At 48.9% G+C, this 57,671-nt stretch carries 41 protein-coding genes and 1 pseudogene (1 of these 42 running past the window's edge); 6 read left to right on the top strand and 36 right to left on the bottom strand.

The annotated features are described in order from the left end of the window. The 4 genes in view from JXQ28_01615 to JXQ28_01600 are tightly spaced (at most 19 nt apart) and all read right to left on the bottom strand, a layout consistent with a single transcriptional unit that may run on beyond the window. Window positions 1-494, bottom strand: partial view of an ABC transporter ATP-binding protein gene (locus JXQ28_01615; GenBank protein MBN2276418.1) — the beginning only. It extends 1,264 nt beyond the left edge of the window; only the first 494 of its 1,758 coding nucleotides appear in the window; its start codon is at window positions 492-494; its stop codon lies off the left edge, out of view. Then, window positions 448-1,902 (bottom strand): B12-binding domain-containing radical SAM protein, encoded by a 1,455-nt coding sequence (locus JXQ28_01610; GenBank protein ID MBN2276417.1) that lies wholly within the window; start codon window positions 1,900-1,902, stop codon window positions 448-450. Before JXQ28_01610 ends, JXQ28_01615 begins: the two co-directional genes overlap by 47 nt. Window positions 1,903-1,921: 19 nt before the next feature. Beyond that, window positions 1,922-3,028, bottom strand: coding sequence for a radical SAM protein (locus tag JXQ28_01605; GenBank protein MBN2276416.1), 1,107 nt, complete (start codon window positions 3,026-3,028; stop codon window positions 1,922-1,924). Window positions 3,029-3,031: 3 nt separating this feature from the next. Next, window positions 3,032-4,384 (bottom strand): radical SAM protein, encoded by a 1,353-nt coding sequence (locus JXQ28_01600; GenBank protein ID MBN2276415.1) that lies wholly within the window; start codon window positions 4,382-4,384, stop codon window positions 3,032-3,034. Between the two features lie 716 nt (window positions 4,385-5,100). Here JXQ28_01600 and JXQ28_01595 point away from each other — a divergent pair. After that, window positions 5,101-5,751: a hypothetical protein gene (locus JXQ28_01595; GenBank protein MBN2276414.1), complete on the top strand. Its 651-nt coding sequence runs from the start codon at window positions 5,101-5,103 to the stop codon at window positions 5,749-5,751. Between the two features lie 84 nt (window positions 5,752-5,835). On the opposite strand, the gene JXQ28_01590 is transcribed toward JXQ28_01595, so the two are convergent. The 5 genes from JXQ28_01590 to sat all read right to left on the bottom strand — a co-directional run bounded on the left by JXQ28_01590 (window position 5,836) and on the right by sat (window position 10,748). Beyond that, window positions 5,836-6,669, bottom strand: a complete 834-nt coding sequence (locus JXQ28_01590; protein ID MBN2276413.1) for a YkgJ family cysteine cluster protein — start codon at window positions 6,667-6,669, stop codon at window positions 5,836-5,838. Further along, window positions 6,657-6,944 carry an ogr/Delta-like zinc finger family protein gene (locus JXQ28_01585; GenBank protein MBN2276412.1) on the bottom strand — a complete coding sequence of 96 codons (288 nt, stop codon included), beginning with the start codon at window positions 6,942-6,944 and terminating at the stop codon, window positions 6,657-6,659. Before JXQ28_01585 ends, JXQ28_01590 begins: the two co-directional genes overlap by 13 nt. Before the next feature lie 141 nt (window positions 6,945-7,085). Further along, the gene (aprA, locus tag JXQ28_01580) at window positions 7,086-9,008 is read right to left on the bottom strand and encodes an adenylyl-sulfate reductase subunit alpha (GenBank protein MBN2276411.1); all 1,923 of its coding nucleotides are present in this window, start codon (window positions 9,006-9,008) and stop codon (window positions 7,086-7,088) included. A gap of 21 nt (window positions 9,009-9,029) precedes the next feature. Continuing rightward, window positions 9,030-9,470, bottom strand: a complete 441-nt coding sequence (aprB, locus tag JXQ28_01575) for an adenylyl-sulfate reductase subunit beta (protein MBN2276410.1) — start codon at window positions 9,468-9,470, stop codon at window positions 9,030-9,032. A 57-nt stretch (window positions 9,471-9,527) separates the two neighbouring features. Continuing rightward, entirely contained in the window at window positions 9,528-10,748 is a 1,221-nt protein-coding gene (gene sat, locus JXQ28_01570; GenBank protein ID MBN2276409.1) for a sulfate adenylyltransferase, read from the bottom strand. A 667-nt stretch (window positions 10,749-11,415) separates the two neighbouring features. Here sat and qmoC point away from each other — a divergent pair. The 4 genes and pseudogenes from qmoC to JXQ28_01550 all read left to right on the top strand — a co-directional run bounded on the left by qmoC (window position 11,416) and on the right by JXQ28_01550 (window position 15,686). Further along, window positions 11,416-12,591: a quinone-interacting membrane-bound oxidoreductase complex subunit QmoC gene (gene qmoC / locus JXQ28_01565; protein ID MBN2276408.1), complete on the top strand. Its 1,176-nt coding sequence runs from the start codon at window positions 11,416-11,418 to the stop codon at window positions 12,589-12,591. Between the two features lie 223 nt (window positions 12,592-12,814). Then, the gene (locus JXQ28_01560; GenBank protein ID MBN2276407.1) at window positions 12,815-13,633 is read left to right on the top strand and encodes a cytidylate kinase-like family protein; all 819 of its coding nucleotides are present in this window, start codon (window positions 12,815-12,817) and stop codon (window positions 13,631-13,633) included. Between the two features lie 204 nt (window positions 13,634-13,837). After that, window positions 13,838-14,905: pseudogene (locus tag JXQ28_01555) on the top strand (putative sulfate exporter family transporter). 490 nt (window positions 14,906-15,395) lie between these two features. Beyond that, on the top strand, window positions 15,396-15,686 hold the full coding sequence (locus JXQ28_01550) for a hypothetical protein (protein MBN2276406.1): 291 nt from the start codon (window positions 15,396-15,398) through the stop codon (window positions 15,684-15,686). On the opposite strand, the gene hemB is transcribed toward JXQ28_01550, so the two are convergent. The 24 genes from hemB to JXQ28_01430 all read right to left on the bottom strand — a co-directional run bounded on the left by hemB (window position 15,683) and on the right by JXQ28_01430 (window position 49,313). Next, the gene (gene hemB, locus JXQ28_01545; GenBank protein ID MBN2276405.1) at window positions 15,683-16,657 is read right to left on the bottom strand and encodes a porphobilinogen synthase; all 975 of its coding nucleotides are present in this window, start codon (window positions 16,655-16,657) and stop codon (window positions 15,683-15,685) included. The two genes, JXQ28_01550 and hemB, sit on opposite strands and share 4 nt — an antisense overlap. Before the next feature lie 8 nt (window positions 16,658-16,665). Continuing rightward, the gene (gene cobA / locus JXQ28_01540) at window positions 16,666-18,189 is read right to left on the bottom strand and encodes a uroporphyrinogen-III C-methyltransferase (protein ID MBN2276404.1); all 1,524 of its coding nucleotides are present in this window, start codon (window positions 18,187-18,189) and stop codon (window positions 16,666-16,668) included. Continuing rightward, the gene (hemC, locus tag JXQ28_01535; GenBank protein MBN2276403.1) at window positions 18,182-19,129 is read right to left on the bottom strand and encodes a hydroxymethylbilane synthase; all 948 of its coding nucleotides are present in this window, start codon (window positions 19,127-19,129) and stop codon (window positions 18,182-18,184) included. Before hemC ends, cobA begins: the two co-directional genes overlap by 8 nt. A 21-nt stretch (window positions 19,130-19,150) precedes the next feature. Then, the gene (locus tag JXQ28_01530) at window positions 19,151-19,795 is read right to left on the bottom strand and encodes a bifunctional precorrin-2 dehydrogenase/sirohydrochlorin ferrochelatase (GenBank protein ID MBN2276402.1); all 645 of its coding nucleotides are present in this window, start codon (window positions 19,793-19,795) and stop codon (window positions 19,151-19,153) included. Between the two features lies 1 nt (window position 19,796). After that, on the bottom strand, window positions 19,797-21,017 hold the full coding sequence (locus JXQ28_01525) for a glutamyl-tRNA reductase (protein MBN2276401.1): 1,221 nt from the start codon (window positions 21,015-21,017) through the stop codon (window positions 19,797-19,799). 30 nt (window positions 21,018-21,047) lie between these two features. Further along, window positions 21,048-22,736 carry an FAD-dependent oxidoreductase gene (locus tag JXQ28_01520; protein MBN2276400.1) on the bottom strand — a complete coding sequence of 563 codons (1,689 nt, stop codon included), beginning with the start codon at window positions 22,734-22,736 and terminating at the stop codon, window positions 21,048-21,050. A 101-nt stretch (window positions 22,737-22,837) separates the two neighbouring features. Continuing rightward, window positions 22,838-24,037: a polysulfide reductase NrfD gene (gene nrfD, locus JXQ28_01515; GenBank protein ID MBN2276399.1), complete on the bottom strand. Its 1,200-nt coding sequence runs from the start codon at window positions 24,035-24,037 to the stop codon at window positions 22,838-22,840. Window positions 24,038-24,044: 7 nt separating this feature from the next. Beyond that, window positions 24,045-24,821: a 4Fe-4S dicluster domain-containing protein gene (locus JXQ28_01510; GenBank protein ID MBN2276398.1), complete on the bottom strand. Its 777-nt coding sequence runs from the start codon at window positions 24,819-24,821 to the stop codon at window positions 24,045-24,047. Continuing rightward, the gene (gene dsrJ, locus JXQ28_01505) at window positions 24,821-25,207 is read right to left on the bottom strand and encodes a sulfate reduction electron transfer complex DsrMKJOP subunit DsrJ (GenBank protein MBN2276397.1); all 387 of its coding nucleotides are present in this window, start codon (window positions 25,205-25,207) and stop codon (window positions 24,821-24,823) included. Before dsrJ ends, JXQ28_01510 begins: the two co-directional genes overlap by 1 nt. Next, entirely contained in the window at window positions 25,200-26,849 is a 1,650-nt protein-coding gene (locus JXQ28_01500; protein MBN2276396.1) for a (Fe-S)-binding protein, read from the bottom strand. Before JXQ28_01500 ends, dsrJ begins: the two co-directional genes overlap by 8 nt. A gap of 2 nt (window positions 26,850-26,851) precedes the next feature. After that, entirely contained in the window at window positions 26,852-27,847 is a 996-nt protein-coding gene (gene dsrM, locus JXQ28_01495) for a sulfate reduction electron transfer complex DsrMKJOP subunit DsrM (GenBank protein ID MBN2276395.1), read from the bottom strand. A gap of 45 nt (window positions 27,848-27,892) precedes the next feature. After that, window positions 27,893-28,420: an RsbRD N-terminal domain-containing protein gene (locus JXQ28_01490; protein ID MBN2276394.1), complete on the bottom strand. Its 528-nt coding sequence runs from the start codon at window positions 28,418-28,420 to the stop codon at window positions 27,893-27,895. 97 nt (window positions 28,421-28,517) lie between these two features. Then, a complete protein-coding gene (locus JXQ28_01485) occupies window positions 28,518-28,835 on the bottom strand; it encodes a TusE/DsrC/DsvC family sulfur relay protein (GenBank protein MBN2276393.1) in 318 nt (105 codons plus the stop codon). Between the two features lie 52 nt (window positions 28,836-28,887). Further along, entirely contained in the window at window positions 28,888-30,576 is a 1,689-nt protein-coding gene (locus tag JXQ28_01480; protein MBN2276392.1) for an FAD-dependent oxidoreductase, read from the bottom strand. A 124-nt stretch (window positions 30,577-30,700) separates the two neighbouring features. Next, window positions 30,701-32,122 carry a cobyrinate a,c-diamide synthase gene (locus JXQ28_01475; GenBank protein ID MBN2276391.1) on the bottom strand — a complete coding sequence of 474 codons (1,422 nt, stop codon included), beginning with the start codon at window positions 32,120-32,122 and terminating at the stop codon, window positions 30,701-30,703. 32 nt (window positions 32,123-32,154) lie between these two features. Next, window positions 32,155-32,400 carry a hypothetical protein gene (locus tag JXQ28_01470; protein MBN2276390.1) on the bottom strand — a complete coding sequence of 82 codons (246 nt, stop codon included), beginning with the start codon at window positions 32,398-32,400 and terminating at the stop codon, window positions 32,155-32,157. Window positions 32,401-32,418: 18 nt separating this feature from the next. After that, entirely contained in the window at window positions 32,419-33,489 is a 1,071-nt protein-coding gene (gene dsrB / locus JXQ28_01465; protein ID MBN2276389.1) for a dissimilatory-type sulfite reductase subunit beta, read from the bottom strand. 48 nt (window positions 33,490-33,537) lie between these two features. Further along, entirely contained in the window at window positions 33,538-34,752 is a 1,215-nt protein-coding gene (gene dsrA / locus JXQ28_01460) for a dissimilatory-type sulfite reductase subunit alpha (GenBank protein MBN2276388.1), read from the bottom strand. 465 nt (window positions 34,753-35,217) lie between these two features. Next, window positions 35,218-37,473, bottom strand: a complete 2,256-nt coding sequence (locus JXQ28_01455; GenBank protein ID MBN2276387.1) for an FAD-dependent oxidoreductase — start codon at window positions 37,471-37,473, stop codon at window positions 35,218-35,220. Between the two features lie 4 nt (window positions 37,474-37,477). Beyond that, window positions 37,478-38,755, bottom strand: coding sequence for a CoB--CoM heterodisulfide reductase iron-sulfur subunit A family protein (locus JXQ28_01450; GenBank protein MBN2276386.1), 1,278 nt, complete (start codon window positions 38,753-38,755; stop codon window positions 37,478-37,480). Between the two features lie 307 nt (window positions 38,756-39,062). After that, window positions 39,063-41,039: a VCBS repeat-containing protein gene (locus JXQ28_01445; protein MBN2276385.1), complete on the bottom strand. Its 1,977-nt coding sequence runs from the start codon at window positions 41,037-41,039 to the stop codon at window positions 39,063-39,065. Window positions 41,040-41,262: 223 nt separating this feature from the next. Next, window positions 41,263-44,370 (bottom strand): hypothetical protein, encoded by a 3,108-nt coding sequence (locus JXQ28_01440; GenBank protein ID MBN2276384.1) that lies wholly within the window; start codon window positions 44,368-44,370, stop codon window positions 41,263-41,265. A 563-nt stretch (window positions 44,371-44,933) separates the two neighbouring features. Continuing rightward, a complete protein-coding gene (locus tag JXQ28_01435; protein MBN2276383.1) occupies window positions 44,934-47,069 on the bottom strand; it encodes an agmatine deiminase family protein in 2,136 nt (711 codons plus the stop codon). A 69-nt stretch (window positions 47,070-47,138) separates the two neighbouring features. Beyond that, window positions 47,139-49,313: an immune inhibitor A gene (locus tag JXQ28_01430; GenBank protein ID MBN2276382.1), complete on the bottom strand. Its 2,175-nt coding sequence runs from the start codon at window positions 49,311-49,313 to the stop codon at window positions 47,139-47,141. Between the two features lie 220 nt (window positions 49,314-49,533). Between JXQ28_01430 and JXQ28_01425 the strand changes: the two genes are divergently transcribed. Next, window positions 49,534-50,820, top strand: a complete 1,287-nt coding sequence (locus tag JXQ28_01425) for a peptidase C1 (protein MBN2276381.1) — start codon at window positions 49,534-49,536, stop codon at window positions 50,818-50,820. 64 nt (window positions 50,821-50,884) lie between these two features. Here JXQ28_01425 and JXQ28_01420 read toward each other — a convergent pair whose 3' ends face one another. The 3 genes from JXQ28_01420 to JXQ28_01410 form a co-directional block, all read right to left on the bottom strand. Then, the gene (locus JXQ28_01420) at window positions 50,885-53,134 is read right to left on the bottom strand and encodes a thrombospondin type 3 repeat-containing protein (protein MBN2276380.1); all 2,250 of its coding nucleotides are present in this window, start codon (window positions 53,132-53,134) and stop codon (window positions 50,885-50,887) included. A 584-nt stretch (window positions 53,135-53,718) separates the two neighbouring features. Then, the gene (rmuC, locus tag JXQ28_01415) at window positions 53,719-55,083 is read right to left on the bottom strand and encodes a DNA recombination protein RmuC (protein MBN2276379.1); all 1,365 of its coding nucleotides are present in this window, start codon (window positions 55,081-55,083) and stop codon (window positions 53,719-53,721) included. Window positions 55,084-55,193: 110 nt separating this feature from the next. Next, complete coding sequence (locus JXQ28_01410; protein MBN2276378.1) at window positions 55,194-57,479, bottom strand: carbohydrate binding family 9 domain-containing protein; 2,286 nt, start codon at window positions 57,477-57,479, stop codon at window positions 55,194-55,196. Window positions 57,480-57,671: the final 192 nt, after the last annotated feature.

The following is a 57,671-nucleotide window of genomic DNA, read 5'->3' as shown; positions in this document are numbered from 1 at the left end:
CTTAACAGATAGACCATAATGGCCGTCAGCATGAAAATGTTGGTCAGAAAAATGAGTAAAGTCGAGGTTAACAGACTCTGGATGCGATTCACATCGGAAATGGTTCGGGACATGATTTCCCCGACCTGATGGGACTGGTGAAATTTGAGAGAAAGACGCTCCAGGTGGCCGAATAACTGCGACCGCAGGTCGGCGATAATATTGGCTCCGATATATCCGGCCAGATAATCCCGGGCCCAGGAAAAAATAATCTGGGCGAAATAAATCCCGCCCAGGACTAATCCGAAATATACTACCGGTTTGATCCTGATACCATTGTCGGCGCCGGCGATCAGACCCGGTATTAAATCATCGATGAGGTATTTAACAGCCACCGGCAAGGCCAGGGCCAGGGTGGCCAGGACTGCCATGACCAGAAAGGTCAGAAGCTCTAAATGCCAGTACGGTCTAAGATAGTCCCAGAGCCTTTTTACTTTCTTCGTATCGAGCGTCATTTTTCCAATCCTGGCGATATTTGTTGGCGGCAAACCGGAAAGCCCGGGGAGAGAGCGTGGTTTTGAATTTCTCTTCGCGCTCGGCAATCATCCGACGCCACATATCCGTGTCATTACCCTCCAGGTCCGTGGATGGGATGAATTTCAGGCTGTTTTCATACTGGTCGGTCGTTCCTTTCCACCAGTCGGTGCTGATAAAACGACTGCCGAATTTATCGCAATAGAATTCCATGTTGCGATCAAGTTCGCATCCCGGGAAATGCATATAGCCATGCGGGGCCCAGATAAGGGTACTATCCCGGCGTTCCAGTTCATGATCTATAAAATCGAACGTTTCCCGAAGTGTTTGCCTGGTTTCTCCGGGATGGTTGAATATCAGGTTGGCGCGATGGAGGATATCATGCTCGGAGAGCATCCGGCTGATATCGCTGAACCTGTCAAGAAACCGGCGCGGTTGTCTGGTTTTTTTCATCAATGACAACATATCGGCACTGCCGCTTTCGATTCCGAATTGCACTTCGACCTTAAGACCGCATAACATCTTGATATCTTCGGCATCAAGATACTCCGGCCGGGTTTCAAAAATCAACCAGTATTCGGGCTTGAGTTTCTCCAGTAGTTTCAGAAATTCTTTTCGCCATGAGGTTCTCATGCCGAAACAGGCATCGGAAATGGCAATGGAATAGGCTTTAAACCGATTAGCCGCGGTCTGGAGAATATTTATTGCCGTTTCGGGAGGATAGGCCCGCCATTTGCGTTCTTTAAGGGGTTCCATGCAGAAAGTACATCCGAAGGGGCAGCCACGGGATAAATAAAGGTACAGACTCGGAATACCATCGGGGAAGTGAGTGCTGACAAATCCATCCAGCAGGGTCCAATCGTAATCAACGAATTGCTCCCCGGGCAAGGTTTTGCAGGGAGCAATAACGGTCCCGGCGGGGCGGCCGGAATGGCCAAAATCGTCCGCAATATCCTTCAGTGTTAACTCGCCCTCGCCCAGTAATACATAGTCCACGACTTTATCATCGGTGATAAAGTCCTGCGGCCGGGCCGAGGGATGATAACCCCCGACGACAATCAGTCGATCCGGATATAACTCCCGGCAGATTCGGGCGGTAACCAGGGTGGCCTGATAAGATAAACTGGTCCAGCAGGATATGGCCAGGATGTCAAATTCCCGTTCCTCCAAAAATTTCCTTACCTGACGGGTGTACCTTTTAACCTGAAGCTCGGAATTGGCTCGACCGATACTAATTTCAAAATCAGCATACTCAACCGGGAAATATCGGGCCAAATACGAGGCCAGAAGCAACTGTGAGGTCTTCAACTCCAACCTGCTCATATAATTGGGATAATAAAAGCAGGACGGATAGACCATCAGGATGGATGGTTTTTTTCCGGCTATCACCGATATTTTCCTTCGCTGTCTAATCCGCGGCCGCTTCGACCGGTTCAAAATCAGCAAGAATATCCCGAATCAATTGGGTCTCCCGCGGTTTAATGCCCTGTTTTTTCTCGATCCGGTAAATGCAGTACGGATTATTGGCCCGGCTTCCGGTGGCCGCAAAGGAAGTCGTAGTACACCCACCCCGACAAAGCGGCAGGTACCGGCAATCATGGCATTCCCCATCGGCTGTTTCCCGGGTAAATTGGCGATTGTAAGCGAAGCCCTCGGGATTATTCCAGATATCTTTAAATGAGGAATCGCGGATATTGCCTTCCACGAAGTCTTCCGGCATCGAGAGACAACCCTTGACCGTGCCATCGGATTCGACCCCGGCAATCCGGGTTCCGGCGAAACATCCGAAATAGGGCATATCATCCCACAATTCAGTGCCGCGACAGCCAAAATAGCCGATATTCTCGCCGACACTGATATGAATTCGATTGTCCTTTTTGTATTCGATCAACTTGTCGATAAAGCGGGGCAGCATTTCGACGGTCATGACCTCATTTTTGCTCTCCTGCATCCGACCTGTCCCGGTCACCATCTGTATCCGCCATCGTTTACAGCCGATTTCAAGGAGTTTATCACGAATTTGATCGAGTTCATGGAAATTCAGAGTTGAAATACTGCTGACGGCAGTATGCGCGATGGTCCCGTTATCGCAGATCATTTTAAGGGCATTGATCGCCCTCTCCCAGCTGTTTTTGCGGCGTCGGATTTTGTCATGCGTTTCCTGCATGCCATCGAGACTGACCCCGACCCGATCAATTTTCAAAGCCGCGAAATCATTGACTATTTCCTGGGTGACAATATAGCCATTGGTTATCAACAGGCACTGGACGCCGCGGGATTTGACTTTTCGCGCCAGCTCCCGCCAATCTTTTCTTAACATCGGTTCCCCACCGGACAGGGTAATCTGGGTCGCTCCCAGATCAGCCAGTTCGTCGATAAGATGCATCGCTTCTTCGGTGGTCAACTCATTCTCTCGTTTCTTTCCCGCCGCGGTACCGCAATGGATGCAGTTCATATTACAGGCGAAGGTAATTTCCCAGACCACGGCCCGGGGAATAAATTCGAAATCGCTCATGGTTTATGACTCCTTTATCTCAGCTGTTTTTTGTTTTTTCTGCTGTTGTTTGGATAGGGCTATTATCTCCAGCATCTGGGGGAGATTATGCCGCCAGGATTCGCACAATTGTTCACCGCTCAGATTTCGATCAACCCGGCGAGCCGGGCAACCACCCATACAGATAGGCAGAATATCGCATGATTGGCACATTTCATCCTTGAAAGGATTGAGTCCGAAAATGCGCCTGAAATTGGGGTGATCATAATCGATTTCATTACGGATATTGCCGAAACTCAGTTTTTTGTCTCCGACCTGACAGAAACATTTATATAAATCACCGTCGGCATCGACAATAAAGCAATTGACATTCTGAGTCAGGCAGGCAACTGAGATCGGCATGGGAAGTTTTTCAATACTGAAACCTTCCTCATGAAGCAAACGGTAATATTCGATTTCTGCCTTCGAAAATTCAAGACTGCTATAACAGCCTTCGGCGATATTGACGCAGACATTGGACCACGGTTCCAGCATCCCGAAGTAAAGGCCGATTTTATCCCGAAGACCGTTATCATTCAATTCTTCAAGCAATTCCGACAAAACCTGCCCGTTGAAATTCTTGTCAATATTCACTCTCAGCCCGACCGCCAGCTTGGTTGAGGCGTATTTAATATTTTGCAGAATGGTGTCGTAAGATCCTCGGCCATTTTTGAGGGGCCGGTTTTCATCATGCACCCGGCGCGGACCGTCAAGTGTGATCTGCAAACTGGAAACGCGAAGTTTTACCAGTTTATCAACATTTTCCGGGGTCAGGAGATAGCCATTGGTAATCATCGATGAGGCATAACGGACTTTATATTCTCGGGCCAGATCCAGTACCGACTCGGTTATATCCTCGATTATATTCAAAGCCAAAAGCGGCTCGCCGCCATACCAGGCAATATCTACAAAATCAAGATTTCGAGCCTGTTTTTCGATAAACTGAAGCAGAGCCTCAATCGTTTCGGTAGACATGCGGCCCCTTTTATCGGATTCGAAGCAATACTTGCAGGCCATATTACAGGCCATGGTCGGGGCGACAATCAGCCCCAGCGAAGTGCGGTCATAGCGGTTTAATAAGTGCCGGAATTCAAGCTGGTCCAATTCATCGCCATCATTATTTAGAAGAAATCCGCCATATTTCAATTGCTCCGCCAATTCCTTTTCTTCCGGATCCGGATCGGTGACAGGATTCCGAGATAGTTTCTCATACATATTTCGATAGACCCGATAATTTTCCTCGGTCATCAGTGCAATGGCCCCGGTTCGGGCGTTGTAGGCGATATAATTACCGTCCTTCCAGGGTTGAAAATGATTATATCTTGAAAACTTAGCCATAAAATCACACTGCCGGTTATTTGTTGCCATTATACGGGAGGGGTTAAAAACCCCTCCCATTCTGATTTCGTTCTTACTTAAGCTTCCAGCGGGTCAATGCCATACATTGGGTAATAGACATTGCCCGGCTTGCAGAACGCTGTGCAGACAAACGGAATGCATTTCTGCTTAACAGCAGTTTCCGGATCCACCAGATAAATCATTCTCTCACCTCCTTAGGTACTTGAATAACGGTGGTAAATGGTTAAAGGGTTAATACACAACGTATCATTAAGATATAATGATACGTGAACTATTCCTTAAATTGACCGTTGATGCAATATATTATCTTGCCGGGGTGGATTAATGGTATATGCATATTTCTTTACCCATACCATATTATTCCTATTCAAAAAGCGCTTTTAGAGACGTTATCAGAGAAGACGCCGTTAGTATCTGGAATCAGCAACCAGCGCTTTTAACCCATTTTTTAGTACATAGCTTATTTAAAATAAACGGCTTTGCCGGCTTCTTGTCAAGGTAAATCTATTCCGGGCAATGCAGATGACGGATCGATTGTCGAACAATGTGATCGTTTCAATTAATTTGATAGATCAGTTTGGCGCCGCGCTTAAAAAGGTTGCCTCGAGACTGGCGGAATGAGTATAATAGACTGTTAAAGTATAAGTCTAATAAATTAACCGCGAGATGGAATAATGACCAAATCGGCAGGGAATATGGGAAAATCCGGCTTTCGAATTCAAAAATCAAACGTGGAAAAAATATTGCATGCCCGCGATATGGATATAATTCAATCCTGGGGACAAAACGATACGGGAATAAATCGAATATTGATTTCAACCCTGTTCTCGCCCAAGGAATTGATTCGATGGCGGGCTATCGAGGCAATCGGACTTGTAGCCCGACAACTGGTTCAAACGAATCCCGAGGGTGTCCGGCAGACTCTGACCCGTCTTTTCTGGATGATGAACGAGGAATCGGGAAATTTGTGCTGGCACGCCCCCGAAGCCATCGGCGAAATACTTGTCAACGTTCCCTCTCTGATAGATGAATACGGACTCGTATTGTCGTCATTCGTGATCGAAGAGCCATTTGAACGAGGAACCAGGCTGGCTATTGCCAGGGCGGCAAGGTTGAAAAAGAAACCATTTGTCCATGTGGCCGGACAGATCGCCGAAACCCTGAACGATGACCATCCGGAAATGAGAGCGGCCTCGATTCTGGCTCTCAAGTCATTGGGTGATTTGACCTTTTCCGGCGCTATTGGAAGCCTGATGGATGATCCCGCCGCAGTTATGATTTATAATTTCGTGAACGGTGATCTCGAGAAAAAAACGGTCGGCGAATTGGTCCGCGGCCGCTTATAAAAAATCCCCGATTATGACAATCGGGGATAAATCCAAAATTGGTATTTTTGGGGAATCGTTGAGTAGTCACTATTGGCCGGATTCTTAATCCTTCTCCTTTTTCATTTTTGCATCAAGTTCGGCCTTACGGGAATCGTAAACCGATTGCCTGACCGTCATGGTTGAATCGCCGAACATGGAAAAACGAAGCCAGTTATAGCCGAACTTCAGCATTTCAAGATCATCCCGGCGTATCTTTTCACGCATGACATCGTCAACCTCGAATTTTTCCAGAAAACTGCTTTCGAATACGAAATTGCGGAAACGATCGATATCATAACAGGCCAGAAAAAACATTTCGATTTTCTGTGGCGTAAGTTTACCCCCTTCAAGAAAAAAACGATGAGTGGTTAGTTTCTTAAAATATTCGCCATACTGGTCATATTCGTTGATTCCCTGATCGTCCAGCCATTGCTCGACCGTCAGTTGACGATCCTCGTTAAAACCTTTACAAATACTCTCCCGGAGCAGGAAATAAAACTCACGGTCAAGATCGGGAGATTCATCGCCCGGTGAGGCCATTCCCAATGGATACATCCGGCAGGCCCAGGGCCGGTCGGGGTACACGCGGCAACCCTGCTCACCGACAAAGGGACATTTTTTCTTAGCATCATCGCCCATCATAAGCAGAATCACCGGGTATTTCAGGTTCTTATCAAAAGGGGAGAGAGTGTATTTTTTTAAAAACTCGGTCGAGCTTATACGGAGATTCTTTTTCAATCGGATAATATCATAGGGGGTCAGGAAAATATTGACATCACCGCAACATTCATTGAAACATGGAACATTTTTGTGACAGGCAAAAGTGAATTGACTGCTTCGATCGAGACGGGGATAATCCTTAAGAATATGTTCCTTGAGATTTTCTAATTCTCGCATTGGTTCTCCTGGTTTTCAATAATACCGTTTTTCATGGCATCTTTCGACCATACCGGCAACGGGCCGGTTTCACCGGTGACAGGATCGAAACGGTGGCGATAGGAAGCATTCACCTGGAACTGCGATCTCATCCAGTCCCATCCCTTGAGAAAATAGGGGCAGTTGTCATTAAAGCAGACATACTGTACCCTGGTGCTCCAGCAGGCCATTTCCGGTGTAGCCCAGGGTTTCAGCTCCTGCCCGCAATAGGGGCAGGTATAAATTTCGCGGCTCATTTAATCAATCCTCTACGGTCATATCGTAAAAATCAAAAAATCTACGAAAAATCTCCAGGCGCCGTTTGCCGAACGCCTGGAGATTTATATCAGACTCCGATAATATCATCGGAGTAATCACTCGAAAAGCGCAGGTGGTAATCAACCGCCAAGCAATTCATGCTCCTTAGCCTGGGGATAAACATGGAGCATCGGGCGTTTGATCATTTCCCACTCGTGTTTGTCGCGGTCCCAGCGACAGTTGGCGAAGACATGCCACTTCTTGTCATCCAGTTTCGGATAGTCGGCACGGAAGTAGTAACCGGGCCAGCGGGTTTCTTCACGGAACAGGATGGTGCGGGCATGAGCCTCGGCCTGCCACATGCGCTGGACATTCTCCCAGCAACGCATCAGTTCATGCAGATCCCGGGCCGCCAGCTTCTCGGAGTCTTCCTGAAGGAAGCCGAGCAATTCCAGGGCGCGGCTGAGCTGAGCTTTGTTGGTCGAGAACTGGGCCGAAACACCACCGACATACTCATCCATAATCTTCTGCAGACGAAACATGAACATCTTCGGCAGAATGTAATTAGGATTGACAGTCGGATCGGTGGAAGCGTTCTTGTGGGCTTCGAAATTGTCGATCGGCTTGAGAAGCCTCTCTCTGAGAGCATCCACTTCAGCCTGATCGACTTTGGCATGATTGTTGTTATCGACGATGAATTTAATGGCCGCTTTACCGACAATACGACCTTCGGCATGGGAACCGGACGAGAATTTGTGCGAGGAGGCCCCGGAGGCATCCCCGGCACAGAACATTCCCTTAACGGTGGCCATATGGGCATAACCCCAGAAATATTCACTCTTGGTTTCACCGGTCTGTAGATCTTCCGGACCGCTGACCCAGGCGCCGGAGGCACCGGAGTGGGAACCGATGAAGTATGGTTCGGCGGCGGCGATTTCGGAGGATTTCTTCTCGGGCTCGACATTGGTGGCGGCCCAGAGAATGGCCTGCGAAATGGTCATATCGAGGAAGTCTTCCCAGGCTTCAGCTTCAAGCTCTTTAAGCTTCTTCTTGGCCGCTTTTTCATCGCCGGCTTCGGAAGCGATCTTCTGGATGGCTTCTTCGGTCCTCATATAGATGGGGCCCTTACCTTCCATTATATCGAGCATACCCAGCCAGTTACGGAGGTTGGCCGGAATCGGTTTCACCAGCCCGTACGGTTTCCAGTTTTCGAGTTCGCCTACGCGCTCGACCATGTAGTTTCCGTCCATGGCATTGGTGGCGCGGGATTTGAACAGCAGGAACCAGGCTCCGACCGGACCATAAGCATCTTTGAAACGGACCGGGATAAAACGGACTTCCTGGCTGGTCATTTCAGCGCCGGCCCGGATGGTGAAATAGGCTGAGGAACCGGAGTTCCACGGCGGATACCAGGCGCGGCCGAGACCTTCACCGGTGCTCCGCGGCTTGAAAACATGGACCGCCCCACCCATCGAAACGATAACGGCCTTGGCCTTGAAGACATAAAATTTGTTTTCGCGAACGCTGAAACCAACGGCACCGGCGACGCGATCGCCATCCATCAACGGCTCAACGATGAATATTCGTTCATAGTACTCGCCGCCGGCTTCCGCTAGAGCGTTTTTCGCGGCTTCGGCCACGATGACTTTATAGGATTCACCGTTGATCATCAACTGCCAGCGACCTTCATGAACATAATTGCCCTCGGCATCTTTCCAGATCGGGAGACCCCATTTTTCGAAGAGATGCACGGTCGAATCGACATGGCGGGCGATATTGGCAACCAGATCCTCGCGGGTGATACCCATCAGATCCATGCGCACATAATCGACGTAATCCTTAACGGTATTCTTACCGCTGGTCAGGTCAACATACTGGTTGATGGCCGAGAGACCCATCGCCACAGCGCCGGAGCGATCCATGGCGGCCTTATCGACCAGAGTAACCTTCAAATTGTTTTTCTTAGCCCAGTAAGAAGCCTCGACGGCCGCACCGCATGCAGCCATACCACCGCCAAGAATCAGCAGGTCAGTGGTGACTTCTACAGTTTCGAATTTTGCCATTACTTACTAACCTCCTGATTTTTACTTGATGGTATAAACTTCCGACAGTTTCAGGGCCTCCGGCTCCTGAGCCAGAATCGGGCTGTTCAGATCAGCGTGAGCGGTGGCAAAACCACCGGACGGCTGAGCCTTACCCTCTTCGGTGGTACGAATCGGGAATTTAAACCGTTTCAGCATTCCGTTGCGGAATTTGACCGTCCACATGATGCTGTCGGTCGAACGCATCGGCGTTACCGAAGCATTCATAGGGACAAAGTCGGCGTAGCCGCGGATTTCGATGGCCTGGGTCGGGCAAATCTTGACGCAACTGTAACATTCCCAGCACATCTCCGGCTCCTGATTGTAGGCCTTCATCTTTGCTTTGTCGAGGACCATCAGGTCGTTCGGACAAATGTGCTGACAGGCAGTTTTATCCAGTGCCTTGCACCCATCGCACTTTTCCGGGTTCACAAAACTTGGCATTAATACCTCCTAAACTTACGTTTATCCAAAAAAGCCAATTAAACGTTTGATTTTTTCCTATTTCTTTTTGGCATCGCCGGTAGCATGACCGTGCATCTTGACTTCGACCTTATCTTCATCCTTAAGGCTGGCATAATACTCGCGTAAAATGGCCAGGACTTCGGGACGACTGAATTCGGACGGAACCTCGCCGCCCTCGGAGAGAGCCTTGCGTAGCGCCGTGCCGGAGAGGAAAAGACGGTCTTCTTTGCCGTGAGGACAGGTCTTCATTGAGGCCATCCCGCCGCATTTGTAGCACCAGAAAGTCCAGTCAATCGGCAGCATCTTGCATTTCAGAGCACCATCCCAGAGTTTGAAAAATATCTGCTGGGCATCGAAAGGACCATAGTAATCACCGACACCGGCATGATCGCGCCCGATAATCATATGGGTGCAACCGAAATTCTGACGGAAAACGGCATGCAGGAGACCTTCCCGTGGCCCGGCATAACGCATATCCAGAGGATAACCACCGGTAACTACACGATTTTTATCGAAGTAATTTTCCACCAGGGTGTTGATGCACTTGACCCGGACTTCAGCAGGAATATCACCGGGTTTCAGTTTCCCGACGAGCTGGTGGATATAAATGCCGTCGCTGACTTCCACCGCAATCTTGGCCAGGTATTCATGAGAGCGATGCATCGGATTCCGCAGCTGCAGGGCGGCAATCGTGGTCCAGCCCTTCTCTTCGAAAATCTTGCGGCTTTCGGCCGGGCGCTGGTAGATACCCGCGAATTCCTTGGGAAAGTAGCTTTCGGAAAGAACCTTGACCGGTCCGGCCAGATTCCAGGCTTTCTGTTTCATGACCATCTGCACACCGGGATGTTCCATATCCGTGGTCGTGTAAACATGTTTGCACTCGAATTCCTTGTCGATCTGGTAGGACTCGGTCACCTTCATGGTGCCCATGATTTCATTGGTTTCACCGGAGATCAAACATATCTCCGTACCCGGAGCAACCTTCTGGTCATGAGAAAGAGTAACCGGAATCGGCCAGAAAACGCCATTAGTCAGTTTCATGTCGGCGCACACGCTTTTCCAGTCAGCCTGTCCCATGAAACCTTCCAGCGGCGTAAAACCGCCGATCCCCATCATGATTAAATCGCCGGTTTCGCGAGAAGTCATGACAACCTTGGGAAGCGATTCAGCTTTCTTGAGTTCTTGATCGCGCTCTTTGCCTTCAAGAAGCAAGATCTTCAACTTATCACTTCCGTGTGGAGAAATTAGTTTTGACATGTTACATACCCGTTTCGTTAGAGTAAATGTTATAATTAGATATTTCTCGTCTTTATAATAAAAATTGTGAATTAATTCACAAATCCCACTGCCATATAATTACGCTAAGAATGTAACTTTTTTCACAAGCTTTGTCAAGAGGGGAAACGTTTTTTTTTAATATTTCATGTGGCTCAGATTAAATTATTTTACAAAAGTTTTTCAATCCTAATAATTTATGTCTGTCGGCGAGATTACTCCCTGATTATGACAGGCATCCGGGAGATTCCATTGGATCAACTATTCGTGCCATCTTCCTGTTTATGGGGACCTGCGACATGTGGCCCTGAGGAAGCCTTTTGGCATAAATGTTTGATAATTATAACATTTTGGAAACGTCTTTTCCGCGACGAAAACAAAATATATGGTATTTTCAGGGTGCTCGGCGAATTCGATCAGACGCCTTTTTGGGTCTTCTTTGGAAATCAGATGGAGAAAAATGGGGCCATTCGGCCTTGAAAATGGACTATTTTGATAGGCGATTGAGGTCCCGACATGGTTCAGACATTGTGAAAAAAGTAACAAAAAATTCTTGACAGCGATCTGAGTCCGGCCTATTTTGAAAAAGCATTTTGAGAGTAATTTAAGGTTTTTATCAGACCGTGGGTGTCAAATAAAGGAGATCGTGATGGCCAATGGGCATTTGGTGGAGCCTGATTTACGCTTAATCCGTGAGATTAAGACAGCCGGGGGAAATAATCTCAAGCAGTGTTATCAGTGCGCCACTTGTTCGGTCGTGTGCAACCTTTCTCCCGAAGATAATCCTTTTCCGCGCAAAGAGATGCTTCTTGCCCAGTGGGGTCGGACGGATCGCCTGATAGCCGATCCCGATATCTGGATGTGTTATCAATGTAATGATTGCACAATCCATTGTCCCCGGGGAGCCCGTCCGGGTGATGTTTTGGCCGCGATACGCTCATATATATATCGCAATTTTTCTTTTCCTTCATTTATGGGTCGCGCCCTGGCCAGTCCCAAGGCTCTTCCGGTCCTTTTTTTGGTCCCGATTTTAATCCTGCTGGCTTGCGTAATCTTTTCCGCCCCAATCGAAAACGGCAAATACTTATTTTTATCCAGTGCCCGGATTGACTTTGATTATTTCCTGCCGCATAAAACGGTCGATGCCCTGTTCGTATTCGGTATGATTCTGATTTTTATCTTTGCGGCTACCGGTTTTATCCGTTTCTGGAAAACGTTAAAATCATCCGGTCCGAAACCGGAAAAATCTTTCATCTCTTCGTCTCTGGTAGTTATGAAAGAGATCATTAGTCATTCCAATTTCGGTCGTTGCGAGACCAATCGTCCTCGAAGGCTGTGGCATATGTTGCTTCTGGGCGGTTTTGTCGGATCGATGATTGTTACCGGAGCGGTTTTTCTGCTTATTTTTATCCCGCACTATGCCCATGACTGGAAACTATTCGAAATCCACCTGCTTCCCTGGCCCCCGATTGAGTTGCCTAACCCGATTAAAATTCTCGGTGCGTTGAGCGGCCTGGCCCTGGTTATCGGTGGCGCCATGCTGATTATTCGCCGATGGCAGAAAAAAGACGAGGTTGGGGCCAATGGCTATACCGATTATCTCTTTTTATACATTCTATTTTTTGTCGGTCTGACCGGGATGTTATCATGGCTGACCCGCAGTTATATGGGAATGCCGCTGGTGGCCTATGCCAATTATTTTATCCATATGGTCTTTGTTTTCTTCCTCCTGTGGTATATGCCGTATTCCAAATTCGCCCATATGATTTATCGAACCCTGGCGCTGATATATGTTCACAGTATCGGGCGAACCGCCAGGAATTGAATCGAACATCAGGCCGATTTTAAGATTTCTTTTTTGACGACCTTAAGAATATCCATTTGTCGCTGGCTATTCCATTAATAATTTGCTATTATTATCAAGGTTATCTGTTAACCGACATTATAATTCCGGGTTGAGACAAAACTCTCTCCGGGTCGGGAGACAGAGGTATATTAAGAATATATAATCATGCCTAATATAGCCGTGTATTACCGGGGAGGTAACCATGCCTGTTATCACAATAACCAGAGGTTCGTTAAGAGCATCGCAGAAACTGACGGATAAGCTGGCCAGTGTTTTGAATTGCCGGGCCATTTCAAGGGAAATGATTATTGAACACGGCAAGAAATATGGTATCGAAGAATTCATGATGGCCGCGCGCAAAATCATGGAATCAAAACCGCCCCATTCATGGGACCCCCATGCTGAGCAGATTCATCATTACCTGACTATGTTCAAGGCGGCTCTGATGGATTTTGTGGTTAAGGGCGATGTTATCTACCACGGTCTGCAGACTCATTTTCTGCTGGCCAGTGCCCCCCGGGTTCTTAGACTGAAAGTGGTTGCCCCGATGGATTACCGGGTTAAGGCCCTGACCGAAGAAAGCAATTTATCCGAATCCGAGGCCCGTGATGAGATTACCAAGATCGATGAGCAACGGGTAAGCTGGGCCAAGTTTATATATGGCGAGAATTTCGATGATCCAACCCAATATGACATGATCCTCAACATGTCCAAAATAAACCTTGATGCCATGGTCGAAGTGGTGGTCAGTTTGACCCGGCGGCCTGAATTCCGGCTTGATGCCCGAACCATGAAATTCATGCGCGATGCTCATATGACGGCCGTGGTCCAGGCCTACCTGGTGCGTTCGCCGAAAACCAGGAGCATGGATTTCTGGGTCGATTCCGATTCATCCAATGGGCATGTGGTGGTTCGCCGGAAGGCTCCCAGTCCGGCGGCTGGTGATTGGCAAAAAGACATCAAGGATGCTCTGGCCGGGGTCGAATTTATCTCATCGCTGGAAATCACCGAATCGAATTAATTTCCGAATAGCGGTACCGGACATACTCGAGATCCCAATCTTCCATATAATATAATTGTATCCGCAGGAATTTTATGTTATTTCCAATGATATCCTTTTGCCTGTTTTTTGCTTGATGGTTTTTTTTATACTCATTATTATGCTTTTAATCGGGATTTAGAGGTGGGTGTCAATTCATAATATACCGGGAAAAGGAAGGACTATATGATCAAAGGTGTTCAAGCTCTCTGGAAGGATGAAGACTGGTGGGCTGTCTGGCTGGGATTCGCCTTGCTTGGGATCGCTTTACTGGAAGTGATTCCCAAAGTCCCCGGAATAGGAAAATGGACCGATAATCCCCTGACAGCTTTCAGCATTGTTGAGAACGGCACCGTTACGGGTTATATTTTTCTCCCGTTGTTGATTCTAATGATCGGCCTGGGATTACTGACAGCTATTGCCGTGGTTGTCATGAAGACCGAAAAATTCTGGAGATACCTGGCCGGCTTTGTGGCCGTTTTTATCCTGGCCTGTATTTCTTACTGGATTGCCCATCAGATCAATATTAATTACTGGGGTTTGAGCTATGCCATGTGGGCCCTGATAATCGGGCTTCTTATTTCTAATACCATCGGGACACCTCGGTGGGTCCGGGCGGCCGCCAAGACGGAGCTGTTTATCAAAATCGGGCTGGTTCTGCTCGGGGCCGAGATATTGTTCGGGCAGATTCTCTCGTTGGGTATTCCCGGCCTGATGGTAGCCTGGATCGTTACACCGATTGTCATTATTTTCATGTATATTTTCGCCGTTCGCGTTCTCAAGATGAAAAATAAGTCGCTGGCCATAATTATTGCTTCGGCCACCTCGGTCTGCGGAGTCTCCGCCGCCATTGCCGCCGCGGCCGCCTGTTGTGCCAAAAAAGAAGACCTGACCCTGGCAGTCGGAATGACTCTTATTTTCACAGTCCTGATGATGGTTCTGATGCCGATTTTTATCGGCATGGTGGGCATGAATGCCATTCTGGGTGCGGCCTGGATGGGGGGTACTATCGACTCGACCGGAGCGGTGGTTGCGGCTGGATCGATGCTGGGCGAAACAGCCGGAAAGGTTGCCGCGGTGGTTAAGATGATTCAGAATGTCTTAATCGGTGTGGTGGCCTTCTTTATTGCCCTTTTCTGGGTCACCCGGGTGGAACGTGATCCCAATTGCGCCCCCAACGCCATGGAAATCTGGTACCGTTTTCCGAAATTCGTGATTGGCTTTGTGGGTGCCTCGCTGATATTTTCATTCATCGTTGTTCCGGCCATGAAAACTGATGGCCAGCCGCCGGCCCAATCGGTCAGCCGGGAAATTGTTGCCAATCAGCCGGAAAAAAACGCGGAGGCCGGAATGGTTCCTGAGTCTTCCGAAATACCGGCCGCAATCGATAAGCTGGATTCCATAGCCGACCAAACCGCCGTAGCGCCGACCGTGGTTGAATCAGATAAGACTCAGACTGTCAAACCGGAACGGCAGATCAAAGAGAGAAAACGGCCCAGAGTCGAGAAAGTCCTGAAGAAATATATAAATCCCATAACCAAGGTTTTTAGGGGCTGGTTTTTCTGTCTGGCCTTCGTAGCCATCGGGTTGGAATCCAATTTCCGGGATTTAGTCAGCCGGATGGAGGGCGGCAAGCCGATGATTCTCTATGTAGTCGGGCAGTCTTTTAACCTGATTCTTACTCTTCTGGTAGCTTATCTGGCTTTCATGGTTCTGTTTCCTAATTCGATTTAAAAGCAGGTAAATGATGGATATAAATTCAAGAGTAAATGAGAATCTCAGCCGCCGACGAAGGTGGCTGAGATTTTTAATCGGTCTGGTTCTGATAATTCTTTTTACGGTCTTCTTTGCGTCGGGATATTCACCGCCGGGATTCATGGGTAAGGTCATCCGTCATAATCAAGCCCATGATATCGATGCCTCGCCGCTGTTCTATACTGAAGTGGAGGGAATGCCGGCTATAATAGTCGATGTTGCCGAGCTCCGCGCGGCGGCCGTGGGGAATATCGATACATCGATTGAAAAAGAAAATTAATCGTTCAACCAACCGACTGCTTCGGGGGCATGGTAAGAGATAATAATGTCCGCCCCGGCCCGTTTGATCGAAGTCAGGATTTCCAGGATGAGTCGTTTTTCGTCGGCCAGTCCCGATTGCCCCGCCAGTTTGGCCATAGAGTATTCACCGCTGACATTATAAGCTGCAATCGGTACCTCGAACATCTCTTTGGCTTTGGCAATAATATCGAGATAGGCCAGAGCCGGTTTGACCATGACAATGTCGGCGCCCTGTTCGATATCGGCCGCAATTTCCTTGATCGCCTCAACTGAATTTCCGGGATCCATCTGGTAAGTCTGCCGATCGCCGAATTTAGGAGCGGAATCGACCGCCTCGCGGAATGGACCATAAAAAGCCGAGCAGTATTTGGCCGAATAAGCCATAATGGCCGTCTCGGAGAAGCCGCCGGCATCAAGAGCATTGCGGATGGCCCCGATCCGGCCGTCCATCATGTCCGACGGGGCGACCATATCGGCTCCGGCGGCGGCATGGCTGACCGCCTGACGAGCCAGAATCTCCAGAGTGGTGTCATTGTCGACATCATTATCTTTTATAAGTCCGCAATGGCCGTGGTCGGTATATTCGCACAGGCAGACATCGGTGATCACCAGGATATCCGGATTGATATCTTTTATTTCTCTGATTGTTCTCTGAATGATACCGTCGGCTTTCAATGACGATGATCCGGTGGCGTCTTTGGCCGCGGGTGTCCCGAAAAGGATAACACCGGGAATCCCCAGTTTGAATACCCGGTTGGCTTCACGCGCCGCCTCGGCAACCGGCAGATTACTGATACCGGGCATGGTCTTGATCGGTTGCGGTCGATTGATCAGTTCGCTGACAAACAGGGGATAGATGAAGTCCGATTTATTCAGCCTGGTTTCTCGCACCAGGCGGCGTATCGCGGCACTCCTGCGGAGCCTTCGCGGTCTTGATTCCGGGAATGACATATCAGCCTCTATTTATTATAATATTGCAGTATTTCCCTGATTATCCCGGGAACGCTGTGTTCGACTGCCTCGAGCGTCACCTCGATACCGTGGGATCGGATAACATCCGAGGTCGAGGGCCCGATCGAAACCACCACTTTACCCTTGAGCAGTTCATCCAGTTCATCGGGATCAAGCAGGCGGCATAATCCTTCAACCGTCGAACCGCTGGTAAAGGTAATGATATCCGGCGGATATTCGATCAATTTTTCCTTAAAACCTTCGGGCCATCCGGGATAGAAGGTTCGATAGGTTTGTAACGGCAGGACTTCCGCACCGGCCTCGGTCAGGATACGTTCCACCCGGTCATCACCCAGATTGCCGCGAACCCGGGCCACCGGAATATTCTGAAAATCATACTTATCGATAATTTCCTCGGCCAGAGATTCAGTCGTTGCCCGGGAAGGAATAAAATCCGGTTTCAGGCTGATTTCACCCAATGCCCGCGCTGTGCCGAATCCGACCGCCGCGATTTTGAAGCCACCCAGAATGCGAATATCGCCCAACCGGGACACCATCTGGCGATAAAAATATCTAACCCCATTTTCGCTGGTAAAGATAATCCATTTTCTATAGCCGACGATTTTATTGAAATCCTGCCAGCCTTCCTCGCTTTCCGAGGATTCCGTGGTGATGGTCGGATAGGGAAGGACTTCGGCGCCAAGGTCGCGCAGGGATTTGTACATCTCGCGGGCCTGATCGGATGGACGGGTAACCATAATCCTTTTGCCGAACAGGGGCCGATCCTCGTACCAGCTAAGATATTTCTGGAGATTGACAACCTCGCCGACCACGAATATGGCCGGGGGACGAATATTTTTCGCCCGGACTACTTCAGGCATTTCTTCGAGAGGAGCGGTATAGGTTCGCTGAGTGGGAAAGGTCCCGCGTTCGATCACGGCCGATGGTATCCGGGCCGACATCCCTCCCGCGATCAAATTGCTGACAATGTTATCTATTTCCGCAACACCCATATAAATAATGATGGTTATATTTCTGGCCCTGGCAATACAATCCCAGGCAACGCTTGAGGAGTCTTTTTCGCGGGCTTTGTGCCCGGTGACAAAAACAACGGCCGAAGCCAGGTCCCGATCGGTGCAGGGAATTCCGCTGTAGGCAGTAGTGGCGATTCCGGCGGTGACGCCGGGAACAATTTCAAAAGAGATGTTATTTTCGCGCAACACGCGCGCTTCTTCGCCGCCGCGGCCGAATATCAGCGGATCGGATCCCTTCAACCGGGCCACCGTTTTGCCCTGCCGCGCCAGTTTGACAAGAAGGGAATTAATTTCATCCTGCGGGAGAGTATGATCGGAGGCTCTTTTTCCGACATATATTTTTTCGGTTTTACCGGGTAGAGTTATAATCAATTCATCGGGGATAAGATGGTCATAGACAACCACATCGCAATCATGCAGAAGCTCCAGTCCTCTGACAGTTATAAGACCCGGGTCACCCGGCCCGGCCCCGATCAAATATACTTTGCCGTTACTCATCGTAATTCGCGATAATCTCCCTGGCGCCTTCGGCAATCAGGCGGTCGGCAACCCGGTTAATGAGAATCTCATCCGGTTGATCCGGAGCAATACTGCCATCGACATATAACCGCGTTTTGCCGTCTTTGTCAAGAACCACAGCGGTCAGCCGAAGTTCGGTGGTCAGAGTAATCTCATCGGTTTCCAGGCGCGCCCACCCGCCCACGGCCGCGGCGCACCCGGCCTTAAGAATCTCCAGCAATTTGCGTTCGATCATCAGGCAACGCCGTGAAATACTATCATTCAATGGTGCCGTTACCCCGGCGGCGTCCTTATCGCCGGTTCGAATTTGAACCAGCAGGGCGCCCTGCCCGGGAGCCGGTACGAATTCGGCGGGGGGAAGAACTTCATGAATATTATAATCAAGGCCGCCTCGTTTTAATCCCGCCCGGGCCATGATAATGGCGTCGTATTCACCCCTGGCCAGTTTTTTCAGACGGGTTTCGATATTACCGCGGATGTCCTTTACCCGAATATCGGGCCGAAGATATAGAAGCTGGGCGCGGCGGCGGGGCGAGCCCGTTCCGACAATACTGTTCCGCGCGGTATTGGCAATGGAAGCCGCCAGACGTGATACCCAGACATCTTCACATGATTCGCGGGGGGGGATAGCTCCGATCATAAGCCCTTCGGTCATAACCGAGGGCAGGTCTTTGGCACTGTGAACGGCAATATCGATCGATCCGTCAAGTAATTCGGATTCTATTTTTTTGGTGAAAACTCCGCTCCCGCCGATATGCTCCAATGATGATATCCGGTCGGTATCGCCGGCGGTGGTGATCGTTACTAACTGGAATTCGGCTTCGGGATTGTTTTTTTTCAAAAGGTCCAGCACCCAGCCGGTTTGAGCAACCGCCAGACGGCTTCCCCGGGTTCCGACTTTGAATTTTTTTTTCGGCATTTACCTAATTCCGGAAAATAATCAGTTTTCCATCAACTCTTCGAGATAGCTTTCAAGCTCCTCGGTTGATTTTTTTTCTTTGAGGATCTGTTGCCAGTCGACGGCAAGAAATCGGGAAATGGCGGTAGTCCGCTTTTCGTGATCATCGGGCCACCGGCTCTGGATTTTCTTTCGGAAGGATGCGGCCAGTTTGATAATTTTCGTCCAGCGTTCTTCCTGGAACATATTCTCCAGTATCAACCGCAGGTGCCCCGACAGGAAGGGCGCTTTGCCATCGGTCGAAATCGAGATTGTCAGGGCATCGCGCCGGACAACGGCCGGAAAAATAAAATCGCAGAGAGGAGGATTATCAACCACGTTGACCGGGATGCCTTTGGCCCGGCAATCTTCATACACCTGCCGGTTGACAGCGTCATCGTCACAGGCGGATATCACCAATCCATAATTTTCCGCTTCCGGTGATTGGTAAACCCGATGCACGATTTTAAGGCGTCCTTTGCCTGCGAAATATTCAATTTTATCATGCACTTCCGGGGCGATGACGGTTATCTCTGACTCATAGTCCAGGAGATTTTCGATTTTTCTCAAAGCCACCTTGCCTCCCCCGACCACCAGGCAATGACGATTCTTCAAGGAAATGGAAATAGGCATGTAGGTTGCCGACATATCAGTGTTTCTCCGCCTTGCCGGGTTCCTCATTCAGCCGGGCCTGCAGATGCGACAACCGGCTGACCAGTCGCCGGGTGGCCCGGTCAATCTGCTCCCGGAGTTCATCGGGCAAATTCTCGATTACATCGGCCAATTCGCTTTGGCGGGCGTTTTCATAAGCTTCATGGATGCCGTTGTACATCGGCTCATGCCGAACATGATCGTACCAGTAAGTAAACTCGCTCAACTTTTGATCAATGATTAATTCCGCCTGTGGTATGGCCAGTTCGCGTTTGACCTGTTGCTCCCTGACGAAATTCTGAATATCTTCCAGATCGAGGATTTCGATATTTTCGTAAGAATTTTTATCGACTTCGATATCACGGGGAATAGCCATGTCCAGCATGGTCAATTTCTTATCGGGGTTTTTATCCAGCAAGTCATCAATCATTTTCGCCCTGATTATGGCATCGGGGGCTCCGGTACAACTGATAACGATATCGGCTCGATGGAGAAGTTCGGGAAGTCTTTCCAGCGAATAGCCCCGGGAGTTGTATTTTTGGGCCATGGCTACGGCCTTTTCCTCGGTCCGGTTGGCAAAGATAAACTGCTCATAATATAACTGGTTTAAACCGGTCGCGGCCATCGAAATCATCTGGTTGATACCGACAAACAGAATTCGCGGCTCGGATATTTTCTCGAGTCGGTTTTTAAGCAGTTCTATGGCGGCCGAACTGACCGAGCAGGCGCCTTTACCCATCTCGGTATCGGTCCGCACCTGTTTGCCCACGCGAAAGGCCTGGTGGAAAAGACGATGAAGAACCTTGCCGGCGGCCTTCACGGCACAGGCCGAACTGTAGGCATCTTTTATCTGACCGACTATCTGATTTTCGCCGAGAACCATGGAATCGATACCGGCCGCCACCCGGAAAAGGTGACCGGCGGCGTGTTTATTTTTCTTGATGTAGAATCTGTCCTTTAAGTCGGAAATATCATACTGCCTGAAATCATCATAAAAGGTGCGGACGATTTCAAAGGGATCATGATTACGCCGTGAAACAAAATAAAACTCAACCCGGTTACAGGTTGAAATAATGGTCGATTCAATTACTTCAGGCATATCGCTGAAGGTAGCATGCCCTTTGGCGATTTCATCATGCCCCAGTTGAAGAGGTTCGCGTTCGGCGATCGAGGAGGTCTTATGGCTTATGCCGCAGACAACCAGATGCCAGTGACTCATTGACATGACCGTCCTGCTCTTCTTTCCTGCCTACGATAATGCCGCCTGGGTCCCGCCGCTGATAATATATACATTTTTAAAGCCCTCGTTTTTCAATATCAATGCCGCCTGGTATGATCTCGGTCCCCGCCGGCAAACAATCATAATCTCTTTATCACGATTAAGCCTGTCAAGATTATCCCTGAGATCATTAAGAGGAACGCAGATATATTTATTGTCTTCGTCGCCCGCTATCACCGGCCAGGGAGCATCGGCGATTTCCTCCGGTTCACGAATGTCCAGCCAGATGGCATCTTTATTTTCAATTTCATTACAAGGATTTACGAAATTTACGCCTCTTTGTTGGGCCTTAGCCATGGCCGCCAGATGATGAAGAGGATCAAGAGCTTCCGCATAAGGCGGGGCATAACCCGGTTCGAAATCGAACAAATCGTCGATCCGCGCTTGCCTCGATAAAAATGAGGAAAAGACATCGATCCGGCGGAAGATGTCACCTTTCCCGACCGCCTGAAGACCGAGCAAACGTTGATTTTCCTCGTTATATACAAGTTTCAAAGTAATACTTTTGGTTTCCGGGTAATAATCCGGGTGATCGACAAACGAACCCCAGAGTTCCCTGGCTTTTAATCCCGCCTTCCGGGCGGCGGTCATGGTGACCCCGACCGCACCGACATTGGTCTCGAACATTTTGACCAGAAAAGCCCCGGTCGCGCCGGAGAAAACACAATCCCCGCCGGCAATATTTTCCGCAATCACCCGGCCGTGCCGATTGGCCAGGGATCCCATGGGGATATACATTTTGCCGCCAGTGACCAGATTTACAGATTCGACACAATCGCCGCCGGCATATATAAATGGATCAGAAGTTTGCATCCGGTCGTTGACAATAATCGCCCCGGTTTCTCCGGTATTCAGCCCGCATTTCATGGCCAGTTCCACATTCGGTCTGACTCCCAGGCAAAGAAATACATAATCGGCCGAAATACTATCACCATCGTGTATTTTAACGACCGGATTGCCACTCTCATCCAAGCTGATATTTTCGACCGTCCTTCCGGTCATGACCTCAATATCGTTGCGTTTCAATTCACGTCGGGCGATTTCGGCCATCTCCGGATCAAGAATGTATGGGAGAAGTTGCGCTTCTTTTTCTATTAAAATCGTTTCAATACCCCACATACTTCCGGCCGCCTCGGCCAGCTCACAACCAATAAATCCACCCCCGATAATAACGGCCTTGCCGATCTGTCCGGTTTGCGCCAATTGCCTGAAATTGATGGCATCCTCCGGCCGGGTGAAATGACTTATCCGGTTACTTTCAGGCACGGGAAAAGGTGCCTTCGCCGGTGAGGCGCCGGTGGCGATAACCAGATGGCTGTAACCATGTTCGATTATTTGGCCGGATTGTGTCATTTGCACTCTGACTCTTTTGTTTTCCCGGTCGATTTCGATCACTTCCGCCCCGGTAACCACTTCAACCCTCTTGGTCTTTCTGAAAAAGTCAATATCACGCGGAATACCATAGGAAGTCACCGTCAATTCCTCGAAACTGCTGATATCGCCCGAGGCAAAATATGGCAGTCCGCAGGTCCCGAAAGAAATGTGCCGCCCCTTTTCAAAGAGCGTTATTTTCAAATGAGGGCGACGCCGAGCCACGGTGGCCGCCGTTTTAGGTCCGGCCGCCACACCGCCAATTATAATAACATCAGATTTATTCATAACACCTACATAGCGCAAAACCGGGGTTGCCTGAAATTAAGCAACCCCGGTTTGATAATATATATTTCAGGTCTCTATTTGTCTATACCGAATCTCCATTTTCAGACTGTCGAACCGACCCTGGCTTTCTCCTCGATTTTGGCCGGGGCGGAAATTTCACCTCTCAGGGAAAGGGTAATTTTATAAAAAACCGTGACCATTAAAAATCCGATGGCATAAACACCAATAGCAATTAAAAGCTCATTCCAGGTCGGCCAGTATTTGGTGACCGCTCCCAGAGGCGAAGGCGTGAAACCGGTGACCACCATCCCCAAACCCTTATCGATCCAGATCGAGGCGAATACCGCCACACAGGCGACACCCAGGACGCTTTCGTTCCGCCGTGTTTTGGGATTAATCAGCAATATCAGGGCTAAAATAGCCAGAATGACCGAAGTCCACATCCAGGGCACCAGGGTATTATTGCCATGCAGACCAAGGAAAAGAAACTGGAAATGCTCAATATGCTCCGGGATACTGCTGTAAAGCACCGTAAAGACCTCCATCAGAATCAGGAAGATATTGAAGGCCATGGCGTAGGTTACGATTTCAGCCAGTTTCTGCACCGGTTCCTTGCCCGGATCAAACCTGGTATATTTACGGATTACGAAAACGATCAAGATCAGCAGGGCCGGACCAGAGGCGAAAGCCGAGGCCAAAAATCGCGGCGCCAGAACGGCGGTCATCCAGAACGCCCGCGCGGCCAAACCGGAGTAGAGGAAAGCCGTGACGGTATGGATGCTGATCGCCCACGGGATCGAAAGCAGGATGATCGGCTTGATCCATCCGGGCGGAGCAATCCCTTTACGTTCCGAATCCAGAGTAATACGGCTGATCAGGACATTAAGCACCAGGTACCCACTCAGAACGAACATATCCCAGAACATCAGCGAGTTGGGAGTGGGGTGCAGAATGACATTCATGATGCGGAAGGGTTGGCCCATATCGACAAAAATAAACAGCATACACATAATGACCGACGATATGGCCACGAATTCGCCAAGGATAGTCAGTTTGCCGAAGGCCTTATAATTGTGCAGATAGTACGGCAAAACAACCATGACCGCCGAGGCGGCCACGCCGACCAGAAAAGTAAACTGGGCGATATAGAAACCCCAGGTGACATCGCGGCTGAGCCCGGTTACGGTCAGACCATTCGCCAACTGCCGGAGGTAGGCGATGAAGCCGATTCCGATAACAACCAGGAGGAAGCCCACCCAGGTCCAGTACTTTTTATCTCCAACAAGTGCTTTTTCTAACATGGGCACCTCACACTATATAATAGACTTCAGGGTTCGTGCCGAGATTTGGTTTGCGCCTGATGGCGAAATTCTCGCGAAGGAGAGCGCGAACTTCCGAATCGGGATCTTCGAGATCGCCGAAAATGAGGGCCTTTTCCTCGCAGGCTTCGACACAGGCCGGCATCTGTCCCCGGGCCAGCCGCTCAGCGCAGAAATTACATTTTTCAACCACACCTCGCGTCCGGGTTGGATAATCCTTGTTGATTTCCTTTATAAATGGGCGCGGGTCGCGCCAGTTGAAGCTCCGCGAACCGTACGGACAGGCGGCCACGCAATAACGGCACCCGATACAACGGTGCATATCCATCATGACAATACCGTCTTCCCTTTTCCATGTCGCCTGGGTGGGGCACACCCGGACGCAGGGGGGATTGTCACAATGATTACACATGACCGTTATGGGTGTCTCCAGAAGTCCTTCGAGAATGTATTCTTTTTCCTGATTGGGAAAAGCCTCTTTAAAATGCTCCTTCCAGATCCATTTGACTTCGTCCTTGGGATTATCGAATTGAGGGATATTATGGACCGCGTTACAGGCATCGATACATTTGGTGCAGTTATGCTGTTCCTTGCACTTCCGCAAATCGACCACCATGGCCCAGCGATGACCGATCAGTCTGTTTTCCTCGGGAAGCAGATTCGATTCCGGGGCTACTGAAAGCGAATCACCAAGGGCTTTCCGGCCGATAACCGAGGCGGCCGTCAGGCCGGCAATGGTCAGGAATTTCCTTCTATCTATTCCCATTACTTGATTTCCTCCGGAATGTTGTGACAATCCCAGCAGTACGGTTGCCCGACAGCGCTGTAGTTATGGCAGGCGTCGCAGAATTCGGTTTTGTTCGAGTGACAATTCAGACATGTACCGGTCAGGCTCATGTTGAATTTTCTTCCGTTCGGTGCCGCGTGAATTCTCTCCCCCTCCCGGACCGCTTTATCGCGCCATTCATTGAGCAGATCCATATGCTTCTCCCGCATATATTCGGTGCCCATGACGCATTCTTTTTCGGCGGTGATTATCTTCGGCTGGGGAACCACCTCGGATTTTCCGCTGGCCATGTTGTACCAAACAGGGCTGGTTATCAACACGAGGAAGATAATCAACCCGACGATAATCTTTCCCGCATCATACATCGTGGTTACCCTCCTTTACTACTTCCGCTTCTGTTTCGGACGCCTTCGAACTGAGGAACGGTTCGCCGCGTAAATCGGTTCGATCCGGTTTTTCGCCCTTCATCACCAGGGCATTGCCGACCAGTTCATGAAGCGCCCCGACACTTACCCCTGGAGCCCAGAAATCGCAAACGGCCGGCAGGGTGGCTTTATCAATGGCACAGATACAACACAACATGTTGACCCCGTGCTTATCCTGAACATATCTGACGGCATTCCCCCGGGGGAAGCCGCCGCGCAGTCTCATCTCCAGGTTTTCATCGGTTCCCAGACCGGCACCGCTTCCACAACAGAAAGTTTGCTCCCGGATCGTGCCCTCGGGCATTTCATGGAAATAATTGCAGACATTATTGAGAACATAGCGTGGCTCCTCAAGAAGGCCCATCCCGCGGGCCGGGTTACAGGAATCATGGAAGGTGACCCGCCATTGATCGTTACGGGATTTGTCGAGTTTGATTTTGTTTTGGCGGATCAGATCCGCCGTAAATTCCGCAATATGTACCATTTTGGTCGACTTGGCATTATCGAACCGGGTCCCGGTTATCGGCGAAACCGGCACTTCAAGAAAATCCGCGGGACCGTTCAGAGTATCCATGTATTGATGAAGAACCCGCCACATGTGCCCGCACTCACCACCGATTATCCATTTAACCCCGAGATGTTTAGCCTCGGCGTAAATTTTCTGATTCAGTCGTTTCATGGTCTCGTAAGAATGGAATAAACCAAAATTGCCGCCCTCGGAAGCATAAGCGCTGAAAGTATAGTCAAGTCCGATTTCGTGGAATAGGGCCATATAACCCAGGAATCCGAAATAGTGGGGGTCACCGAAATAATCAGCCGACGGTACCACAAACAAAACCTCGGCGCCCTTACGGTTGACCGAAGCCTCGACTTTTATCCCGGTAATATCATGAAGATCATCGACCGCGAAATCGACACTGTCCTTAAAACCGTGTGGTTGAATTCCAAGATGGTTGCCGGTCCGGAGGCAATTGGCCGCCGGGGTTACAATCCAGTCGATATCACAGCCGACCAGACTCAGTAATTCGCGGGCCATCATGGTGATTTCGGCGGTATCGATCCCGTAAGGACAAAATAGGGAACAGCGCCGGCATTCGGTACATTGGAAGAAATAGTAAAACCATTCTTTCAAAGCATCAATGGTCAGTTCCCGGGCGCCGACCAGGCTGCCCATGATTTTTCCCGCCAGGGTGAAGTTGTTGCGATATACGGCACGGAACAGCTCGGCTCTCAGAACCGGCATGTTCTTGGGATCTCCCGACCCGATAAAATAATGGCACTTATCGGCACAGGCTCCGCACCTGACGCAGATATCCATGAACAATTTCAGCGAACGGTAGCGCTCCAGCCTGACTTTCATCCCCTCGAGAATGATTTCTTTCCAATTGTCCGGTAACTGCCAGTCATCATCGGATGGCTGCCATTTCCTTGGATTGGGCAGGCCGAGATATTCGACGCTCTTGGGTATAGCACTGTAATTGAAGGAGCCTTTTTTAAAGACGGTCGGAGTTTGCATCCACCCGGTTTTGGGGGGCGTGTAATCTACTTTTGCCAGTTGTTCAGGTTTATATTTTTCCGACATATCTATTCCTTATCCAGGGGCATTCCCGCACCCTTAATCAATTCCCGGAACTCATCTTCCCATTCCTCGTATGAATGACCCTTAACCGGGTAATCCCAGGGGTTTATATGCCGGCGCACGCGGCTGTTGTTGGCCAGGTTCCGAGTGGGACTTAGGAAAACCCCGCCCATATGCATCAATTTACTAATCGGGAAATAGACCAGAAGCAAACTGACCAGGAACAGGTGCAGATAAAACATGGCCCCGATTCCGGAGACGACTGCGGGATTGAAATTGATCAACCCGATTACCATCTCTTTGACCGCTATGATATCCACCCGCAAACCCGTAAAATATCTCATCATGACCCCGGTGGTTCCGATGGCCAGAAGTAAAAACAGCGGAAAATAATCGGATTCCAGCGAAATATACCTGACCTGAGGGATAACGACCCGTCTTAAGAAAAGATACCCGACTGCCCCCAAAAAGATGAAATCGGTCATATATATAACGGGGACACCCACCTGCATTAAACCATCGAGATTTTGAATGAGTTCAATAATCCGGGGGACCGGTTCCATGAAAAACCGGAAATGCCTGATGACAATAACGAGAAAAGTGTAATGAAAGGCGAGACCGCCCAGCCAGAGCCATTTGTTGCCGCCGTATATAATCCGGCCATCCCTGATATCGGCTTTGGTATTTCTGAAGAGTGATCTGAAAAACAGAATCTCAAGAAGCATCCGGCCCAGAACACCCCAGATATTGGAGGGGCTTTCAAGATTATTGGCTTTAATCCACGGTAATGATTTTTGTTGCCCGGCGGTTGTGGGAATTCGAAAAGGTACCGGCGAACGCGCCCATTTGACGACCCGGTAGATTATTCCCACGATGAACAACGCCACCGCGAGGTAGGGAATAATTACGCCGAAGAGGTAATGCCACTGAAGCAACGATACCCCCAGCAGGGCCAGGCAAATAAGGGCGAGTAAGATAAACAAAGAATACAATCCTCTCATTTACCTTAATCTCCTTTTATGGTAAAAATATCACTTGTTTTCATATCATAATCCCGAGTCCGGATCGGGAATCCCGTATTTTTTATTAAGACGTTCGATCAGTTTCATACCGCCCGCACGGGCCTGGCGGATACGAATCTCATAGACCTGTTCACGGCATTTCGAATAGGTATCAAAGATTATCAGGGCCATCCGATCGATACGATTTTCGAAATCGACAAGTTCATCAACCAGATTATGGGTGATGATCGAATTACCTATAGTATCTCTGATTATTTTTTTGAGGATAAAAATGAATTCCACCGCCTGCGAGGGGGTAAAATCCTGGATCGACCTGATCCGGACGATATCATCGACTGCCGATTCGATTTGGGCGGTATTAAAATCAGCCAGTAATTCATCCAGCAGTATGGCGACACCATTGGAAATTGCCTGCCCCACCGGGTTTTGGAACCGGTCTTTTTGCCGGGCAAAAAACTTCACCGAATCGGGTGGATATGTTTCCAGGATCGAACGGATCCAGCCGTTTTCGATATCCCGGCGATGTTCGTTCAGCACTTCAATTAAATTCATTGGCCCAAAGCCGCAGTAGTCCCGTTAACAAAAATAATGCGGGGTTTTTCGGAAATATAAATACCCCCGAAAGGCCCCGCAAATTCAAACGAATAAGTTACACACAGCCGGTTGGTTTGGGAAGACCCGCCACTTTGCAGGCGCCCTTGGCCGGTCCCGATGGATACAGTTCATATACCTTTTTCAATGAGAATCCGGTCTCTTTGCAGAGCTTCCGAATCATCGGGGCGATTCCGAATTTCAGGTAATAATCACGAAGATAGTTGGCCAGTTTCCAGTGCTCCTCAGTCATTTCATTGACACCCTCGGTCGTCGCGAGAGCTTTGGCAACTGCTTCGTTCCACTGATCCGGTTCCTGCATGAAACCGTCTTCATCGACCTCAATTTTGATATCGCCTTGTTCAAATATAGGCATTGATACTCCTCCTTACAGTTGTTATTAGTCTAAATAAAGTACTCTCATATTTTTAATGCATCTCTATATAACCGCAAGGGCAGTTCTCGGCGCATTTCTTGCAACCGTTACAGAATTCGAGCTTGAATTTGTATTCCGCACCCTTTACAAGCGGTTTAATAACCGCATTATCCTGGCAATAACTCCAGCATGATCCGCAATCGAAACACATTCCGCAACTCATACACCGCTTGGCTTCCTTGATGGCTTCTTCATCGGTATAAGTTTTGACGATTTCGGCATCAAGTTTACCGAGCCGTTCTTCAACCGGTATTTCCGTGATAGGGGTTCGATCCATCTTTTCATAGTAATCGAGTTTCATCTTATCGAAACGGATAACGCCCATGGGATGCGGTTCCACCGGCAACGCTTTACCGGCGAGAAGTTCGTCGATAGCCAGAGCGGCCCTTCGGCCGTGATAAATGCCGTCAATGACCAGACCTAGGTTAATATTATCACCGCCCGAGTATATTTTATCGGATTTGATCGATTTGTACTTCTCATCAACTTTAATCCAGTCGCGGCCCTCGATCAAATCATCGAATCCTTTGAAATCAGGGGCCTGGCTGATAGCCGCAATCAGGGTGGTGAATTTCAGATCATAGGTGTCGCCCTCGATCGGTACCGGCCGCCGGCGTCCGGAATCATCGGGTTCACCAAGTTCCATCCGCTGGCATTTCATCCCGATTGCCCGGCCGTTTTCCTGGTAAATTTCTATCGGGGCGGCCAGAAGATCAATCCTGACACCTTCTTCCTCGGCGCCGGTAATTTCTTCATCAATGGCCGGCATTTCCGCCCTGGTCCGGCGGTAGAGTATGGTTGCTTCGGCTCCCAGGCGGCGGGCCACCCGGGCGGCATCGATGGCGGTATCGCCCCCACCGATAACAACCACATTATCTCCCACTTCAACCTTCTCACCGGCGTTGACCTTATGCAGGAAATCAGTCCCCGTCCAGACATTCTCGGCTTCCTCGCCCTTGACCCGGAGTTTGAGACCCTGATGCGCGCCAATAGCTACGAAAGTGGCTTTGTAATCGCGGCGGAGATCATCAATGCTGATATCATTGCCGACCGAAGTATTCAACTTGAGTTCCACTCCCATATCCAGAATCCGATTGATTTCGGCGTCCAGGATATCCTGCGGTAGACGATAATCGGGAATACCGTAACGGAGCATTCCGCCCGTTTTCGGAAAAGCTTCAAAGACAGTAACTTTATAACCGCGCCGAGCCAGCTGGTAGGCACACGACATCCCGGCCGGGCCGGAACCGACCACCGCGATCTTTTCCGGGCGGCTTTCCTCAACCAGCATTTTCGGTTTCAACTTCTTATTCAGACCGAAATCGCCGATATAGCGTTCCACTTTATTGATACTGACAGCACCCTCTTTTTCTTTCCGATTGCACTCCGATTCGCAGGGGTGAGGACATACCCGACCGCAAACGGATGGGAAAGGCGTTTTTTCCAGAAAAATATAAAAAGCTTCCTTAAAAGCTTGCTCGGGTGTTTTCCCGAGACTCTCGGCCTTCTGGATGGTCATCAACATTTTTCTGATTGGATTATAATTCGGGCAGTTGTCACCGCAGGGCGGCCTCTTTTCGACAAATTGCGGTCGTAGCGGAGAGGTCTCAACACTTGATCCGCCGGCCGACCGGCTGATACCGCCAAGACCTTTTTTCTTTTTCTTGACTATTTTTGCCATGATATTACTCTCTCAAAATAGTTATATCACTGTCGGAACAATTTTCGGTTGGCCTCTCCAGTATTCCGGCAGGTCATTTTGAATTAACTTCCCGATTCCATAATCATTATTTATACACACCGGTTCAGATTGCGATTCTGAAACCACCGGCAATTCCCTTTCCGCGACCCTGTCTGTACTTAATGGCCTTCTTTACCAGCGCCGGCGCCCAGCTTTTCACACCATCGGCATGGATATGCAAATAACAGGCAAGAGTATTGCCGCTGACTAAACCATCCCGCCCCTGACCCAATCCGCAACCGGTTTCGACCAGCATACAGCTTTCCGAAATTTTCTGGTCCGGAGCCGGTTCGGAATAGTGGAACTCGTGACCTCGAATTACTTGACCGGTTTCGAAAAACGGGTTGGGTTGATCAATGGTAATAATGGAATAACCGTGACCGACCGGTTGCCGGTTCATTATCAAATCTATTGGAAAAACCCCGGCCATGGGGTACCTATTATCATTCCAGGTAATTGACCGCGAAAGATAAATCAAACCGCCGCATTCGGCATAAATCGGCAAACCGTTTTCGGCGGCATTTTTAACCGACGCCAGCATGGTTGTATTTGCAGCCAACCGCTCGGCCTGGGTCTCGGGGAAACCACCCCCGATATAAAGCCCGTCCAGGTCGGGAAGATATTTATCATCAAGCGACGATATCGCCACCAGTTCGGCCCCGGCCGCCCTGAGAGCCTCCAGATTTTCCGGATAATAAAAGGTGAAAACAGAATCTTTAAAGTACCCGATGCGAACCACCGACCGAACACTATCAGTGGTGACCGATCGGGGCGATTCCAGCGGTTCGGCCTGCCGGGCGATTTCAAGGATACGATCCAGATCAAGATAATTGCTGGCGATATCAGTAAGTCTCCCGGTTAATTCCGGCCCGAATCCGAATTCGGACGGAGTGGTCAGACCCAGATGCCGTCCGGGAATGAACACCTCCTCACTATCCAACCGGGGAATAGAGCCAAGGACAGGAAGATGACAATATCTTTCGATGGTATCGGCCACGATGTTCCGATGGCGGATTCCTGCCGCCCGATTGATTATAACCCCGGCAAATCGAATTTTTGGGGCGAAGTCGATACATCCCTTAATCATGGCCGCCATCGTACGAGTAACCTTGACGGGAGTGACCACCAGAATAACCGGGGCTTGCAGTAATTCGGCAAGCCCCGCAGTGCTGTGTGTCCCGTCAACATCACGGCCATCAAAAACACCCCGATTGCCCTCGATCAGGGCCAGGTCGGTTCCGGCGGCATGAGCCGCGAAAGAACCCAAAACCTCATCCGGATCGACCATGAAAGTATCCAGATTACGGCAAGGCGTCCCGGCCATATAACCGAGCCAGGCGGCGTCGATATAGTCCGGACCCTTTTTAAAAGCCGCGATCGACAGCCCTTTGCGCGAAAGAGCCGCAAGGATACTTAAACTGACAATCGTTTTGCCTGAATCACCGGCCAGACCGGCAATTACAAGCCTGGGTGTCATAACTGCCATAGAAATCCAAAACCCGGGGCGCCGGGTATATTTCAGTTAGCGGCGCCCTCTTTATGCGGAATCTCAAGGAAGCTGCCGCCGAAATATGTGTAAACACATTTTCCGGAATCAACAAGCTGCTTGATTGCCTGCTTGCAGACCTGTTTGTCGACACCTTCGGCTCCATACAACTGTACCATGGCCTTGGTGAGATCCATCGGTTTGAGTTTCTTGACGCCCATGGCGTCTTTGACCATGTTATACATGGCCTCGGCGATTTCATCAACAGTCTTTGCCATTTTCAATCAACCCCTTCCTTAGAAGGTTAAATGTGTCGAACGCTTGAAAGTCAAACCGGCATACTTGAAGTCATCAATGTGTTCCTTCTGGAATTCAATTCCGGAAAGCCTGAAAAACTTCGGCCAGCCGATTCTTTCAATCCATTCGCCCATTCTCTCATACTTCTTGGCATGCTTGGCCCATAGTTCGACCAGATTCCGAATGGCCTCGGTCACTTCCGGCCAGCGTGGCGGGTTGTTCGGTATGAAGGGAATGGCAAGTTTGGAAAACATGGGTTCATGGCGGGCATTGGAAACCTTGCCGCCGACCCAGATCGAAACACCGTCATTGAGCGGGTCGTTCAAAGGCATGGCCGGACAGACGGTATAACAGTTGGCGCAGAACATACAGCGTTCTTCAATAACCTCGACCGACGGGTTGCCGTCAACCGTGGCCGGCCGGATGGCCGCTGTCGGACAGGAAGCCGATACGTTGGGAATCTCGCACAGCTTGTTGACCTTGGAATGGTCGACTTTTGGCGGGCGACGATGGATACCGAGAATTGCGATATCCGAACAGTGGACGGCACCGCACATATTCAAACAGCAGGCCAGCGCGATTCTCAGTTTACCGGGCAATTTCCTCTCTTCGAAATATTCGATGAGATCGTCCATGACGCACTTGACAACCCCCGATGCATCAGTGGCCGCCGAGTGGCAGTGAACCCAGCCCTGGGTGTGAACAATAGCCGTGATGGCATTGCCGATACCGCCCACGGGATGACCGAGTTCCTTGAGATCGGCAATCAATGGATCGATATTTTCTTCCTTGGTTAGAAGGAATTCAATATTGTGACGGCTGGTGAAACGCAGATAACCGTCACAATACTTGTCGGCCAGATCACAGTAGATGCGAATCTTCTGAATGCTGATCAAACGCCCGGAGGCGGCTCTAACCGTATAGAGCTTGGCCCCGGATTCGGATACATGCACCATGACACCGGGCTTGAGAATCTCATGATATTGCCACTTGCCGTAGTTTTCTTTAATAATCGGCGGCAAAAATCGCTCGTAATGGGGAGGCCCGAAATCGGTCCTTCTTTCCTGCATTGCTTCTGCCATATTTTATACCTCAAAAAATCTAAAATTTCCGGTTTATTATGATTCTTCTTCCTCTTCTTCGCCGTCGTCCTCTTCGTAATACTCCTCATAGAAGACATACGGATTCTCACGCGGATGAGCCACCATTTCGGGTATTGGATCGACTCCGATGGCATCAAGGAAATTGCCCATCCCGACGCGCTGGATGAATTCTCCGACGCGTTCACGGTTTTTGCCTTCATCACCCCAGACATCCCAAATCTTATCAACGAGATTCTTGATCTCGCTGTAAGGCGGCTTAATTTTGACAAACGGGACGATGACCGAGGACAATAGAGCCCCCTCGATGATCGGAGCCTTGGCACCAAGAAGAAGGGTGGCGCCGCGGTCTTTGCCCGGCCGCAGAGCCTTGGGCATGACATTGATACAATGCATACAACGGACGCAGTATTCGTTGGCAATATTAAGTTCCCTGCCATCCCAGTCCATGCACTTGGAGGGGCAATTATCGACCACATCGGCCTTGATGTCCATGCCGCGGTCGGCATACTCACGAACGGCATCTTGGTTAATCTGGATGCTGTCGCGCCAGGTGCCGATAACGGACAGATCAGCCCGGGCTATCGCGGCGACGCAGTCGTTGGGACAACCCGACATTTTGAATTTGAACTTGTAGGGAAAAGCCGGCCGATGCAGTTCATCCTGATAATGCATGGTCAGGTCATAGGTGAGAGCCATGGTGTCATAGCAGGCCCATTCGCAACGCGCCATCCCGCAACAGCAACTCGGAGTCCGCAGGTCGGAACCGGAACCGCCGATATCGAAATCAATCTTCTGCAGATCGGAGAAGGTCGGCTCCAGTTGATCGGTGGTGGTGCCCAGGAGAATTAAGTCACCCGTCGAGCCATGCAGGTTGGTCAGGCCCGAACCGCGTTTTTCCCAGATATCACATATCTTGCGCAGAGCGTCGGTGGTATAGAACCAGCCGGACGGATGATTGATACGCATCGTATGAAAATGTGAAATGTTCGGCCATTTGTCCGGAAGGTCGGAATAACGGCCGATAACGCCGCCGCCGTAACCCATGACGCCGACAATGCCGCCATGTTTCCAGTGGCCGATTTTCTCATTATAGGATTGTTCCAGCTGCCCGAGAAGGTCCCCGGCCATCGGGTTGGTCTTGGCCGCCATTTTTATCTCTCTGACAAAACTGGGCCATTTACCTTTCTCAAGCTCATCAAGTTTTGGGGTTTTTGGGATATTGTCCGCCATTTTGTCTCCTTAATTTATTCGGTAAGTTTTTTTAAGTTTTCCTAATCCAATGGCGATGGTAAGCTATTCTTAGAATTTGCATTAAAACTATTCACATAATCTCAGTTATAAACTGAGTAAAATAAAGATTCACGCCAAATCCTTTTCCCACTAAAGATTAATTCTAATTAATTTGCTAATATTAGTCAAGGATATTTTGTGAAAAATTTCATTATCTTTTTCCTGTTTTTTAATGGGTGAGTTTGTTGTTTTGAAAGTTCGAATGCCCTAACATTTTAAATATTAACAGGTTATGGGTTGGCGGAGAAAAAAACCTCCGTGATTGCCATAAAAACCAAATTTGCTGTTTGCCTTAATATCCCTAAATCTGGTCTATTTTAAAATTCTCATCCGGAAGAATTTTGGTCAAATAAAAAGACCCCCGAATAAGAACAGGGGTCTTTTCCTGAGATCAAGATTCTTTATTTACATACCTTTATAAGGATTGGGTCCGACCGATTCGATGGTCTCCAGAAAATCATCGAAAATTTTCGGAATCTTGTCAAAATCCGAAATAGCCAACTCATGCAACTCGACCCGATCCTCCTCGAGAACCAGCTGCTTCAACTTGTCCCGGACATTATCCATTCTGGTGTTGGCCAATTCACTCCCGCGAATGAAATGGCACTGGTAATCATCACCCTTTTTACACCCGATCAGAATAACCCCGTCGAAGCCGCTTGAAAGGGCATCACCGACCCAGATGGTATTCATAGAACCAAGGCACCTGAGAGGAATGATTCTGATCATGGCATTATACTGCATTCTTCTGAAGGCCGCCATATCGACTGCCGGAAGAGCATCGTTTTCACAGATAAATGCCAGGATACGCGGTTTTTCCTCAAACTCATCGGGCACATGGATGGATTTGATCATCTTGGACATCTGGTTGATATTGTAATTCTTAAAGGTGATGATCCGCTCCGGGCAGGCCCCCATACAGATACCGCAACGGCGGCAACGGAACGGGTGCGGTTGCGGCGTCCCCTTGGCGTCCTCGTCCAAAGTCCCGAAAGGACACTCTTCGGTACAGCGCTTGCACTGGGTGCAACGCTGGAGGAAGAATTCCGGGATGGAAAGATCACCGGAGCGGGGGTGAACCGCCTGGCCCTTGGCCACGGCTTCCACCGCCTGGATGGCTTTCATTCCGGCTCCGTAGGCATCGTTAATACTGCTGGCGAAATCCATCGGATTGCGAACCGCTCCGGCCGCATAAATGGCCGTTCGTCTGGTTTCGTACGGAAAACAGATAAAATGCGAATCAGGATAGCCGTACTTCAGGGTTGGCAGATCAGTTCCCTGCCGATATGTCAGATTCAGGATTTTGGCTCCCGGTTCGGCGGCCTCGGCCGCTTTTTTACCATCGGATGTTTCACCCTCTTTGATGTCCTCGGATTTCGCGGTTTCTTCAGTGGTTTTCTCGGTCTCTTCCAGGATCTTATCAGCCACCTTTGAGGTCGGCACCATTCCCGTGGCCAGCACCACCATATCGGTTTTAAGCCTGATATCTTCGTCCAGAAGAGTCTCTTCTACATCAATAATCAACCTGCCGTCATCATCCTTGGCTACCCCGGCTATTTCACCTTTGGTCATGAAAATGCCATCGTCTTTCTGAACATTGGCATAAAACAATTCGAATTGAGCCGGTGAACGGAGGTCTTTATAGATGATATAAACTTTAGCTTCGGGATACTGCTCACGGATATACCGGGCCTGCTTCAGCGAAACCCGGCAACATACCGCCGAGCAGTAGGGAAGATGGTCCTGATCGCGGGATCCGGCACACTGAATAAACGCCACGCTTTCAACCGGGCCGCCATTCGAGGGGCGTTTTATCCCGCCATTATTGACCATCTCTTCGATTTGAATATTGGTGACAACATCGGGCGACAGACCATAGCCCAGATGGCCGAGTTTATTGGCATCATATGGTCTCCAGCCGCTGGCCTGAATTATAGCCCCGGTTTTCAGCTCCGTGGTCTGACCATTACTTTCCAGGACAACCTCGAATTTACCCGGTTCACCTGAAATCTTTTTAACTTTGGTGGATTTATGTAGAGCGATGTTTTTATGCTTGCTGACAACATCGACCAGTTCCTCAAAACCGGGATTCTCCAGTTCGTCATAAGGTGGATGTTTGGGAAAGACCTTTTTGAATTTGGCCGCCCAGCCCCCCAGCTGATTTTCCTTTTCCACCAGGACAACTTTGTACCCGGCTTCGGCGGCCGCCCGAGCCGCTGTCATGCCGGTCATTCCGCCTCCGATGACAAGAATATCTTTGCTGGTTTCTTCGATAAAAGGAACCGGCGGTTCCCCGTGAGAAACCTTGGCAATACCCATTCTGACATAATCCTCGGCCAGCATCTGGGTGTCCTCGTCATTGGCCGGATGGGTCCAGGCGACATATTCCCGCAGACTGACCCGGTCGGTTAAAATCTCCGGACCGAAATCAAACAGCTCGGGAAATGTCCGGCCGGAACAGGCACAGATAACAACCCGATTTAACTGCTGCTCGGCAATATCGCGGTGAATTTCCTCAATGGCCTCTTTACTGCAGAGAATTTCTTTGTTCTTGCATACGGCACATTTGCCGGCTTCGCTTTCCTTTATCAACTGATCTATATCAAGGCTTTTCCCGATTTCGCAGCCCTGGCATATATAAACTCCAATTTTCAGATCCATGACCCTACCTCCTCGCCCCGGTGATGACTGCTTTCAACGCGGCTCCGGTGGCATCCTGAATGGATGCGGAAACATCCAGCGGCCGCATAACCGTTCCGGCCCCGATAACGCCGGTGTTCGAATCGGGGATAATAAAACCGTTGTCATCCAGCGGCGTCTCCAGTGGCGGCGGATCATCGGCCGTATTCGGCACCATCCCGGTCGCCAGGACCGCCATATCGACTTCCGTTTTCACGATTTTCCCGGTTAGCGTATTTTCGGCATGGAGAATAAGATTCCCGTTGGCGGGATTCTCCTCGATCTTGGCCACTTTGCCGCGGTGGAAATGGAGTTTCTCATCACTCTGCATTTTCACGTAAAAATCCTCGAGACGGCCGGGAGACCTGACATCGATATAAAATATATAAACCTCCGCCTCGGGATACTGCGTCCGCACATAGGTGGCATGTTTCATGGAAGCCAGACAGCAGATGGCCGAGCAGTAGGGCAGATGATTTTCATCCCGGGAACCGGCGCACTGGACAAAACCGATACTTTTTATTTCCTGCTGATCAGACGGTCTAACGATTTTCCCCTCGGTCGGGCCGCTTTTGGAAGCCAGACGCTCCATGATAACATTGGTAATGACATTCTTATATCGGCCAAAACCAAGATTGTCGATTTTAGTGGCATCATATGGTTTCCAGCCGGTGGCCCAGACAATGGCTCCCACCTTGGCGGTAATAGTCCGGGGCTGCATATCCAGTTCAATTGCTCCGTACTGGCAGACCTCGGCACATTTTTTCATACGCTCGTCACTGACAAAGGCCGGATCGATCACATATCGCTGGGGATAAGCCATGAAATGGGGAATATAAATAGCCCTGGTTTTATCCAGGCCATAATTGAAATCATTATCGCGCTCGATCTCACAGACACTGGCGCAGTCACCGCAACAGGTGCATTTTTCGTTGACAAAGCGAGGGTTGAGTTTTATCCGGACTTCGTAGTTACCCGGTTCTCCGGAGACACTTTCGATCTCGGCCAGGGTCAGAACCCTGATGCTGGGATTGAGCCGGATTCTTTTCAGGTTGATTTCGATTCCACAGGTCGGTGGACAGAGTTTCGGGAAATACTGGTTCATCGCCGCCACGCGACCGCCAATTGACGGTTGTCGTTCGAGAAGAATCACCTTTTTGTCGATTTCGGCAGTTTCGATGGCGGTGGTCATACCGGTAATACCACCACCGACTACCAGGGTGTCGGCTTTTATCTGGCCATCAACCGGTTCAAATTCTGCCATGTTGCACTCCTCCAGGTCATGCCCCAACTACATGAGGGCGAATGACTTTTAATTCTGTCGCCATGCTTTGTTTGTTAAATATTTCACAAGGATGGCTATGTGTATTTAACTTTTTCCAAACCCACGTTCTTATAGAGAACTAAACTAATAATAATATTGCTGTTTTGTCAAGTGATTATATTCACAAAGCCGGACCAGTATTCGGCGGAAGAATGGCATTCCGGAAGGGAAAAGTAAGCAGGATACCATGAATATTAAAAAAGGATGGCTTTAACCAAGCCATCCCCGTAAATTGATCAACGCCATCTTATTGACAGACAGGTTCGGGACCGTTCCGGTGGAGGTAGTTGATAATATAGCCAACATCCAGAAGATTAATTCTATTATCCTGGTTGACGTTTCCGGCTGACTCCGGGTCCGGAGGCGGACCGTTGCGATAGAGGTAGTGGATCAGATAAACCGCATCGAGAAGATTAACGCTTCCGCCGCCATCCGCGTCCCCGCAGATGAAATCGACAATATAAACCGCAAATATATCCGAATAGTCGGACCATGAAACCCCGTCGAAAGTCCTGAACCGCCAGTAATATAACGAGTTGGGGCTGATGTCCGAGTCCTGCTTATATTCCGGCCGGCTCAATCCATCAATATCTATAATCGGAGATCGGAAATCATAATACCTGTCCAGCTGGAACTGGTAGCTTAAACCATCGGGATTGGCGATCAGGCCGCTCCAGTTGAAATTGGGTCTTGTCAAGCCCGTTTGCCCGTTTTCCGGCTGAATTGACGATACCGGCTCAACGGTATAATAAAACACCAGTTCTTCACGGCCGGCGGGTAACTCGTAGTCGCGGAATAAGGTTGCCTTTTTATTTCCGATTCTAATGTCGGTGGAGAAGGTCTCTCCGGTGGAGGCGTTTGGCCTCGGTGTTATGACAATTTTGTACCGTCCATTCTGAAGATTATAATCGACTGCCTGTTCATCGACAGAATTATCATTATCGACATCATATCGTTCGTAAGCGGCTCCCGCGACCGTCCGATAGTTTTTGGAGATTTTCATCCCCAGCGGATTTTCAACCCCGACAGAAACATTGGAATATCCGGTGGTCGTCATAACATTGGAGAGAATAGCCTTGTCGGGGTACATATTTATCGCCGCCGCAATGCTGTCGCTCTTAAGCGGGCCGCATATAAAATCGGGATTGCCGTCCCGATCCAGATCTCCGGTGGCCATGGCATGGGTGGCCGAATCGGAGGACATGTCGATTTGTAATGAATCGGCAAAAGTGCCATCACCGAACCCCCGGAACATCACCAGAATGCCATTGGTGGCATCCGAGGCCACCAGATCGAGATTATTATCCTGGTCGATATCGGCGATAGCCAGGCTGTAGGCTGTTCCGGAAGTATACAGCGTGTCAAGGCTCGTAATTCCGCCGTTGCCGTCACCCAGACCAACTGTTATAAAGCTTTTTACGCCATAATATTCGTCAATAGGAGTAACAAAGGCGAAATCAGCATTACCATCGAGATTAAAATCTGCAAAAGGTTCATTGATGGAAGCCGCCAGAGTCAAGGCTCCCAGATCAAAGCTGGAGGCCTGGGTGAAATTACAAAATCCATCATTTAGATAGATTCCCCCTTCGCCGCTGGGATCAAGCGCCAGAATGTCATCGATGCCATCGTTGCTGAAATCATTGGTGTAAACTGTCTGTCCGTAAAACGGCAGACTGACCATAGAGGGGAAATCACCCGTTCCATCACCAAGATAGAGATTATAATAGGCGCTGATTAGATCAGGATAAGCATCATTATTGAAATATCCGGTTGCCAGTCCTGCCAGGCTGGTATTACCATGAAGCAATGATCTGACTGTGAAAGTCCGATCACCATTATTAAGATATATCCAGGTACGGTCCCCGCTGCTGGTCACGATATCGATAAGTGAATCGGCATTGATAAACTCTGTTATCACGGAGGATGCATACTGTGATGCTCCATTGAAAACCACCGGTTCTTCAAATGTCCCATCACCTGAACCGAACATGATATGAATATACATATCCATCATAAAACCGACATATACGATATCTATGTAGCCGTCGTTATCCAGATCAACAACATCAAATGCGAATACCATATCGGGATAAAGTTTGATGACTTCGAAACTGAGATCCTCATCGGCGGCACAGGCCGACCCGGTCGCCATTTGCCCGGCCATAATAAAACCCAGAGTTAGGCATAAAATGACCGACAAATTGTTTAAGATTCCTTTAAACATAAACCCTCCTGGTTTAATGGAAAAGTGCTTTTAATGAGAAAATCCTGAAAATCCCGTTAAATAAATATACTTAACTTATTCAGAATTAGTCAATAATATACAATAACAGAGAAACGGATTTAATATGGATACGTTTAAATAAATATTAAAAAATTAAGGAAAATTATAATGGGGATGGCTTAAAACAGCCACCCCCATTCGCATCGAGAGATGAGTCTCTCTCTTATGGGCAATACGGCTTGGGGCCGCTTTTATACAGATAATTTATTACATATGTGACATCCAGCAGGTTAACCAACCCGCTTCCGTCAACATCGCCGACCTCAGGTATCGGTGCCGGCGCCGCCCCTCCCTGATAAAGGTAATTAATCAGCCGGGTGGCATCAAGAATATTGATCGCGCCGCTGGCATCGATATCGCCGACCAAAGGCGGCGTGGCGTTGATTATCAGTTCCACCACGGCATGCCAGTTTGGATCTTCCTGGGGACACGGATTGGCAATATCGCCGACACATACCTCCAGAATCATGGTCGTGCCGGTATCCAGACAGACCGGATAAAAAACCCAATGCCCGGTCTCAGCATCGATTTCTCCGGGACCGGATACGATTGAAAAGGTGAGCGGATCGGGTGGATCATCCGGATCCTGAGCCGTGAAAGTATACTCGAACCCGCCCTGACAGTCATTTATCAGCTGGGTCGGGTAATTATCGAAAACCGGGGGATTATTGGGCAGTACGCTTATATATAAATCGACATGTTCGCCATAAAATCCGGCGGCTTCGGCCGAAATCAGGGTTGGTGTCGATCCCGTATAGTATATCTGCATCAGGTTTATCAAACCGGGATCGATTTGAGGTGGATCAGCAAATGGAGCCTCTCCCCAATTAGCCGCCACGAGTATAATCAGCGTGTCATTGATCAGGTCAAATCCGGCGGACAGGTTTTCGGGCACATTGTCAATCCAGATATTCTGTGCCGAATCAAGTTCCGGCGTAAAAAAGCGCAAGTATAATCCGCCGCCGGCTTTCTCAAAGGCCGTTTTAATCGTCAGCGATGAATCGGATTCGTTTTCGACACACAATAAGCCGTTAAAACTCGTGAAAGTCATCGGCGGATAATAGGGATATGGAGTCGCATAACCCAGAATTACCTGTTGCAGGTAAATAAAATCTTCCATGGTCAGCGGAATGCCGTCGCTCTTGACATCGGAAGTGGCTATCTGACCCTCCTGGTTTATGGTAAAGGCCGATAAGCCGTAGAAAAGGTAATTGGTGAATGTGACAAGGTCGGCGATTTCGTATCCGATTCCATTCAGATTCAAATCACCGATATCAAGAATACTGTCACAGGCCGTGAAAATAGCACCGTTTTTGAAATCGATCAGCCGGACCGGTGGAGAGGGAACAGATGGATTGATGCATTCTTCCGGCGTTCCGTAACACGTCGGAAAATCATCATCGGGATCGGTGATATTGATATCCCCATAATCATATACCTGATCGGATACGGCCAGAATGACATCCGAACCGTCGTAATAAGCAACGGCATTGTCCCCGCAGTCCTTCCATAAAAATCTCAGGGGCAGGATTTCACATCCGGTCAAATAGCTTTCATTTAAATCCAGGTTCAGATAGAAAAGAACGGTTCCATCCGGGATTATTTTCTCGAGCGCCGTATGCTCGCCATTGGCCATATCTGCCACAGCGATAACCCGAAGCAGACCGGGAGGGAATGTTCCACCGGGGGAGACCTCGGACTCAAAGCGGTAACTGAAATACTCCCATTCATAGTTGCCGGGAATATCGAATACCTCGCCTGGCGTCACGCTGACCGAGTCAAGAGCTTCTGAATTGATATTAATAAGAAAATCAAAACCGCCCATCGGTTCATCGCCGGTCGTTTTGGTCACCGGGATTGAAACCAGGGAACCGACCGGGACATTATTCAGCGAGCCGGTTTCGATACCAAAAGGGGTCGGTTCCTGCGCGTAAATTTCTTCAACGGTAAGGGTAACCAATTCACCCTGACGGTTGGAAGCCTGGGCCGATATGAAATCGGGCGTCTCGCCATTGTAAACGATTTCAAGAATATCGGCCGGACCCGCCGGTATATAGGCTGAATCGTTATAAGGAATCGGCGGTACCACCAGGATCTTAAGGGAATCATGATCGAATCCGTAACTGAGGTCCATATATTGAATGGTCGACGCGCCTGTTATGGTAAAATCACCGGTGACAGCCAGTTCCGGGGCGTAAAACACCAGATGAATCCCTCCGGCATCTTCCTCGAAGTCGGACTGCACTATAATCGAACTGCCGGTATAATTCAGATACAATATACCGGACGAGGTTATTTTGGTCTGAAGCGGGCCTTTTAAGAGGGAACCATCAATAATTCTCAGAAGATAAACATAATCTGCGACCGATAGTACTATTCCATCAAGATTAACATCGGTTGCCGCTATCTGGCTTTCAACATTGATGGTGAAAGCCTCCAATCCATAGAGGAAATAGTTTGAAAACACCACCGCATCGGCAATCTCATATTGAATGCCGTTCAAATTGATATCACCGATATATTCGGGACCGATATCACAGGCAATTTCAATATAACCACTGACAAAGTCGACCACCCGCTGGGGAGAATTGGAATTCAGGCTGTCGATACAAAAGTCCGGAACCCCGGAATAAGTGGGCAGAAAAGCCGAGGAGTCGGATATTTCACTGCCGTCGAAGTCATATACATTATCCGATACTCCCAGGAATATTTCGCCCGGATCATTGCCAAAGGCAATGGCATTGTCGGTGCAATCCATCCAGTAAAAACGCATGGGCACTACTTGACAGGCATAATCCGGATTGGAATTAATATAAACAGTGAAATAAAATAGAACGGTTTCATCGGGAATCGACAACTGAATAGGGTGATGGGGTCCATTATTCAGATCAGCCACGGCGACAAATCGAACCAGGGCCGAGGGACAGGCGGTTCCGCAACCGCTGTTATCGGTCTGCCTATAGGTGAAATACTCCCACTGGTAACCGCCGCTGTCATTGAATATTGTTCCGCCGTGAGCGTTCATCAGAGTCAGCGGCCCGGAATCATAGCCGATCAGAAAATCAAAGCCGTGCATCGGCTCGGATCCGGCCGTTTTCAGGACCGGAACCAAAACGGCGGTACCCATATTGGCCAAAGGAGGTGACTCAATTTCGATACGATATGGTATGATTTCATCGGCCCGGACACCGGATATGGCTGTACCCATGGCGATGAGAATCAATGCCGCAATGATTATATGCGGCCGCCTGCTGGTAAACTTGGTTAACATCCCTCTCACTCCTTTTTAAAAGGTACTCTCAAGGTGGAAATTATCGGGCACTATTCTCAATAAAAGTTGTCCTCTGATCGGCTTCCGCGGGCGGCCCGACCCGCCCGCAGAAGCATTTGCAGAACCTGCAGACCCCAATAATATACGGAATTATCCAGATAAAGCAAGTTAGTATTTTATTGGGGGAAAGCAGGCTCTGTCCCTCCCGCCGATTAAACAGAAAATCCTATTAATATTTGGCTGGATATCGTCTCCGGGATAAAAACCCGAAAATCCCCGACGCCAGCGGGAAAGTATTTCGGATCAGATAATTTACGACGGATAATCGATTGATAGAAAAAAACAAACCTAAGAAAACCGAAATAACCATTACCGCCGCCATCATCCCGGAGTAAATTCCAATTCCTCCGAAACTTAAAAGTTAAAGGTTAATTTAAAACTTTAGCGGTATGACTATTTCTACCTCAGCAGTATGTGAAGCAATTGTCGGGATAGCCTCAGCGATTAATATCACTATTAAAGTATATATTAACATCACCCATTTGTCAAGAAAAAAAATCAATTTATTGGCAATCCGGTTCCGGCCCGTCTTTATAAAGGTAATTTATCAAATATGTGACATCAAGTATATTGACCGCCCCGCTTTTGTTGACATCGGCGGCCTCCACCGGCGAAGGACTCGGCCCATCTTTATAAAGATAATTAATTAAAAAAGTGACATCGAGAATATTAATCGCGCCGCTTCCGTCGGCATCGCCGCAGATAAAGACATTATATGCGGCCACTATGAATGATAATGTGTCCGCCCGGCAGAAATCGCCGACAATAACGGTTACCGATTCCGCCGTTTCTTCGGAAGGAGTTGTGCCGACCAGGGAATCGTTGACCACTTGGCACCAGGAGGGATATATTTCGTATATAATACTGTGCTGCGAATCGTCGGGATCGTTAATATCAGGATAATATGTAAACGGGGAAAGGCAGGGAGTCATAATGGTGTCACCCGGCGATATTATTTCCGGACCGATATTGGAATGATCCACCACCAGCGTAACTTCAAGCGTATCGGCCAACTCGCCATCGGAAGCAATAATTGTAAAAGAAGTATCATAATCATCACAACCGACATGACCTTCCAGAGTGTCGCCGATTATCTCACACCATGATGGAAAATCGATTATGCTGATTTCGGGAATGCCCCCGTTGGGATCAACCGCGGTGGCGATATACCGGAATATCTCCGGTGATGGCGCGCAGGTATCAAAGGCCGGGGAGATTATCTGCGGCGGCAGATTGGCCGATTCGATTGTGAATTGGTGAGCCCAAAAAGCGCCTATATAAGGATGGGTTTCCACCCGTCCCGAGGAATCAGCCGCCTGCAGGTAATAAGAAATCGTGACCCCGGCCGACTGGGCCGGAATATAGCCGATAAAAGAATCCGGATATGCCGTCGGAGTCAGGTAAGTCCAGGAAAAAATCTGGCTTTTCGTTTTGTAAAAAAGCTTAAGCGAGTCGGGAATTAATCCGGCCCCGGAATGGGCCACGATTTTAACTCCAACCTCATAATCATTTACCACATCGGAGGTGTTGGCCAGGGGAGTGTGTTTGAGAAAAAGCATGCCCCGATCGGGAACCCCCATGGTCCGGCAATGGATGGCGTCATCATCAAGCCATGAACCGGTAAATCCGATTATTTCATATCCCGGCATAGCCGCCTCATAAGTGGCCAGGGCGCTATCATCATACGTGTCGCCGAAAATGGGGACCAGGACCTTGTCGTTGAGAATGATAGAATTGGTATAAGCGGTTCCGGAAGGGCAGTAAACCCTGACAATTGTGTAAGGTTGTTCCCAGGCGCTGATTTGCTGGGCAAGGTAATCGGCCCGGGCATTGAGCAGGGCATGGCTGGAACTGCTCGGAGGAACATCCTTGACCAGAATGGTAGTCGGATTCAGAAATTTGGCCCAGCAGTCAATGTGGTGAATCCCGCTGGATTCAATATAATCGAGAACCGTGTAATCATTGCCCAGAAAAGCCAGCATAATAGAATCGACCTCGGCCATAGTCTTATCCGTATTCTCGTTATAGACCAGCCGCGTTGACATCGACCTACCCAATCCATCGGACATATGATTGCCGCCGGTGTGAATCAGGTCCATGCCGTAAACTTCAAGATCCCATTCGTCGCCGAGAATCCAGGGAATCTGGTCATCAAGAGGGCGGGGGCGATTATATATATGATCCACAATGGCCAGGCTGTCGTTGCCGTCAAAAATAAACCAGGGCCCGTAATCACGAGTCCAGATGGAATTGGTCGAGGCAATGACAAACTGGGTATTGTCCATATTAACGCCTCCGGCCGTGTAAGAACTGATGGCCTGATTCATATAATAGGTACTCGAAACCAGCGTTGTGACCATCAGGTCCTCCGATAATTCCGCCACAATGTCAATGGAGATGCCCAGCGGCCAGCGAATAATGACACCCTCAGAGGGTTCCCATTCGGCGCAATTCCTGATTGGGCCGGGAGGAGGGCTGGTGCGAATATGATAAAGGCCGATCTCATCAAGGCGAAGCATTTCTTCAGGCGTCAGGCCGATCGGCAAATATTCTTCCTGAATAGAATCATCGGCAACAATCTCACCGGTAAATAGTATTGACAGGACAACCATTATTCCATAAAGATATCTTACCAGCATATTCTTCCTCAATCAATATTATGTAATTGTGCCGACCGATTCAATTATAGTCTCCGGTATCCATAATTATCAGGGACAATTCGGTTCCGGTCCTTCCGTATAAAGGTATTTGATGAAATAGGTAACATCGAGAATATTAATCTCCCCGGAATTATTGACATCGGCGGCCTGAGTCGGATTGGGGGCCGGCCCTTCTTTATACAGATAGGCAATCAAAAAGGTGACATCGAGAATATTTATACCCCCGTTGTTATCGGCATCGCCGCAGAGGAACATGGTTACCGCCTCGGTCTTCCTGATAACCGAGTACTCGCCCCATTGATTTTCCGCATCGACAGCCCTGACCTTATAATAGTAAGTGCCCTCCGGTTTGTCGGTGAAAGTGTAGTTTGAATCGGCAATATCCGATGAGATCAGCGTCTCGGCGCCATATCTATCGATTGGGGAAATATCATCGACATAAAATCCCTCTTCGGTAGTATAGGAATCGGTTTCATAGGTGAAACGGATATATATTTTGCGGTCGGCATACACCGAAAGATCAAATACAGCTTCAATCCATCCGCCCGATGATCCGGTGATTCCATGTCCCCGGTTATTACCATAGGGATCGTATTCGGTGGTGATATTGCCCTCAATGGGTGTGAAAACGATTCCATCCAGCGAAACCTCGACATAGGCATAATCCCAATCCGTTTCGATATCATAGTACGTCCAGAATTTCAGGCTGTCATTCATCGAGACCTTGACTTGATTACGGGTTTGAAAGTGACAATATAAGTTGTTATCCTCACCGGAATAAAAACTCGATGGTGCCGAATAATAGCGCGTTGTGGAAACAGAATACTCGTCGTTTATCCAGTTTTCGAAATTCACCGCCGAATCGGTCAGGCCCTGCTGATAATTCTGGAGTTCAACAAGCTCAAAGGCTAACGCCGGATTGAGAGTGTCGTCATGACTCCATGAAACCGTATAATCGGCCGCATTGACGGTATCGGCCAGGGTGAGAATCGGTTGCTCGGGAGCCCGCAATTGATAAATATTTCCCGCCAGTCGAGCCAAAAACAGGTTCGGCGCCAGGTTCTCGGAAACCAGGGCCGGAATCCGGCTTGGTGAGGGCCAGAAACCGTCGGCATCGCCTCCAACTTCAATGGTAATTCCGAAACTCACGTTCTTGGTTGTTTGTTCGCCGTAACTCCAGTCATCGGAGCCGCCGTTGACCGGGTAAAGAAGCATCCAGGCCGTTCCGGGATCATATCCGTTCATATCACTAATGGTATCGGCCATGGCCGCGAAGATGTCATGATCGGAAGTCAATATGGTCTCGTATCCCCAGGGATATAAAACGAAATTGGAATACGAGTGGTAGTACAGGGTAATAATAAAATCGTGAGCGTTATGGAAATCTCTCAGATTCTGGGTCTCCGGTTCGGAAAAAGGTCCGGTTCCGCGATAGGTCGGATCGCTGGGATAGGGTGATGACCCGGAATTATCATACCCCCACTCATAACCGAAATTCCGGTTCAGATCGACCCCATGAGTCCCATCACCGTTATCGCGGCGGTTTTTACGCCACATCCCGCCGCCATCGGGATCATAGGTCTGATTATAATAGTAACCATCGGGATTAACCAGCGGGATAAACCACAATTCCCGATTATCGACCAGATCGGTGACATCAGGATCGGTACCGTAGTTATCCGCCAGATAATCCATGAAATAAAAAAGGACTTCCGGAGTAATCACCTCACGGCAGTGAATCGCCGCGGTGTAAAGTACCTCGGGTTCATCCTCATCCAGTTCGGGGTTATCCGATATTTTAACCGCCCACATATCGCGCCCCTCGATTGTCTGGCCGATACTGATTTTCTGGGAAAAAATTGCGGGATGATCGGCGATAAGGGTATCCAGATAAGCGTTTATTCCTTCCAGGGTCTTATATCCCCCCATATCTTTGTCAGGGGTAAGGCGTGATTTATAAAAGGCTTTAAGATCAGGGTGAATTATCTCTGTCGTCAGGCCCAGTGATTCAAGCCTTTTTAATTCCGAATCAGTAGTTATGATTTTAATAAAATTATCGCCTCGTCCGACAATATCCAGCGGCAATTCCGACAATTTAATGAAATCTGATTTGGATTTTAAAATAATCCTGGCTTCAACATAAATTTCCCCCGAAGCCGCCATCAGGCAGACGGAAATGGCAACTAAAACCAATGCAACTGACAATATCTTGAAATATGACACCGGTCCTCCCAATGTGGTTTGTGGCGAGTATGTAATACATTAATATACATAACTTTATGCAAATCGCAAGGTAAAATTTCGAATGTTTGCAAACGCCAATATCATATTTAATTTATTAGATTGATATCTTTTATCAATATCGGTTAAATTGTATTTTTGGTTTTCATCGGTAATGATGGTTTAAAATATATCTTGGATTATTATTAATCGGGAGGATCTGATGAAATCACCTGCTGCCTTCATTATTCTGCTTGCGGCCCTTATCCTGGTCATTCACCCGGCGGCGGGCCAGAATGATCATGTCAAGTATGTCCCCAAGTATGAGGACCCGGTTTTAAAGGAAATCGGCGAGCAGGCGGATAAAGAACAGGCCGCGCGCGACAGCCTGACAGCCGATATCCGCGAAAAACAGGCGGAAAGAAATAAGGCCGACAAGGCGCTGGCTATGTCTCTCCGGTTTGATATGTCTCAAATTCCGCGCCCGAATTCGCCCGATGAATTCAAATCCCTTTTTCATTTTCCGCCGGTGGCCCAGTATCGAACCGGAACCTGCTGGTGTTTTTCCGGGATATCATTCGTTGAATCCGAAATTTATCGGGTGACCGGGGAAAAAATCAAGCTGTCCGAGATGTATATCGTGTATTATGAATTTCTCGATAAGGTCAGGCATTTTATCCGTGAAAGAGGCGATTTCGCGGTTTATGACGGTTCCATGAGTAATGCCGTCTTTCGTGTCATGGAAAAGTACGGGGCAGTTCCCATCGATGCCTATTCCGGGCTCATCACGGGGGAGAGGTACGACCATGAGAGAATGTCACAGGAAATCCGGGATTACCTTGCCTTCATAAAAAATGGCGGCTACTGGGATGAGGACCTTGCGGTACAATCGGTGACACTGATTCTTGATAAATATATGGGCCGGCCGCCGGAGTATTTTGAATTCGAAGGTGCCACTTTCACTCCGCGGGAATTCTTTAAGAAAATCCTGCAGGTAAAGCCGGAGGATTATATTGATGCCATGTCGACTCTCCGGGTGCCGTTTTACAGCATCGGCGAATTCAAAGTCTGGGATAACTGGTGGCATGACAGTTCCTATTACAATCTCCCGCTCGATGAATGGTACGGCCTGATGAAAAAAGCGATTGGCGAGGGTTATACGGTCGCGCTGGGCGGCGATATCTCCGAACCGGGCTATTATGGCTTTGAGGATATCGCCGTGGTCCCCGATTTCGACATTCCCGGGAAATATATAAACCAGGATTCGCGCGAATTCCGTACCGATAATGAATCGACCGGTGACGATCATGGAATCCATGTAATCGGATTTAGGAATATCAAAGGACGAGACTGGTTTTTAATCAAGGATTCGGCCCGAAGCGGCCGCCGGGGTAAGTTCGAAGGATATTTTTTCTATCGTGACGATTATATCAAATTAAAAATGCTTACCTTTATGGTTCATAAAGATGCCCTGGGAGATATTCTAACCAAATTCAGTCAACTCAAATAGTCTCCAAGATACAATAAAAAAGGGACGGCGTTCAACCGTCCCTTATAAACCGGAAATTAATCAATTATCCTTCGCAAATCGGCGCCGGTCCACTGGTATATAGATATCTCAGAAGATAGGTGGCATCGAGAATATTGATGGCTCCGTTGCCGTCACAATCAGCCGATACCGCCGGATCGGGAGCCGGCCCGGATTTGTAGAGGTAGTAAATCAGGTAGGTGCAATCGAGGATGTTGATCTGGCCATTGCCGTTGGCATCGCCGCAGAGATAATCGCAGGCATCACCAACACCATTGCCGTTGCTGTCCGCCTGATCCTCATTGTCAACGGTCGGGCAGTTATCGCAGGCATCACCATGAGTGTCACCGTCGGAATTGAGTTGATCCTCGTTATCAACGGTCGGGCAATTATCGCAGGCATCGCCATGGGAATCGGTATCCGAGTTGGTTTGATCGTTGTTAGCGACGGCTATGCAATTGTCGCAGGAATCACCGATACCATCAAGATCGCCGTCTTCCTGGTCCGGATTGTAATGCAACGGGCAGTTGTCGCTCATGTTGGGGATTCCATCCAGGTCATCATCCGGGTAGCCATAAACCTGATACGGCATAAGCCTGATGGTAACCGAACTGTCACCCTTCATATGGACAAAATACTCGTAGGCAATATGAACCACATAACCGTCGGATTCGCCGATATCGACCGAGCGGTATTCGGGAACAACCATGTCACCGGTGACGCTGATGACTTCCGGGGTTCCCCAGGTCATGCCGCCGTCTTCCGTCAGAACAGCATAAAGCTCATTGTCTTGAACATAGGTGACCACAAAGGTCTGATTGGCAATATGCTGGATTCTCGGGAAACGTTCCGCGGCTGTTGTGGCAACCACGGTATTGGTAACAAGGTTGCCGATCTCGCCGTCAAGAGTATAGAAACAAATAAGGTCTTTGTCATCCGGATCAGCGCCGTCGTAGTTTTCTCCCACAATAATCAAGGCGCCATCATAGGAACAAACAACCGGGTATTGGAAGTTGGTTGTATCTTCCATTATGAAAGTCCATCCGCCGGCGTTGGGATCTTCATCCTCGCTGGTGAAATAGGCGGCATCATCCTGACGGGCAAACAATTCCCAGAGGCCCAGAGAGTCGTTATAGTGGTCGTAAACCGCGTAAGCCATAAAGGTCGCCCGATCCAGATCATTGGTGGTGGAATTACAGCCATCAAGATCGTTGTACCAGCTTATACTCGCATAACCTTCAGAATCCGTCGGGTAGAAAACATGGGGTGCATCTACCATGGCCGGGTCGGTGTATGTCGTACTGTGAATCATACTCTGAATGCCCCATTGCCAGTTTTCGCCATGGACAGCGCTGGCGATGTCCACCATTCTCATATCATGCCAGCCATAAGAACTCCAGTTCCAGTACTGACCCGCGGCGGTACTGACGTCGGTAGCATCGGTCAATACCACAAGATAGTTTGGAGCTCCGCTGTAAAACTCATACGGTGGAACGCAGGTACCATAGAAGGAGGTGTCAAATCCGAGATATTCAATCGAGGGATAAATGGCCGCGCCGCCCGAAAATGTCCAGTAAACGGCATCCGACCAGGTGTTTCCCGTATCCAGAGAAGTCTGCCAGTAAATGGTGGTGTCATATTCATTGTACTCATCCGCAAAGAATAGTAATCCCTGACCATTATCGCCAAGGGCGGGATGAACATTCAAAGTGTCAATTGGCGGACGGGCCTCAATATAGACTTCATATTCGCCCGACTGCCCCCCGTAACCGTCAACCACGATATAATAGGTTTCTCCGCCCGTTATGGCCAGATCATAAATGGCGGCCCGATAATCCGGCAGGCAACTGTCGGAATACTGATTGCAGGCTACTGCCGTTGTATCGGCATCATAGACATACAGCTTGGTCCAGTAGGCTGAATTACAGGAAATAATATGAATACGCTGTCCTCCCACCGGAGTATAAGAATAAACTACATCGGGTGAAGCCGATGAATTGGGACATTTTTCATCATAGTCGTTGGTGTAACCAACGGTTGTCCCGGTGAGAGTGGCCGGTAGGGAAGTAATGACCGTGGCATTGTCCAGATCATCACCGCCCTGTTTGATATCGGCCCTTAACGATGCCGGAGTATCTCCGGTAAAACGTTCGCCCTGAATTTTTAAAACCCGAGGTGACTCGGTTAGCTTGGTGGCTTTGGCCGCCGGTATCGATAACCTGTCGGCGCTGACCGTAACGGCAAAAGCCAGCAAACAAATCAGGAGAACTCCCAAAATCAGTGAGCTTCTTAACATCTGTCTCCCTTTCTTTTCCTGTGATTAGAGTTTATTATACTCATTATTCTCGTTGTTACTACATAATGTAAAATATCAGGCGTTTGTTACCCTTTTATAAATATTACAGCGGTATATATCAATTCTTGGCGGTGAGATAAATCAGAATTTTTTTTGCCCTCCATTCCTCCGTAATTACTTATTCAGCGGATTCTTACCTATAAATCGTAAAATTCCATGGTTTTATTTAGCTTAAGAGGATAATATGAGCCATAAAAACCGGCAATGTTAACCGTTTTAAGCGGAATTGGAATCTTTTTGAACATCATACCCATAAAAGCCGCTTCCCAACTTAAACCCCTCTTAGTCCACGCCCGCCCGACGGCGTATCCTGATTGACAATAGTATGGCAGGTATCTTGTTAAGTGGTTCTTACCCGATCCGGTAACACCAACCTAATTAAGTATAATAAATATAAAACCAGTCATTTCGTCAAGTCTAAAATGCTATATTCTAATGATTTAATACGTTGTTTTGAATTTTAATGTTTCATTTTTAAAGATCCCGACAGCCACCTTGAAATGTTTTCCTGGAATCCGCCAGGATTATTTTTCGCTGTCTTGATTACCGGTCAATTCCGGCGCCTGCAACCAGCGGGTAGATTTTTCAACCGGCTCCGGCCCGGGAATTTCCTTGCCGGTGTCCACTTCCAATTCGTTGAATCGGCGGGCGGCAATTAAAACCCTGGTTTCCAGAGAGCCGACCGCTCGATTGTAAGCCTCGACCGATTTATCCAGTCCTTTGCCCACTGCCCCGAAGTGCTCGGCCAGAACCCTGATCCGATCATATAAGTCACGCCCCAGGTTGCTGATAGCCTGGGCATTTTCCGCCAATTTCTCCTGCCTCCAGCCAAAGGCCACGGCCCTCAAAAGGGCGATCAGGGTGGTCGGACTGGCAGGAATGACGCCGGATTTAACTCCATCCTCGATCAACATGGGATCGTGCTCCAGCGCGGCGCTGAAAAAACTCTCGCCCGGAAGAAACATAACCACGAATTCCGGCGAAGAATCCAGCTCGCTCCAGTAGGCTTTACTACTCAATCGGACAATATGCTGTCTTACCTGCCCGGCATGCTCCTTCATTTTGCGTTTACGGGCGTCCGGGTCTTCCAGTTCAAGGGCATCGAGATAAGCCTGAAGCGGCGTTTTGGCATCGACCACCACCGTCTTTTCGCCCGGTAAACGAACTATCATATCCGGTCGAAGACGGCCATCCGCGGCATTGATTGAGGATTGCTCGGTGAAATCGCAGTACGGCAACATCCCGGCCATTTCGACCACCCGTTTTAATTGAATTTCGCCCCAACGGCCTCGCACCATCGGGTTTCTCAGGGCGGTGACCAGATTGACCGTTTCATGCTTCAGCTTTTCCTGGGTCGTAATCAGGGATTTGACCTGTTCACTGAGACCCTGATAGGCGCCCTCCCGGGCCTTTTCCATTTCCGTAACCTGACGGTTGACCTTTTCCAAAGATTCCCGGATTGGCTGTACCATATTTTCTATGGATTGTTTCCGCTGATCCAGATCACCCCGGGCCTCGGTCTGGTATTTTTCCAGAGTCGCCTTGGCCAGTTCCAGAAAACTCTGGTTATTGCTTTTCAGGGCATCGGATGACAGTGATTTAAACGCATCGGTAAGCTTTTTTTCAGCCTGCTCCAGAAGAGCGATCTTTTCCCCGGCGGCTTTTTTTTCCTGTTCCAGGGTGGTCTCCAGACGGGCCAATTTGGTCTTTAATTCAACGCTTTCCCTTTGAAACCTGACCAGCTCCTCATCGATTTTAACAGTCTGTTGTTCGGCCTGATTCAACCGCGTAACAAGGGCCGAATTCGTCGATCGATTAATAAGCCAGATCACCAATCCCGAAATGACCGCCCCGCCGACAAATCCAATCAGAAATATTAACCAGTCCATAAAGCCCTTTTAAAAAAATTCGGGTGTATGAATTCCGATTCCGTCTGTTTTCAGTCAGAATAGGCAATTATTGTCATAATTGCCATCACAATGTGAATAAAATCGGCTTTTCAGACCTGGAAAAGATACTGCAGTTTGAAGAAAAACTGGCGTTCGGTTTTTTCCCACCCGTTTAAACCATAATTGTGCAGATTCTCTGTGGCCCCGAGGTAAAACACTGAAAAAGGATTAAGTCGATAGGTCAATAAAGGCTCCACCTGCCAGGTTTCATCGAAATCATCATATTGGGCAAATAGCCTGATATAAAACCTCTTATCGAATTGATAGGTTAACCTGGCGTAATAAATAAAACCCTCATTTAAAGGCTGATTGGTGGCTTCCTCAACATTCTTGAAATACTCATATCCCTGTTGAATTTTCAAACGGCAGGTCGGCTTTAAAGCTATTGAAATATCCAGATCGGTTTCTTTTCCCATAACCGGCGGATCCTCGGTTCTGGCAATACGATCTCCATATGATCCGGCCATCCCGGCCGATATAAAACGGCTGAAATTACTGCTGAGTTCGAAATAGGCGCTCCAGATTCCGTTAAATTGCATATCGTGGAAATGCTCCCGGCTGATAAGTCCTCCCAGTTCGATATAAGTCTGACTTTTCACCATGCTTCCGACTTCATACCACAACCATTCATCCTTGAAATGTCCGGTTTCGTGGACCCAGACATGGCCATATCCGAATCGGGGCTCGATATTATCGAAGAAACCATTATCGAAATTGAATTCATAACCGCCGGAAATTTCCATGGATCGGGTCCCGTTCATGAAAACAAAACCATTATCGGCCCGAAAGGTCGGCGATTCTTCATTATAATCAAGATCAAACCAGAAATGCCGGCCGATTCGTCCGATGCTGGCATACAAATCATGCCCGGAGAATTTTTCGCCATCAAGCGCCAGGGTATGATGATCTCGGTCGAAATAGACCACTCCATAGCCATCTTCGGCAGTGGTATCGATCAATTCGGGATCATTGAGTTCTTCGGTATAACTTCCCAGCAACTGCAATTCAAAATTATAATTTTCAAGAAATCTCAAAGCCATATCATATCCGAAAACCGTTCCCGAACCGCCAACATCGAACCGGCGATCAGTGAAAAGAGCGCCAAAATGCGATTCCTCACCGAAGGTTTGCCTTACCCGGAGAATGTTCGAAGTGCTTTTGCCGGCCATCCCGAAAGCGGTCTGCTCCCTCATGGGAATCATGATCGGTGAATTTTCATCATAAGCCAGCAAGTAAGCGACACTGAATCGACCGCTTCGGCCGACAACCTTGACGGCTCCCAGCGGATCATTAATAGTCCGTGTATAGACCGCGTTAAGCCACGTATTAAATAACTCACTGCCTTCCTGAAAGAATGGCCGCCGTTCTGAAAAAAATAAGGCGAAAGTGGTATTAACATCGACCTGTTCTTCATCCGATTCTATCTGGCTGAAATCGGGATTATAGGTAGCCTCGGCGGTCATATCCGATGAAATCGAATATTTTATACCAAGTGATACCTCACCATCAATATCCTTGTTTTTCCATTTCGACTGCGGATCGTCATCATCAATCAAACCGCCGCTCTGAAATCCGATGACTCCCGGAAGAAATTCAATTCCTTTCCCGGGTTTGACATTGTTAATCCCGGTAATCGTCCCCCACTGGCAGGCCCAGCAGGGGTTATTGCGGTCGTAAGCCGCCCAGGAGTACTGCCTTCGTGAGTCGCGGGGATGATTGCGCCAGAAATCCACCTTCCAGACTTGTTCCTCGGTGTCGGGAAAACGAAGACTGCTGAAGGGAACCGCCATCTCAATCTGGTATCCTGAATCGGTGATTCGTCCCATCGCTTCCCAGATCAGATCCATGCTTTCGTCTTCACCGCCGTACCTTGACCAGAGATAATCACCCTGGATGCCCAGCGGATTAACATTTAATTCATAGGCCCAGGCGGCATCGCCATAAGTATCAATGATCAGGCAAATATTATCGTCATTACCCATATTATCATGCTGGGAATAACTGGCGCGAATCGTTGTGGGATCGTCATAGCAAATGAAAGCCACATATAATTTCCCATTGTCATAAGTCATCATGGCTTTGGTATCCACCGGGGGACGGGTTTGATCACCAGGATTATGTTCGGCGAAATTATCCGCCACCGTGACCCCTCGCCAGCCGCTGTCATCGAGATTGCCATCAATGACGATCTTTCCGGAAAAACGCTGGACATGCATGGAAGGATTATAAACCGGGTGATAATCACCAGTTGCAGAAACCGTGATGGTCAGCATTGCCCAGATTATAATCGTTAATATAATCGGGTTATGAGGATAACGGCGGATATGTTTTCCCATAGTCTCTCCATACAAATAGAATAGCGGCTTATTATATATGGCAGATACGATATCCGGTTGTCAATGTTTCAGTGTGGCTTTTATAAATATGAAGGATCAAAGGACCAATGAAAACGGGGGATTGGCGAGTTGGCCAATCCCCCGGATAAACGGAGTTAAGCAGATTTAGGGCTGGCAGATGGGTGCCGGGCC

This window comes from Candidatus Zixiibacteriota bacterium (genome assembly GCA_016933955.1).
Classification (GTDB): domain Bacteria; phylum Zixibacteria; class MSB-5A5; order GN15; family PGXB01; genus JAFGTT01.
Note: the sequence above shows the minus strand (reverse complement) of the source record. Positions and strands in the feature narration are given on the sequence as shown.

Excerpts from the sequence above, each read along its gene's own strand:
- JXQ28_01500 (MBN2276396.1), bottom strand. The coding sequence starts at position 26,849 with ATGTCGGAAAAATATAAACCTGAACAACTGGCAAAAGTAGATTACACG.
- JXQ28_01435 (MBN2276383.1), bottom strand. The coding sequence starts at position 47,069 with ATGCTGGTAAGATATCTTTATGGAATAATGGTTGTCCTGTCAATACTA.
- JXQ28_01590 (MBN2276413.1), bottom strand. The coding sequence starts at position 6,669 with ATGCGAGAATTAGAAAATCTCAAGGAACATATTCTTAAGGATTATCCC.
- JXQ28_01605 (MBN2276416.1), bottom strand. The coding sequence starts at position 3,028 with ATGAGCGATTTCGAATTTATTCCCCGGGCCGTGGTCTGGGAAATTACC.
- dsrB (MBN2276389.1), bottom strand. The coding sequence starts at position 33,489 with ATGCAGGAAAGAAGGACCGATTTCGGGCCTCCCCATTACGAGCGATTT.
- JXQ28_01455 (MBN2276387.1), bottom strand. The coding sequence starts at position 37,473 with ATGGATCTGAAAATTGGAGTTTATATATGCCAGGGCTGCGAAATCGGG.
- JXQ28_01450 (MBN2276386.1), bottom strand. The coding sequence starts at position 38,755 with ATGGCAGAATTTGAACCGGTTGATGGCCAGATAAAAGCCGACACCCTG.
- JXQ28_01530 (MBN2276402.1), bottom strand. The coding sequence starts at position 19,795 with ATGTCGGCAACCTACATGCCTATTTCCATTTCCTTGAAGAATCGTCAT.
- JXQ28_01470 (MBN2276390.1), bottom strand. The coding sequence starts at position 32,400 with ATGGCAAAGACTGTTGATGAAATCGCCGAGGCCATGTATAACATGGTC.
- JXQ28_01490 (MBN2276394.1), bottom strand. The coding sequence starts at position 28,420 with ATGAATTTAATTGAAGTGCTGAACGAACATCGCCGGGATATCGAAAAC.
- JXQ28_01485 (MBN2276393.1), bottom strand. The coding sequence starts at position 28,835 with ATGCCTATATTTGAACAAGGCGATATCAAAATTGAGGTCGATGAAGAC.
- aprA (MBN2276411.1), bottom strand. The coding sequence starts at position 9,008 with ATGGCAAAATTCGAAACTGTAGAAGTCACCACTGACCTGCTGATTCTT.
- JXQ28_01480 (MBN2276392.1), bottom strand. The coding sequence starts at position 30,576 with ATGGCAAAAATAGTCAAGAAAAAGAAAAAAGGTCTTGGCGGTATCAGC.
- sat (MBN2276409.1), bottom strand. The coding sequence starts at position 10,748 with ATGTCAAAACTAATTTCTCCACACGGAAGTGATAAGTTGAAGATCTTG.
- JXQ28_01510 (MBN2276398.1), bottom strand. The coding sequence starts at position 24,821 with ATGGGAATAGATAGAAGGAAATTCCTGACCATTGCCGGCCTGACGGCC.
- JXQ28_01520 (MBN2276400.1), bottom strand. The coding sequence starts at position 22,736 with ATGAATAAATCTGATGTTATTATAATTGGCGGTGTGGCGGCCGGACCT.
- nrfD (MBN2276399.1), bottom strand. The coding sequence starts at position 24,037 with ATGTTAGAAAAAGCACTTGTTGGAGATAAAAAGTACTGGACCTGGGTG.
- dsrJ (MBN2276397.1), bottom strand. The coding sequence starts at position 25,207 with ATGTATGATGCGGGAAAGATTATCGTCGGGTTGATTATCTTCCTCGTG.
- JXQ28_01560 (MBN2276407.1), top strand. The coding sequence starts at position 12,815 with ATGCCTGTTATCACAATAACCAGAGGTTCGTTAAGAGCATCGCAGAAA.
- qmoC (MBN2276408.1), top strand. The coding sequence starts at position 11,416 with ATGGCCAATGGGCATTTGGTGGAGCCTGATTTACGCTTAATCCGTGAG.
- JXQ28_01525 (MBN2276401.1), bottom strand. The coding sequence starts at position 21,017 with ATGAGTCACTGGCATCTGGTTGTCTGCGGCATAAGCCATAAGACCTCC.
- rmuC (MBN2276379.1), bottom strand. The coding sequence starts at position 55,083 with ATGGACTGGTTAATATTTCTGATTGGATTTGTCGGCGGGGCGGTCATT.
- JXQ28_01595 (MBN2276414.1), top strand. The coding sequence starts at position 5,101 with ATGGGAAAATCCGGCTTTCGAATTCAAAAATCAAACGTGGAAAAAATA.
- cobA (MBN2276404.1), bottom strand. The coding sequence starts at position 18,189 with ATGAGTAACGGCAAAGTATATTTGATCGGGGCCGGGCCGGGTGACCCG.
- JXQ28_01410 (MBN2276378.1), bottom strand. The coding sequence starts at position 57,479 with ATGGGAAAACATATCCGCCGTTATCCTCATAACCCGATTATATTAACG.
- JXQ28_01445 (MBN2276385.1), bottom strand. The coding sequence starts at position 41,039 with ATGTTTAAAGGAATCTTAAACAATTTGTCGGTCATTTTATGCCTAACT.
- aprB (MBN2276410.1), bottom strand. The coding sequence starts at position 9,470 with ATGCCAAGTTTTGTGAACCCGGAAAAGTGCGATGGGTGCAAGGCACTG.
- JXQ28_01425 (MBN2276381.1), top strand. The coding sequence starts at position 49,534 with ATGAAATCACCTGCTGCCTTCATTATTCTGCTTGCGGCCCTTATCCTG.
- JXQ28_01600 (MBN2276415.1), bottom strand. The coding sequence starts at position 4,384 with ATGGCTAAGTTTTCAAGATATAATCATTTTCAACCCTGGAAGGACGGT.
- JXQ28_01420 (MBN2276380.1), bottom strand. The coding sequence starts at position 53,134 with ATGTTAAGAAGCTCACTGATTTTGGGAGTTCTCCTGATTTGTTTGCTG.
- JXQ28_01550 (MBN2276406.1), top strand. The coding sequence starts at position 15,396 with ATGATGGATATAAATTCAAGAGTAAATGAGAATCTCAGCCGCCGACGA.
- hemB (MBN2276405.1), bottom strand. The coding sequence starts at position 16,657 with ATGTCATTCCCGGAATCAAGACCGCGAAGGCTCCGCAGGAGTGCCGCG.
- JXQ28_01585 (MBN2276412.1), bottom strand. The coding sequence starts at position 6,944 with ATGAGCCGCGAAATTTATACCTGCCCCTATTGCGGGCAGGAGCTGAAA.
- dsrM (MBN2276395.1), bottom strand. The coding sequence starts at position 27,847 with ATGAGAGGATTGTATTCTTTGTTTATCTTACTCGCCCTTATTTGCCTG.
- JXQ28_01440 (MBN2276384.1), bottom strand. The coding sequence starts at position 44,370 with ATGTTAACCAAGTTTACCAGCAGGCGGCCGCATATAATCATTGCGGCA.
- hemC (MBN2276403.1), bottom strand. The coding sequence starts at position 19,129 with ATGCCGAAAAAAAAATTCAAAGTCGGAACCCGGGGAAGCCGTCTGGCG.
- JXQ28_01475 (MBN2276391.1), bottom strand. The coding sequence starts at position 32,122 with ATGGCAGTTATGACACCCAGGCTTGTAATTGCCGGTCTGGCCGGTGAT.
- dsrA (MBN2276388.1), bottom strand. The coding sequence starts at position 34,752 with ATGGCGGACAATATCCCAAAAACCCCAAAACTTGATGAGCTTGAGAAA.